51 protein-coding genes, 1 pseudogene and 2 riboswitches (2 of these 54 cut by a window edge) are annotated in these 57,671 nt (G+C 65.9%); of the genes and pseudogenes, 24 read left to right on the top strand and 28 right to left on the bottom strand.

All coding sequences use genetic code 11. The features are described 5' to 3' along the window. Positions 1 to 781: the 5' end (the start) of an HNH endonuclease signature motif containing protein gene (locus AC1X6S_RS04615; RefSeq protein ID WP_483404603.1), read on the bottom strand. It extends 797 nt beyond the left edge of the window; the window shows 781 of its 1,578 coding nt (coding positions 1-781); it begins with the start codon at positions 779 to 781; the stop codon falls past the left edge of the window. A gap of 1,055 nt (positions 782 to 1,836) precedes the next feature. Between AC1X6S_RS04615 and AC1X6S_RS04610 the strand changes: the two are divergent. Then, positions 1,837 to 2,411, top strand: a pseudogene (locus tag AC1X6S_RS04610) (HhH-GPD-type base excision DNA repair protein). Between the two features lie 45 nt (positions 2,412 to 2,456). Here the strand turns inward: AC1X6S_RS04610 and AC1X6S_RS04605 are convergent. The 12 genes from AC1X6S_RS04605 to AC1X6S_RS04550 all read right to left on the bottom strand — a co-directional run bounded on the left by AC1X6S_RS04605 (position 2,457) and on the right by AC1X6S_RS04550 (position 11,486). Continuing rightward, positions 2,457 to 3,023, bottom strand: coding sequence for an alpha/beta hydrolase (locus tag AC1X6S_RS04605; RefSeq protein WP_483404602.1), 567 nt, complete (start codon positions 3,021 to 3,023; stop codon positions 2,457 to 2,459). Next, positions 3,020 to 3,670 carry an alpha/beta hydrolase family protein gene (locus AC1X6S_RS04600; protein ID WP_483404601.1) on the bottom strand — a complete coding sequence of 217 codons (651 nt, stop codon included), beginning with the start codon at positions 3,668 to 3,670 and terminating at the stop codon, positions 3,020 to 3,022. Before AC1X6S_RS04600 ends, AC1X6S_RS04605 begins: the two co-directional genes overlap by 4 nt. 17 nt (positions 3,671 to 3,687) lie before the next feature. Next, complete coding sequence (locus tag AC1X6S_RS04595) at positions 3,688 to 4,155, bottom strand: DoxX family protein (protein WP_483404600.1); 468 nt, start codon at positions 4,153 to 4,155, stop codon at positions 3,688 to 3,690. A 121-nt stretch (positions 4,156 to 4,276) separates the two neighbouring features. Further along, positions 4,277 to 4,624 carry a LysR family transcriptional regulator gene (locus tag AC1X6S_RS04590; RefSeq protein WP_483404599.1) on the bottom strand — a complete coding sequence of 116 codons (348 nt, stop codon included), beginning with the start codon at positions 4,622 to 4,624 and terminating at the stop codon, positions 4,277 to 4,279. A 116-nt stretch (positions 4,625 to 4,740) separates the two neighbouring features. Continuing rightward, positions 4,741 to 4,944, bottom strand: coding sequence for a hypothetical protein (locus tag AC1X6S_RS04585; protein WP_483404598.1), 204 nt, complete (start codon positions 4,942 to 4,944; stop codon positions 4,741 to 4,743). 92 nt (positions 4,945 to 5,036) lie between these two features. Then, positions 5,037 to 5,546 carry a GNAT family N-acetyltransferase gene (locus AC1X6S_RS04580; protein WP_483404597.1) on the bottom strand — a complete coding sequence of 170 codons (510 nt, stop codon included), beginning with the start codon at positions 5,544 to 5,546 and terminating at the stop codon, positions 5,037 to 5,039. A gap of 23 nt (positions 5,547 to 5,569) precedes the next feature. After that, on the bottom strand, positions 5,570 to 5,818 hold the full coding sequence (locus tag AC1X6S_RS04575; RefSeq protein WP_483404596.1) for a hypothetical protein: 249 nt from the start codon (positions 5,816 to 5,818) through the stop codon (positions 5,570 to 5,572). 30 nt (positions 5,819 to 5,848) lie between these two features. Next, complete coding sequence (locus AC1X6S_RS04570; protein WP_483404595.1) at positions 5,849 to 7,027, bottom strand: cysteine desulfurase family protein; 1,179 nt, start codon at positions 7,025 to 7,027, stop codon at positions 5,849 to 5,851. Beyond that, positions 7,011 to 7,886 carry a carboxylating nicotinate-nucleotide diphosphorylase gene (gene nadC / locus AC1X6S_RS04565; protein ID WP_483404594.1) on the bottom strand — a complete coding sequence of 292 codons (876 nt, stop codon included), beginning with the start codon at positions 7,884 to 7,886 and terminating at the stop codon, positions 7,011 to 7,013. The genes AC1X6S_RS04570 and nadC overlap by 17 nt, the downstream gene beginning before the upstream one ends. Next, positions 7,880 to 9,478, bottom strand: a complete 1,599-nt coding sequence (gene nadB, locus AC1X6S_RS04560; protein ID WP_483404593.1) for an L-aspartate oxidase — start codon at positions 9,476 to 9,478, stop codon at positions 7,880 to 7,882. The genes nadC and nadB overlap by 7 nt, the downstream gene beginning before the upstream one ends. 2 nt (positions 9,479 to 9,480) lie before the next feature. Further along, on the bottom strand, positions 9,481 to 10,779 hold the full coding sequence (gene nadA / locus AC1X6S_RS04555) for a quinolinate synthase NadA (protein WP_483404592.1): 1,299 nt from the start codon (positions 10,777 to 10,779) through the stop codon (positions 9,481 to 9,483). Then, positions 10,776 to 11,486, bottom strand: a complete 711-nt coding sequence (locus AC1X6S_RS04550) for an NUDIX hydrolase (protein ID WP_483404591.1) — start codon at positions 11,484 to 11,486, stop codon at positions 10,776 to 10,778. The genes nadA and AC1X6S_RS04550 overlap by 4 nt, the downstream gene beginning before the upstream one ends. Before the next feature lie 162 nt (positions 11,487 to 11,648). Continuing rightward, a riboswitch (glycine riboswitch) is annotated at positions 11,649 to 11,737 on the top strand. 1 nt (position 11,738) lies between these two features. Further along, positions 11,739 to 11,841, top strand: a riboswitch (glycine riboswitch). Between the two features lie 69 nt (positions 11,842 to 11,910). On the opposite strand from AC1X6S_RS04550, the gene gcvT reads away from it, so the two are divergent. Genes gcvT through gcvP form a run of 3 tightly spaced genes read left to right on the top strand, consistent with a single transcriptional unit; the run spans position 11,911 to position 16,271 of the window. Continuing rightward, entirely contained in the window at positions 11,911 to 13,032 is a 1,122-nt protein-coding gene (gene gcvT, locus AC1X6S_RS04545; protein WP_483404590.1) for a glycine cleavage system aminomethyltransferase GcvT, read from the top strand. A 3-nt stretch (positions 13,033 to 13,035) separates the two neighbouring features. After that, entirely contained in the window at positions 13,036 to 13,410 is a 375-nt protein-coding gene (gcvH, locus tag AC1X6S_RS04540) for a glycine cleavage system protein GcvH (RefSeq protein ID WP_483404589.1), read from the top strand. Continuing rightward, positions 13,410 to 16,271, top strand: a complete 2,862-nt coding sequence (gcvP, locus tag AC1X6S_RS04535) for an aminomethyl-transferring glycine dehydrogenase (RefSeq protein ID WP_483404588.1) — start codon at positions 13,410 to 13,412, stop codon at positions 16,269 to 16,271. The genes gcvH and gcvP overlap by 1 nt, the downstream gene beginning before the upstream one ends. A gap of 859 nt (positions 16,272 to 17,130) precedes the next feature. Here gcvP and AC1X6S_RS04530 read toward each other — a convergent pair. The 3 genes from AC1X6S_RS04530 to AC1X6S_RS04520 form a co-directional block, all read right to left on the bottom strand. Beyond that, entirely contained in the window at positions 17,131 to 18,714 is a 1,584-nt protein-coding gene (locus tag AC1X6S_RS04530; protein ID WP_483404587.1) for a solute symporter family protein, read from the bottom strand. Then, positions 18,711 to 19,061, bottom strand: coding sequence for a DUF485 domain-containing protein (locus AC1X6S_RS04525; RefSeq protein WP_483404586.1), 351 nt, complete (start codon positions 19,059 to 19,061; stop codon positions 18,711 to 18,713). Before AC1X6S_RS04525 ends, AC1X6S_RS04530 begins: the two co-directional genes overlap by 4 nt. A 99-nt stretch (positions 19,062 to 19,160) precedes the next feature. Further along, on the bottom strand, positions 19,161 to 19,928 hold the full coding sequence (locus tag AC1X6S_RS04520; RefSeq protein ID WP_483404585.1) for a CPBP family intramembrane glutamic endopeptidase: 768 nt from the start codon (positions 19,926 to 19,928) through the stop codon (positions 19,161 to 19,163). A 229-nt stretch (positions 19,929 to 20,157) separates the two neighbouring features. Between AC1X6S_RS04520 and AC1X6S_RS04515 the strand changes: the two genes are divergently transcribed. The 11 genes from AC1X6S_RS04515 (at position 20,158) to AC1X6S_RS04465 (ending at position 32,453) form a co-directional block, all read left to right on the top strand. Beyond that, entirely contained in the window at positions 20,158 to 21,849 is a 1,692-nt protein-coding gene (locus AC1X6S_RS04515; RefSeq protein WP_483404584.1) for a peptide ABC transporter substrate-binding protein, read from the top strand. Positions 21,850 to 21,971: 122 nt separating this feature from the next. After that, positions 21,972 to 22,901, top strand: coding sequence for an ABC transporter permease (locus AC1X6S_RS04510; protein WP_483404583.1), 930 nt, complete (start codon positions 21,972 to 21,974; stop codon positions 22,899 to 22,901). Beyond that, on the top strand, positions 22,891 to 23,841 hold the full coding sequence (locus AC1X6S_RS04505; RefSeq protein WP_483404582.1) for an ABC transporter permease: 951 nt from the start codon (positions 22,891 to 22,893) through the stop codon (positions 23,839 to 23,841). Before AC1X6S_RS04510 ends, AC1X6S_RS04505 begins: the two co-directional genes overlap by 11 nt. Further along, positions 23,838 to 25,586: a dipeptide ABC transporter ATP-binding protein gene (locus tag AC1X6S_RS04500; RefSeq protein ID WP_483404581.1), complete on the top strand. Its 1,749-nt coding sequence runs from the start codon at positions 23,838 to 23,840 to the stop codon at positions 25,584 to 25,586. The genes AC1X6S_RS04505 and AC1X6S_RS04500 overlap by 4 nt, the downstream gene beginning before the upstream one ends. 217 nt (positions 25,587 to 25,803) lie before the next feature. Next, entirely contained in the window at positions 25,804 to 27,711 is a 1,908-nt protein-coding gene (gene typA, locus AC1X6S_RS04495; protein WP_483404580.1) for a translational GTPase TypA, read from the top strand. Positions 27,712 to 27,853: 142 nt separating this feature from the next. Further along, positions 27,854 to 28,564 carry an AzlC family ABC transporter permease gene (locus AC1X6S_RS04490; protein WP_483404579.1) on the top strand — a complete coding sequence of 237 codons (711 nt, stop codon included), beginning with the start codon at positions 27,854 to 27,856 and terminating at the stop codon, positions 28,562 to 28,564. After that, on the top strand, positions 28,561 to 28,875 hold the full coding sequence (locus AC1X6S_RS04485) for an AzlD domain-containing protein (protein ID WP_483404578.1): 315 nt from the start codon (positions 28,561 to 28,563) through the stop codon (positions 28,873 to 28,875). Before AC1X6S_RS04490 ends, AC1X6S_RS04485 begins: the two co-directional genes overlap by 4 nt. Positions 28,876 to 28,970: 95 nt before the next feature. Next, entirely contained in the window at positions 28,971 to 29,516 is a 546-nt protein-coding gene (locus AC1X6S_RS04480; protein ID WP_483404577.1) for a hypothetical protein, read from the top strand. 37 nt (positions 29,517 to 29,553) lie between these two features. After that, complete coding sequence (gene fdxA / locus AC1X6S_RS04475; protein ID WP_108391464.1) at positions 29,554 to 29,877, top strand: ferredoxin; 324 nt, start codon at positions 29,554 to 29,556, stop codon at positions 29,875 to 29,877. A gap of 3 nt (positions 29,878 to 29,880) precedes the next feature. Next, positions 29,881 to 30,999 carry a succinyldiaminopimelate transaminase gene (gene dapC / locus AC1X6S_RS04470; protein ID WP_483404576.1) on the top strand — a complete coding sequence of 373 codons (1,119 nt, stop codon included), beginning with the start codon at positions 29,881 to 29,883 and terminating at the stop codon, positions 30,997 to 30,999. 146 nt (positions 31,000 to 31,145) lie between these two features. Then, on the top strand, positions 31,146 to 32,453 hold the full coding sequence (locus AC1X6S_RS04465; protein ID WP_483404575.1) for a citrate synthase: 1,308 nt from the start codon (positions 31,146 to 31,148) through the stop codon (positions 32,451 to 32,453). 81 nt (positions 32,454 to 32,534) lie between these two features. Here the strand turns inward: AC1X6S_RS04465 and AC1X6S_RS04460 are convergent, their stop codons facing one another. Continuing rightward, entirely contained in the window at positions 32,535 to 35,018 is a 2,484-nt protein-coding gene (locus AC1X6S_RS04460; RefSeq protein WP_483404574.1) for a penicillin acylase family protein, read from the bottom strand. Between the two features lie 91 nt (positions 35,019 to 35,109). After that, entirely contained in the window at positions 35,110 to 36,075 is a 966-nt protein-coding gene (gene dapD, locus AC1X6S_RS04455) for a 2,3,4,5-tetrahydropyridine-2,6-dicarboxylate N-succinyltransferase (protein WP_483404573.1), read from the bottom strand. Positions 36,076 to 36,139: 64 nt separating this feature from the next. Between dapD and dapE the strand changes: the two genes are divergently transcribed. The 3 genes from dapE to AC1X6S_RS04440 all read left to right on the top strand — a co-directional run bounded on the left by dapE (position 36,140) and on the right by AC1X6S_RS04440 (position 38,706). Further along, the gene (dapE, locus tag AC1X6S_RS04450; protein WP_483404572.1) at positions 36,140 to 37,243 is read left to right on the top strand and encodes a succinyl-diaminopimelate desuccinylase; all 1,104 of its coding nucleotides are present in this window, start codon (positions 36,140 to 36,142) and stop codon (positions 37,241 to 37,243) included. Continuing rightward, positions 37,230 to 38,435 (top strand): hypothetical protein, encoded by a 1,206-nt coding sequence (locus tag AC1X6S_RS04445; RefSeq protein ID WP_483404571.1) that lies wholly within the window; start codon positions 37,230 to 37,232, stop codon positions 38,433 to 38,435. The genes dapE and AC1X6S_RS04445 overlap by 14 nt, the downstream gene beginning before the upstream one ends. A gap of 97 nt (positions 38,436 to 38,532) precedes the next feature. Continuing rightward, on the top strand, positions 38,533 to 38,706 hold the full coding sequence (locus AC1X6S_RS04440) for a DUF3117 domain-containing protein (RefSeq protein WP_108391459.1): 174 nt from the start codon (positions 38,533 to 38,535) through the stop codon (positions 38,704 to 38,706). Positions 38,707 to 38,853: 147 nt separating this feature from the next. On the opposite strand, the gene AC1X6S_RS04435 is transcribed toward AC1X6S_RS04440, so the two are convergent. After that, positions 38,854 to 39,483: an O-methyltransferase gene (locus tag AC1X6S_RS04435; RefSeq protein WP_108391458.1), complete on the bottom strand. Its 630-nt coding sequence runs from the start codon at positions 39,481 to 39,483 to the stop codon at positions 38,854 to 38,856. An 82-nt stretch (positions 39,484 to 39,565) separates the two neighbouring features. Here AC1X6S_RS04435 and AC1X6S_RS04430 point away from each other — a divergent pair, with 82 nt between their 5' ends. After that, positions 39,566 to 39,997, top strand: a complete 432-nt coding sequence (locus tag AC1X6S_RS04430) for a twin-arginine translocase TatA/TatE family subunit (protein WP_483404570.1) — start codon at positions 39,566 to 39,568, stop codon at positions 39,995 to 39,997. Between the two features lie 17 nt (positions 39,998 to 40,014). Here the strand turns inward: AC1X6S_RS04430 and AC1X6S_RS04425 are convergent, their stop codons facing one another. Genes AC1X6S_RS04425 through AC1X6S_RS04410 form a run of 4 tightly spaced genes read right to left on the bottom strand, consistent with a single transcriptional unit; the run spans position 40,015 to position 43,805 of the window. Next, positions 40,015 to 40,845 (bottom strand): hypothetical protein, encoded by an 831-nt coding sequence (locus tag AC1X6S_RS04425; protein ID WP_483404569.1) that lies wholly within the window; start codon positions 40,843 to 40,845, stop codon positions 40,015 to 40,017. A gap of 12 nt (positions 40,846 to 40,857) precedes the next feature. Beyond that, complete coding sequence (locus AC1X6S_RS04420) at positions 40,858 to 42,030, bottom strand: Mrp/NBP35 family ATP-binding protein (protein ID WP_483404568.1); 1,173 nt, start codon at positions 42,028 to 42,030, stop codon at positions 40,858 to 40,860. Then, the gene (locus AC1X6S_RS04415; protein WP_108962171.1) at positions 42,017 to 42,529 is read right to left on the bottom strand and encodes a DUF1003 domain-containing protein; all 513 of its coding nucleotides are present in this window, start codon (positions 42,527 to 42,529) and stop codon (positions 42,017 to 42,019) included. Before AC1X6S_RS04415 ends, AC1X6S_RS04420 begins: the two co-directional genes overlap by 14 nt. After that, positions 42,522 to 43,805: a magnesium transporter MgtE N-terminal domain-containing protein gene (locus AC1X6S_RS04410; protein WP_108391454.1), complete on the bottom strand. Its 1,284-nt coding sequence runs from the start codon at positions 43,803 to 43,805 to the stop codon at positions 42,522 to 42,524. The genes AC1X6S_RS04415 and AC1X6S_RS04410 overlap by 8 nt, the downstream gene beginning before the upstream one ends. A gap of 87 nt (positions 43,806 to 43,892) precedes the next feature. On the opposite strand from AC1X6S_RS04410, the gene AC1X6S_RS04405 reads away from it, so the two are divergent. Continuing rightward, positions 43,893 to 44,393, top strand: coding sequence for a YflT domain-containing protein (locus AC1X6S_RS04405; RefSeq protein ID WP_483404567.1), 501 nt, complete (start codon positions 43,893 to 43,895; stop codon positions 44,391 to 44,393). 116 nt (positions 44,394 to 44,509) lie between these two features. Here AC1X6S_RS04405 and AC1X6S_RS04400 read toward each other — a convergent pair whose 3' ends face one another. Then, positions 44,510 to 45,952 carry an aminopeptidase P family protein gene (locus tag AC1X6S_RS04400; protein ID WP_483404566.1) on the bottom strand — a complete coding sequence of 481 codons (1,443 nt, stop codon included), beginning with the start codon at positions 45,950 to 45,952 and terminating at the stop codon, positions 44,510 to 44,512. 53 nt (positions 45,953 to 46,005) lie between these two features. Beyond that, positions 46,006 to 47,025, bottom strand: a complete 1,020-nt coding sequence (locus AC1X6S_RS04395) for an endonuclease/exonuclease/phosphatase family protein (protein ID WP_483404565.1) — start codon at positions 47,023 to 47,025, stop codon at positions 46,006 to 46,008. Between the two features lie 80 nt (positions 47,026 to 47,105). On the opposite strand from AC1X6S_RS04395, the gene AC1X6S_RS04390 reads away from it, so the two are divergent. Further along, positions 47,106 to 48,002, top strand: a complete 897-nt coding sequence (locus AC1X6S_RS04390; RefSeq protein WP_483404564.1) for a PHP domain-containing protein — start codon at positions 47,106 to 47,108, stop codon at positions 48,000 to 48,002. A gap of 973 nt (positions 48,003 to 48,975) precedes the next feature. Here AC1X6S_RS04390 and AC1X6S_RS04385 read toward each other — a convergent pair. Beyond that, a complete protein-coding gene (locus tag AC1X6S_RS04385; RefSeq protein ID WP_483404975.1) occupies positions 48,976 to 50,409 on the bottom strand; it encodes a DEAD/DEAH box helicase in 1,434 nt (477 codons plus the stop codon). Between the two features lie 151 nt (positions 50,410 to 50,560). On the opposite strand from AC1X6S_RS04385, the gene AC1X6S_RS04380 reads away from it, so the two are divergent. Then, the gene (locus tag AC1X6S_RS04380) at positions 50,561 to 51,274 is read left to right on the top strand and encodes a ferritin-like fold-containing protein (RefSeq protein WP_232528829.1); all 714 of its coding nucleotides are present in this window, start codon (positions 50,561 to 50,563) and stop codon (positions 51,272 to 51,274) included. A 156-nt stretch (positions 51,275 to 51,430) separates the two neighbouring features. On the opposite strand, the gene AC1X6S_RS04375 is transcribed toward AC1X6S_RS04380, so the two are convergent. Together AC1X6S_RS04375 and AC1X6S_RS04370 are read right to left on the bottom strand one after the other, a co-directional pair. Beyond that, positions 51,431 to 51,718: a hypothetical protein gene (locus AC1X6S_RS04375; RefSeq protein ID WP_483404563.1), complete on the bottom strand. Its 288-nt coding sequence runs from the start codon at positions 51,716 to 51,718 to the stop codon at positions 51,431 to 51,433. A gap of 6 nt (positions 51,719 to 51,724) precedes the next feature. Beyond that, the gene (locus AC1X6S_RS04370) at positions 51,725 to 51,949 is read right to left on the bottom strand and encodes a DUF3107 domain-containing protein (RefSeq protein ID WP_483404562.1); all 225 of its coding nucleotides are present in this window, start codon (positions 51,947 to 51,949) and stop codon (positions 51,725 to 51,727) included. 137 nt (positions 51,950 to 52,086) lie between these two features. Here AC1X6S_RS04370 and AC1X6S_RS04365 point away from each other — a divergent pair, with 137 nt between their 5' ends. Beyond that, positions 52,087 to 55,242 (top strand): PD-(D/E)XK nuclease family protein, encoded by a 3,156-nt coding sequence (locus AC1X6S_RS04365; protein WP_483404561.1) that lies wholly within the window; start codon positions 52,087 to 52,089, stop codon positions 55,240 to 55,242. Continuing rightward, positions 55,239 to 57,671, top strand: partial view of an ATP-dependent DNA helicase gene (locus AC1X6S_RS04360; RefSeq protein ID WP_483404560.1) — the 5' portion only. It continues 876 nt past the right edge of the window; the window shows 2,433 of its 3,309 coding nt (coding positions 1-2,433); it begins with the start codon at positions 55,239 to 55,241; its stop codon lies beyond the right edge, outside the window. The genes AC1X6S_RS04365 and AC1X6S_RS04360 overlap by 4 nt, the downstream gene beginning before the upstream one ends.

Raw genomic sequence — 57,671 nt, 5'->3', positions numbered from 1 at the left:
GACTCAACACCGCATCGAGTAACGCGTGGAGTTTCGCGCCGACGTCGACGGTGACCTGCCCTCCGAACTTCACCAACCCGTCCTTCGCGGTGCGGGCGATCCAGAAGTCACGTTTCTGGAACGCTTTGTCGGTCAGGGGTTCGATCCCGTCTTCGTCCAATCGGTCCCGCCACTGCCGAGCCTGAATACCCACAAGGTCGGCCGACATAGGTAACCCGTCGCGCCAGCCCGCACCGACGGCCTCACTGACGAGTGTGCGCTCGGCAATAGCGAGGTGTTCCACCTCGGCACGTGGTGCGGCGAGTGAGAGTTCCCGGGTGATCGTTTCGGCAGTTTCCACCCCGATCAAACCCTGACGGAACGCCTCGCCGACCACCGGGAACAACGGTGGCAACGGGAACCCGGCGTCGGTGAGACGCCGGCAGGTCCGCTGACCCACCCGAATCAACCGTGACGCTGCCGCAGACGACACTCCGGTGATTACCTCGATCAGATGCGAGGGACGCTGATAGTTGTGTTTCACCGCCAACCCGTCGTTGCCGCGGGTGGGGTCGGACCGGTCAGCGACCTCAGCACTCAACGCGGCAAGGACCGCCTCACCAGCCCGCACAACCCCGGCGACCTGACCCAGCTGCGTCAGCAGTTGTTCCCCGGTCAACCGGTCGAGATGATCCAGGTCGAGAACGCCGACGACCTGCCCTAAATGGGTGAGCAGTCCGGTGAGCGCACTCTCCCCCTCCGGCACCGATGCCGGCGGAAAGTCGCTCACCGCGAGGCTCATGACACCCGCTCACCCCCACCAGTCAAGGCGAGGACATAATGCATGGCCACAGCGGAGTTCGCCGCACTGGAACGGGTGCGGATCGGGCTGCTGACCGGGATATTCATAACCTCAGTACACACCCAACCACTGACATTGAAACTGCCACACTGGGGTCTCACACCGGCACCAGCCCGGGCGTTCGAACGCGACCCTGTGAGGGTGCGAATCGGACTGCTGACCGGGATGTTCATGACTTCAGTACACACCCAACCACTGACATTGAACCCGAGCATCAATGCCACCCCGCCCCCGACGTTCCGAGGGTCCGAACGCCGCACCAGAACGGGGTCGGATCGGACTGCTGACCGGGAAGTTCATGACTTCAGTACACACCCAACCACTGACATTGACGTTGACCCAGCCCAGAGCGATGGCCGCCCCGCCGGCACCTTCTTTGGCGTCTGGGATCAGGGGCTGTGGGGGTTTTGGGGAGGAGAATCGTCGTGGTGGAGCACAGCAGGTGGTTGGGTGCCCGGTTATTCCTCCCGGAGCTCCGCTGACGCCTGCGCTCGGCTGGTGCCTGCGCTGGGCTGGCAGCTGCCGCTGCTTCGGCTGCACCGCAACCGACGCCCAACTGCGCTGGAGAGTCCCGTTGGGCAATCTCTGCGGGACGTGCGGGGTCCGAGTCTCGTCCGCCGTGTTTCGGGAGGAGGATCGTGGGGGCGGGGCGTAATAGGGGGCTCGGTGCCCGGTTATTCCTCCCGGAGCTTCACTGACGCCCCGGGACCCGGTTAGTGCCTCCGCTCGGCTGCCGTCTCTGCTCGGTTGCGCCTCCGCTCGGCTGCCGCCTCCGCTCGGCTGTGCCTCCGCTCGGCTGCCGTCTCTGCTCGGCTGCGCCTCTGCTCGGCTGCAGCTGCCGCAGTGGCGGTGTTTCGGGAGGAGAATCGTGGGGGCGAAGCGCAATAGGGGGCTGGGCGCCCGGTTTTTCCTCCCGGAGCTCCGCTGACGCTGCCTCGGGTGCAGCTCCGCCGCCCGCGGTGGCACCCCTACCGCGTCGCTGCGAGAATGGACACATGACCGGCACCCTCAACATCACCGGCGACGCCAACGCCGACGCCCTCCTCTCGAACGACCCGCTCGCGCTCCTGATCGGGATGCTCCTCGACCAGCAGGTCCCCATGGAGAGCGCATTCGCCGGACCTCTCAAGATCAGCGAGAGGCTCGGCTCCTTCGACGCAGCATCCATTGCCGGTGCGGACCCGGATGCCTTCAGCGAGCTGTTCAGGACACCTCCCGCCGTTCACCGCTATCCCGCCAGCATGGCTACCCGGGTTTGGCGCTGTGCCAGGCCATCATCGACGACTGGGATGGCGACGCCTCTTCCATCTGGACCAAAGACGCACCGGCCGGCGCTGAGGTCTACCGCCGGCTCAAGGCACTACCCGGCTTCGGCGACCAGAAGGCCCGGATCTTCGTCGCCCTCCTCGGCAAGCAGTATGGATTCGACGGCGAGGGGTGGCGCGAGGCCGCCGGTGCCTACGGTGAGGATGGCAGCACCCGCTCGGTGGCAGACATCGTGGATGCCGACTCCCTCACGAAGGTGCGCGAAACGAAACGCCTGGCGAAGGCCGCTGCGAAGCGGAAATAGCGCGAGCGGTTTCGCGATCGCTGCCCAGCGCGAGCGGTTTCGGGATTACCGCCCGAGAGACTCCACGTGGGCCGAGATCGTCTCAAAGACCCGGGACTGGGCGTCACGTGATGCCCGCCAGCCGGCCTTCACGGTGAGGGAGTGGTTTGCTCCCGGAATCGTGACAAGAACCGCTTGACCGGCGGGAACAGCATCCGGCACCCACATCTCATCCGCGTCGCCACCGATCGCGAGGTGAGAACTCGGCGCCCCGGCAAGCGCATCCCGCACCACGTCGCTGGTGAGCACCGGCGTCAGCCAGACCCCGGGAACTCCCTCCCGCAGAGCCCACGGCAGCGCGAAGCTGCCGAACGACTTCGCGACGATGAGCCGCCGAGAGGCGGGCGGTGCTGAGTTGAACGCGGTGGTGACCGCTTCCTCCACGAAGGACACCGGGTCCGCCGCCGCATCGACGTTCCACTCGACGCCCTGCACATGCCAGCCACGCTCGGCGAGCATCTGCGCACACCAGTACAGCAGCGGCCCCTGGATCGTGTAGCCCACCCCCGGCAGCAACACAGCGACCGGCGCGTCGGCCACATCCGCCCTGGCAAGCGCGCGTGACCGAATCATGCCAGTACTCCCTCGAGAAAGTCAGCGACGGATGCCGTCACCAGCGCGGCAACATCCCGCGCCTTCAGCGGCGACGAGGCGAGTACTTTCATGCTGTGGTCTGCACCGGGAATCGGCACGACCCGAATCGAGCCGCTGCTACCGACCTCGCGTTCAACGTCGCTCGCCGTACCGAAGGTGTCGCGGTCACCCTGCAGCACCAGGGTCGGGACTGACGGCAGCAGAAGTTCGTCAAGTCGCGTCTTCTCCGGCTTTCCCGGCGGGTGCAGCGGGAAGGCCAGGCACACAACGGCGGCAGCGCCCAGATCGTCGGCGGTCCGGCAGGCCACACGTGCTCCGGCGCTTCGCCCACCAACCACCAGCGGAAGTCCGGCGGCCAGCTCGGCAACGGCGGGCGCTGTCTCCCGCCACGCGATATCGAGCGTCGCCGGGCGCGGGGCGAGCTTCTTCCCGGCAACACGCCATGGTTGCTCGTAGCGCACCACGGTGAAGCCATGATCGGGCAAATGGTCGGCCAGCGCGGTGAGATCGAGGGCGCCGATCCCGCCGCCGGCACCGTGACCCAGCCAGGCAACGGCTCGAGGCTGCGCTGCCTCGCTGACCGTCAATCTGCCAAGGCCGAGCGAGGTGGGGACGTCGATGATCATGGAGGACTCCGCCCGCTCTATGCCGAAAGAGGATCGTGCTTCGCGGCAGCGCGGCGGTTCCGCCACGCGCGCCAGGCGCCGGTGGACCACAGCGCCCAGATCACGAGCAGCGGCTGGAACAGTAGACGGATGCCGCGGCTGAGATCGTCGTTGAGGCCGAACGAGTCGGTGCCCGTGGTGAACTGCGAGATGTTGCCAGGGAAGATCGCCACAAAGAACGCCGCCACGATCCAGCCAACGGGCACCCGCCAGCGCCAGAGCAGGAGAAGAGACAGCCCGAGCACGATCTCGACGATGCCGGATGCCACGACCACGAAGTCGACATCGATGGGCAGCCAGGTGGGAACCTGCGCCTGGAACGCATCCCTCGCGACGGTGAGGTGGCCGACGCCGGCGGTCAGCAGGAACAGGCCCAGGATGACCTGCGCGACCGTCGCTGCGAGCGACGTGCGTCGGAAGGGCGTGGGTGTTTCCGCGTGAGTCATCTCTTCAGCCTAACCCCGGATACGTGCAGACACTGCATGAATTTGGAATCCGCTACATTTTCGCGGGGTACCGGCGTCCCTCAGCGGCAGCCGGGCGTAACCCAGCGGAACTTAGCGTGGCTCAGCGGGACTGGCGTCGCTTGCCCGGACGGGGCTGGCCCTTCACGGCGGGCGTCCGGCCCTTGCCCTTCGACGCCTTCGCCTTGCCGCCGGCGGGCTGTGGTTTGTTCTGCACCGATGCCGCTGTCGCCGCGAGCTTCGTCTGCTGGTCGGCGAGGAGCTCGGCCCCAGCGGGGGTGAGCGTCGTGGTCGACGCGTTCATGTCGAACAGGGGAGTGCCCAGTTCGTTCTCCAGTTCACGGACCGAGGCGATGAGCGTCGACCGCGGAATGTTGAGGTGCTTCGCTGCATGCGCAAAGTGAAGTTCTTCGGCAGCGGCCACAAAACGGCGAAGCGCGATGGTATCCATGTTCTCAATTCTTGTCGGGCGTGAGAAACACGCCCAGGTGCCAAGGGTACGCGTGTTCACCTGCTCCAGCCTCATCGGAGCGCCGGTGCTGGCCAGCGACCGGCGCTCGACGATGGCTAGGGCGCAGGCGCGCCACCCTCGGTGGGCTCCGGCGTCGGAAGGATGTTGTCGCTCCCGGTCTCGGCGCTTGCCGAGCGTTCGCCGGTCAGAGTGGTTGGTTCCTCATCGCGGCTGCTGGTCGCCGACGATGGTTCCGAACTCTTTTTCGCCGTCAGCTCGTCGTCACGGTTGCCTGTCGTATCGCTGCTGTCTGTTGTCATGCCTTCACGGTATGCGGCGCGATCGATGACGCTCAAGGGCTTGCATTTGACGGCAGCACCCGTATTCGGGCGCTCGACAACCTCAGCCGGACTCAGTCGACCTGGTACTTGAAACCGCGATGAGACCCGACAAATCCAAGCCGCTCATAGAACCGGTGGGCGTCGGTTCTCGCGTTGTCGGAAGTGAGCTGAACGAGCCCGGCACCGAGTGCGGGAGCCGCGGTACCGGTCACCCATCGCATCATGGCGCCGCCAACACCGCTCGAGCGAGACCCGCTTCCGACCCGCACCGCCTCGACCAGCAACCGGGTTGCACCGCGCCTGGCCATGCCGGGCACCCTGGTGAGCTGCATGGTCGCGATGACAGTGTCGTCCGAAGCGACGGCAACGATGACCTCGTTCGAGGAATCATCGATCAACTCGCCGAGTGCGCCCGCGTACGTGGCGGCATCCGTTTCGTCGGCTCGATCTCCGCGTCCCGCGCTGATCGGATCGTCAGCGAGGAGAGCCATCAATGCTCCCAGGTCTTCCCGCGTCGCGCGGCGAAGGGTTACCGGCAGGCCGGTATCGAGGGCGGCGGGGAGAGGCAGTTTCGCGAGCACCCGCTCAGTGTCCCACGAGGGGACTAGAAGTCGCCGGAATCCGAGTCGATGGCCTTCGGGTAGATGCGCCCCGGCGGCTTCCGCGGTGCCGAGCGCTGTGCCCGGCTCTCACGGTAGGGCTGACCATCGGTCGGGTTCGCCGCCGGCAGCCAGTTCTTGAGGATGGCGAGCTCGGGAGCCACGATCTCCTCGTTGCTGAGGTCGTAGTTCTCGTCGACCGGACGAGCCTTCTTTTTGCCGAATCTCCGACCCGGCTCCTGTGGCTTCTCCATGGCCTCACCGTACGCTCCGGCCCACCCTTGTCAAGAGACCCTCGGCGATTCCACGGCTGCCACCGAGCCAGCTCCGATGCGCGTGACCGATCGAACGGATGCCGCCACAGCGTGCGCCACCTCCTCGACCTGCCCGGCCGTGATCGATGCCGGAAACGTGAAGCGCACCGCGGTGTGCGCGACCTCTGCCGATACTCCAAGCGCTGTCAGGACGTGCGACGGTTCGTCGCTGCCCGCGGCGCACGCCGAACCACTCGATGACACGAACCCGTGCCGTTCCAGTTCGAGAAGCACCGCCTCTCCGCTGGTGCCGGGGAAGCAGAACGACGCGTGGCCGGGCAGGCGTTGCACGGGGTGCCCCGTCGGCACAGCAGTAGGGACGAGTGCGCGAACGCGGGACGTGAACTCCGTGCGCAGCGCTGTCAGCCGCGCGGCGGCATCCGTTCTCTCACCCTCGGCCAGTTCGAGAGCCGTCGCGAGCCCGACGGCACCCGCCACATTCTCGGTGCCCGAGCGCCTCGCCCGCTCCTGGCCACCACCGTGGACAAGCGGCTCGATGGGCAGCCGACCTCGCAGGGTCACCACGCCGACGCCTTTCGGCGCGCCGATTTTGTGACCGGAGAGCGACAGCGCATCCACGCCGAGGGCGGGAACTGACAGGTCGAGCCAGCCCGCAGCCTGAACGGCATCCGTGTGAAACGGGATGCCTCGGGTCGCGGCGACGGCACTGAGCGCCGCGATGTCCTGGATCGTGCCGATCTCGTTATTGGCGTACATCACCGAGACGAGTGTCGTGTCGTCGCGCAACACGCCATCGAGCGCCTCGGGCGTCACGATGCCGTCGGGGGAGAGCGGCGCGAATGACACAGTGAAGCCGTGCAGTCGACGGAGGTAATCCGCCGATTCGAGTACGGCGTCATGTTCGATCGCCGTCGTGACGAGATGCCTGCCGCGCGGGTTGCCGAGCGCGATGCCCTTGACCGCGAGGTTGTCGGCCTCGGTCCCGCCGGAGGTGAACACGACCTCGCTCGCACGGACGCCGAGAACCGCCGCGACCCGGCTTCGCGCATCGGCGAGCGCCATTGCCGCGCGCTCGCCGACGGTGTGCACACTGGATGGGTTGCCAAACTCGGCGGTGAGGTACGGCCACATGGCCTCGAGTACCTCCCGGCGCACCGGTGTCGTCGCCGCGTTATCGAGGTACAGCATCGGGATCCGCCGAGAGTGCGACGTCGAGGCCAAGATCGAGCGAACGGATGCTGTGGGTCAGCGCCCCCGACGAGATCACGTCGACCCCGGTGCGGGCGATCTCACCCACGGTGTCGATGGTCACGTTGCCCGACGCCTCGATGATCGCGCGACCGGCAACGAGTGCGACACCCTCCCGCAGCTCGTCGAGGCTGAAGTTGTCGAGCATGATCGTGTCGACACCGGCCGCGAGCACCGGTTCGATCTGGTCGATCCGGTCCACCTCCACCTCGAGGTGGGTCGTGTGCGACAAGCGGGAACGAACGTCGAGGAGCGCATCGGTGACGGAGATGCCGCCCGCAGTGAGAACCGCGAGGTGATTGTCCTTCGCCATCACGGCGTCGGAGAGTGAGAAGCGATGGTTGAAACCACCGCCCGAGCGGACAGCGTGGCGCTCGAACACGCGGAGGCCGGGCGTCGTTTTCCGAGTGTCGACGATGCGCGCCTTCGTGCCGGCAACCTGTTCGACGTACCGTGCCGTCTGCGTCGCGATTCCTGACATCCGTTGCACGAAGTTGAGGGCGATGCGCTCGGCCTGCAGCACGCCGCGCGCGGGACCGGTGACGGATGCCAGGACGTCGCCCGCCTCGAACGGCTCGCCATCGGCCAGCAGCAGGTCGGCGGCGATGGCGGGCTCGGTGAGGCGAAACGCCGCCGCGAACACGGCACCGCCGCTGAACACCCCGGGCTCTCGGGCGACAAGCCGCGCTGTCGCCGATGCCGACGCCGGGATGAGCGTCTCGCTCGTGAGGTCGCCCCACGGGGCGTCCTCGTCGAGGGCGAGCGCGACGACACGGTCGATGTGTTGCTGGGTCAGCACGGGAGGGCCTCTCGGGAGTGTTCGGAAACTGGAGAACGGGTCGTAGCGGCATCCGTCAGCAGGATGGGCGCGGCCTGGCCGGGGTCGGTGGCCGGACAGTCGGTGCGGGTATGGGCCCCGCGGGACTCGGTGCGAGCCAGCGCAGCGGTGACGAGCGCTCGACCGAGGGCGAGCAGGTTGCGGTCTTCGAGGTCATGCTCGGTGACATTCGGGAGGTCGAGCATGCTCCAGCCCTCGAGGATCTGCGAGGCTAGCTCGAGACCGGCGGTCGACCGGTTCAGCCCGGCGCTCGCCCACAGCAGCTGTTGCATGGCGCTCCGGGAGAACGGCGGCACCTCGCCGGGAGCGCCATCGGCCGGCGAGCCCGTGTCGACTCGTGGGCGCAGCCCGGACGTCGATCGCACTTCGTCGAAGTGCGCGGCGAGGGAGAGGTCGCCTGTTACCGCTGACGCCGCCCGACGTCCGAACACCGCACCCTCGAGCAGAGAGTTCGACGCCAGGCGGTTCGCGCCGTGAACACCGGTGCGGGCAACCTCGCCGATGGCGAACAGGCCGGGGATCGACGTGCGGCCGTCGAGGTCGGTGGCGATGCCGCCCATCCAGTAGTGGGCGGCGGGCGCTACGGGAACGGACTCGCGAGACCAGTCGATGCCGGCGGCTCGCACGGCGGCATTGATGCCGGGGAACCGTGCCGCCAGGTAGTCGGCACCGAGCGCCGTCGCATCCAGCTCGACCGGTCGGCCTTCCTGTCGTGCCATCGTCGCGGCGATGCCCCTCGCGACGACATCACGCGGGGCGAGCTCGGCGGCGGGGTGGATGCCCGGCATGAACCGGGTGCCTGTCGCATCGCGGAGTACCGCCCCGTCACCTCGCACCGCCTCTGAGATGAGGAAGTTGGCCGCCGTGACGAGGGTCGTCGGGTGGAACTGGTAGAACTCGAGGTCCGCGAGCACGGCACCGGCCCGAAGCGCGGCGGCCGCTCCGTCACCCGTGGCACCCGACGGGTTGGTCGTGTATGGGTACAGCTGGCCGGCGCCGCCCGTCGCCAGGAGCACCGCGTCGGCGTCGAGCCGGAACCGGTCGCCGTCGGCATCCTGCAGGTCGACGCCGCTGACCCGGCCGTCCTCCAGCACGAGGTCGCGGAGGAAGGCGCGCTCGAGCACGGTGACGGAGCTGGCCCTAAGGCGATCGACGAGAGCCGCTTCAATCACGGCACCTGTGGCGTCACCGCCGGCGTGCAGGACCCGCGGGTAGGAGTGGGCGGCCTCCCGGCCCTTCGCGAGCTCGCCCTCGTGCCTGTCGAACGCCACCCCGAGCGCGACGAGTTCACGAATGCGCGCGGGGCCTTCCGAGCAGAGCACGGCGACGGCTTCCGCGTCGCACAGTCCCGCTCCCGCAGCCAGGGTGTCGGCAATGTGTGCGTTTACGCTGTCGTCGTCGAACATCACGCCCGCGATGCCGCCCTGGGCGAAGCGGGTATTGCTCATACCCAGAGCACCCTTGGTGATCAGGGTGACGGAGTGTTCGGCGCTCGCCGTGAGCGCGGCAGTGAGGCCGGCGATTCCGGACCCGACGACGATCACCCGCTTCACGATCAGCCTCCCGTGTGCGCTGGAGGCTTCGCCGCGAGCATCCGCTCGAGGGCGAGGCGAGCGGGTTCGGCGACGTCGTCCGACACGGTGATCCGGTTGAGCACGACCCCCTCGAGGAGCGAGTCGAGGACCCACGCGAGGTAGCCCGGGTGGATGCGGTACATCGTCGAGCAGGGGCAGACGACCGGGTCGAGGCAGAAGATCGTGTGCTCGGGGTGTTCAGCTGCAAGCCGCTGCACCAGGTTGATCTCCGTGCCGATCGCGAACGTGGAACCGGGGGGTGCCGCCTCGATCGCCTTGCGGATGTAGTCGGTCGAGCCGTATTCGTCGGCCGCGTCGACAACGGGCATCGGGCACTCCGGGTGCACGATCACGCGAACACCGGCGTGCTCGACGCGGGCCCGTTCGATCTGCTCGACGGTGAACCGCTTGTGCACCGAGCAGAAGCCGTGCCAGAGGATGACCTGGGCAGCCTGGAGCGCGAGCGCGTCGTTGCCGCCGAACGGCTTGTTCGGGTTCCACATCGGCATCCGCTCGAGCGGAACGCCCATCGCCTTTGCCGTGTTGCGCCCGAGGTGCTGGTCGGGGAAGAACAGCACGCGCTGGCCGCGTTCGAACGCCCACTCGAGCACGGTTTCCGCGTTCGAGGAGGTGCAGACGATACCGCCGTTGCGGCCACAGAATCCCTTGAGCGCAGCCGAGGAATTCATGTAGGTGACGGGGATCACGGGGACTCGCCCCGAGGCATCCGGCTCGGTGCCGTAGAGCTCGGTGAGCTCCTCCCAGCATTCCTCAACCTGGTCGATGTTCGCCATGTCGGCCATCGAGCAGCCGGCGGCGAGGTTGGGCAGGATGACCGACTGTGTCGGGGTCGACAGCAGGTCAGCCGTCTCGGCCATGAAGTGCACGCCGCAGAACACGATCGCCTCTGCGTCCGTACGGGCCTTCGCCGCGTTCGCGAGCTGGAACGAGTCGCCGACGTAGTCGGCGTACGCGACGACCTCGTCGCGCTGGTAGAAGTGGCCGAGAATGACGAGCTTCGACCCCAGCGTCTCTTTGGCCGAACGGATGCGACGGTCCAGCTCCTCGGTGGATGCCTCGCGGTAGAACGCGGCAAGCTCACCCTGGCGCGGTGAACCGACCGGAATCAGGTCACCCATCGATGAACCCGGACCATAACCCGGCGGCCGGGAGTCGAACAGCCAGGGTTTCTGGACGAGGTCGGGGCTGCACGCGGCGCCGGGCGCAGTTCCGGCGGCGATCTCGATGAGCGTGCTGTCGACCGAGGCGGTGAGGGTCATGATGCTCCCTGTGAGCGGTCGGTACGCGAGCGGCCGAGGGGCCCGTTGGTCTCCACTGTTGCCGCGTATCGATAGAGGCGGGCGGGGCGATGCCGGCCTCCTGTCCGAAGCTGCTCGGTCGGCACCACCTGCCCGGAGCCTTCGATCTGGCGCCGGAAGTTGGCCGCGTCAAGTGACTTCTGCAGCACGGCCTCGTGGACCTCGCGCAGTTCGGACAGGGTGAAGGTGTCGCCGAGGAAGGCGGAGGCGATGTGGCTGTACTCGAGCTTGTTGCGGAGCCGCCACAGCGCGTACTCCACGATGAGGCTGTGGTCGAAGGCGAGCTCGGGCACCGAATCAGCCTCGAACCAGCGAACGTTCTCGGTCTCGACGGCGATGTCGGCCTCATCGGAACGCACCAGGGCCCAGTAGACGATTGAGACGACGCGCTCGCCGGGGGAGCGGTCTGTGTTGCCGAACGCGTAGAGCTGCTCGAGGTACTGCGGGGTCAGCAGCGTCGTCTCAGCGAGGGTGCGTGCCGCGGACTCCGCCAGGTCCTCGTCGGGTTCAAGAGGTCCGCCCGGGAGAGCCCACATACCGACGAACGGATCACGGATGCGCCGCACGAGGGGGAGCCATACGGTCATGCGGCCATCGACCGGTGATGGCCGAAGCGCGAAGATCACCGTCGAAACGGCGACATGGAGGGGCGCTGCGTGTGCGGCCATCACGAATCCTTCCAGTTAAAGTCACCATGACTATAACTAGACCCATCTTAGTGTCAACATGACCCGAACTGAAGAAAAATATCCCGCCAGATTTTCTCTGGGATGCCGAGCACTCTGAGTGCGCCTCACTGTAGGCTGGGCGAAAATCGAATATCGGGCCGCACACGCGATGCGGGAGAGCCGGGCTTGCCCGGCACCGAAGGAGCAAGCCTCCCTGCCAATCTCTCAGGTCTCTGTACCGCATCGAACTGGCCACTCTGGAAAGTGAACGCCTGGCGTTCCGCCGACGGTGAAAGCCGCCAGCCGTGATCGACGGCTGCGCGAGCGAAACTCTCAGGCCCATGACAGAGAGGGAGTTCCTCAGGCACCTTGAGTGCCGCAGCCGCTTTTTGCGATCGTCGCCCCGGCGACACCTGGAGAACTCGTGTCAGACCCCGCACCAGAACGCACCAGCCCGCTCGCCGCGGTCCATTCCGAGCTCGGAGCGAGCTTCACCGATTTCGCCGGCTGGCAGATGCCGGTGCGCTACACCAGCGATCTCGCGGAGCACGCGGCGGTCCGGAACGCCGCAGGCATCTTCGATCTCTCTCACATGGCCGAGATCCTCGTGTACGGACGGGATGCCGGCCGATTCCTCGACTTCGCCCTCGCCGGACGGCTGTCGTCGATCGACGTCCTGCAGGCGAAGTACAGCCTCCTGCTCACCGAGGCAGGCGGCATCCTCGACGACGTCGTGGTTTACCGGCTCGGTGACACGACGTATCTCGTTGTGGCCAACGCGGGCAACCGGGATGCCGCTGCCGCCGCCCTGTCGGAGCGGGCGTCCGGGTTCGACGTCACCGTCGACGACCAGAGCGACGACTACGCGTTGATCGCCGTCCAGGGCCCGAACTCGCGGATGATCCTCGAGCAGACGACAGGCTTCAGTGAGCTCGGTGTCCCTCTCGATGAACTCCGCTACTACCGGGCGACCGACGGGTTTTTCAATGGCGTTCCGCTCGTCATCGCGCGGACCGGCTACACCGGCGAGGACGGGTTCGAGCTTTACCTCAGGGCCGACGCGGCCGTGCTGCTGTGGCGCGCTCTCGAAGAAGCGGGCGAAGCACACGGGCTCGTCCCTGCCGGGCTCGCGAGCCGCGACACGTTGCGCCTGGAAGCGGGGATGCCGCTGTACGGCCACGAACTCGGCACTGAGACGTTCCCCGTACAGGCCGCTCTCGGCCGGGTGGTCGCACTCTCCAAAGAGGGCGACTTCGTCGGTCGGGCGGCTGTCGAGGCCGGGCCGGCGGACGACGCCCGTGTGCTCGTCGGGCTGACCGCGGCGGGCAGGCGTGCCGGTCGTGCCGGCTACCCGGTGGTTTCCGGCGATTCCGTGGTCGGAACCGTAACGAGCGGTGCGCTGTCACCGACGCTGGGGCATCCGATCATGATGGCGTACGTGGACCCGGCCGCGTCGACGCCCGGCACCGAACTCGCCGTCGACGTTCGAGGCACACGAATTCCCGCAACTGTCACCACACTGCCGTTCTATCGGAGAGAGAAGTAAGCCATGTCGGACAAGACCACACTGAAGTACACCCCGGAACACGAATGGCTCGAGATCGACGGTGACATTGCGACCGTCGGCATCACTGACTTCGCCGCAGACAAGCTCGGCGATGTCGTCTTCGTCGAACTCCCCGCCGTCGACAGCACGCTCGCGTCGGGAACCGTCGTCGGCGAGATCGAGTCGACCAAGTCGGTCGGCGAGCTCTTCGCGCCGGTCAACGGTTCGGTGGTCGACGCGAACGCCGCCGTCATCGACGACCCCGCACTCGTCAACAGCGATCCGTTCGGCGACGGCTGGCTCATCCGGGTGCGTTTCACCGAGCTGCCGTCGAACCTGCTCAGCTGGGACGAGTACTCAGCGCTGGTCGGTGAGTGATGCGCGAGCTGTTCTCTGAGCGTCACATCGGAACGGATGCCGCTGCGCAGGCGAGCATGCTGGCATCCGTCGGCTACGACACCGTCGACGCGCTCGTCGAGGCGGCACTGCCGGAGTCCATCCACGTCGCCGACCTGGCGAGTTCGTCGATCCCCGCCGCGGCCACGGAACGCGAAGCGCTCGCCGAACTGCGCGAGCTCGCCGACTCGAATACGGTGCGGACCTCGATGATCGGGCTCGGTTACTACGGCACTCTCACGCCGGCCGTGATCAAGCGCAATGTGCTCGAGAATCCGTCCTGGTACACGGCGTACACGCCGTACCAGCCGGAGATTTCGCAGGGCCGACTCGAAGCTCTGATCAACTTCCAGACCATGGTCACCGACCTCACCGGCCTCGACACCGCCAACGCGTCGATGCTCGACGAGGGGACCGCTGTCGTCGAGGGCATGCTGCTCGCGCGGCGGGCCTCGACGTTCACCTCGACGGTGTTCGTGGTCGACGCCGATGCCTTCCCGCAGACCAAGGCTCTCCTCGCGAGCCGGGCCGAGGCGGTCGGCATCGACCTCGTCGAGCTCGACCTTGCCGGTGGAGCGGAGCTGCCCGAGACGGCATTCGGCGTTTTCGTGCAGTACCCGGGTGCATCAGGACGTGTGTGGAACCCGGCATCCGTTCTCGCATCGATCAGGGAGAAGGGTGGCCTCTCCGTCGTCGCGGCCGACCTGCTCGCGCTCGCGCTGCTCACCTCTCCCGGTGAACTCGGTGCGGACATCGCGGTGGGCACCACCCAGCGCTTCGGCGTGCCGATGGGCTTTGGCGGCCCGCACGCGGGCTACATGGCTGTGCGCAAGGGGCTCGAACGGCAGCTGCCGGGTCGGCTCGTCGGCGTCAGCCAGGATGCCGCCGGTCACCCGGCCTACCGGCTCACGCTGCAGACGCGCGAACAGCACATCCGCCGTGAGAAGGCGACGTCGAACATCTGCACGGCACAGGTGCTCCTCGCCGTGATGGCCTCGATGTACGCCGTCTATCACGGGCCGGTCGGCATCCGTCGGATCGCCGCAGAGACCGCTCGTCGGGCGGACGCCCTCGCCGCGGTTCTCACGAGCTACGGCCTCACGCTCGCGAGCGAGTCGTTCTTCGACACGCTGCGTGTGCACGTGCCAGGCGAGGCTGCGACGATCATCGAGCGCGCTCGTGAGCTCGGCATCAACCTGCACCTCGTCGATGACGCAACTGTGGGGATCTCGGTCGATGAGACGACGACGGATGCCGATCTCCGGGCTGTCGTCGTCGCGTTCGGGTTCTCTCGTGACGAGCGCATTACCGCTCCGGGTGACGCCGAGTCCACGCGGCTGCCGGGGGAGCTGCGGCGCTCGAGTGAGTACCTCACCCACCCGGTGTTCAACACTCACCACTCCGAGACCGCCATGATGCGGTACCTCAAGCAGCTGGCCGACCGCGACTACGCGCTCGACCGCGGCATGATCCCGCTCGGTTCGTGCACGATGAAGCTCAACGCCGCGACCGAGATGGAGGCCATCACCTGGCCCGAATTCGCGAGCTTGCACCCGTTCGCCCCCGAGGCGGACGTGCTCGGCTACCTTGGCCTGATCGAACAGCTCGAGAGCTGGCTGGCCGAGGTCACCGGCTACGACTCCGTGTCGCTCCAGCCGAACGCGGGCAGCCAGGGCGAGCTGGCCGGGCTCCTCGCCATCCGCGCCTACCACCGGGCGAACGGTGATCTGAACCGCACCACCTGCCTGATTCCGTCCAGCGCACACGGCACGAACGCGGCATCCGCGGTGCTAGTCGGCATGAAGGTCGTCGTCGTTGCCTGCGACGACATGGGCAACGTCGACCTCGACGACCTGCGGGCGAAGGTCGAGGAGCACACCGACGACCTCGCCGCGCTCATGATCACGTACCCGTCGACGCACGGCGTGTACGAGCACGAGATCACCGCGATCACCCAGGCCGTGCACGACGCCGGCGGCCAGGTCTACGTCGACGGCGCCAACCTCAACGCGCTGCTCGGATACGCCAGGTTCGGCGACTTCGGCGGCGACGTTTCGCACCTCAACCTGCACAAGACGTTCTGCATCCCGCACGGTGGTGGCGGACCCGGTGTCGGTCCCGTCGCGGCGAAGGCGCACCTCGCGCCGTTCCTGCCAGGCCACCCGATGGCGCAGCGCGACGACCACGGTGCATACACCCACGCCGGTGGGCCGGTCTCGGCGGCGCCGTACGGCAGCCCGAGCATCCTTCCGATCTCGTGGGCATACGTCCGCATGATGGGCGCAGAGGGGCTCAAGCAGGCGACAGGCGCAGCCGTCCTCGCGGCGAACTACATCGCCGTGCGCCTCCGAGAGCACTTCCCGGTGCTCTACACCGGAGACAACGGACTGGTCGCGCACGAGTGCATCCTCGACCTGCGTCCACTCCGCGAGGCAACAGGTGTGACCGTCGACGACGTCGCCAAGCGACTCATCGACTACGGCTTCCACGCGCCGACGATGTCGTTCCCGGTCGCCGGCACCCTCATGGTTGAACCGACCGAGAGCGAAGACCTCACCGAAATCGACCGGTTCATCGACGCGATGATCGCGATCAAGACCGAAGCGGATGCCGTCGGCGCGGGAACGTGGCCGGCAAACGACAACCCTCTCGTGCACGCGCCGCACACGGCGCAGTCGGTCATCGAGGGGGAGTGGGAGCACGCCTACTCCCGCGAGCAGGCGGTCTACCCGGTGAAGTCGCTCGTGCGGACCAAGTACTGGCCGCCCGTGCGTCGCGTCGACAACGCGTACGGCGACCGCAACCTCGTCTGCGCCTGCCCGCCACCCGAGGCGTTCGAGTAGCAGCACGCGGCGCAGGCAATCGCACGGATAGCAGGACGATCTCTCAACTTTCGTCCTGATAACCGTGCGATTTCCTGTTAATCGGGTCATGGGTAACGGGGCTTGCGAGCCCCGGGCAAGCGGGCGGGGTGAGCATTTTCTCCTCAGCTCAAACAACGGGAGGAAGGCGCGGGGCGCTGGGTGCGGCTCGGATCGACACCGCGTTCTTGCCCCGCCCCTTCCTCCCATAACTCGGCACCCCGAAAACGCTCACCCCGCCCGCCCAGGTACCCCGAAAAGCTCACCCCGCCCGCCCGCCCGCCCGCCCAGACAAGGACAAAAGCCCCAGACAAGGACCAGGTCTCGGCTTTCGTCCTTGTCTGGGCGCTATTTCCTTATCTCAGGGTCTCGCCCCGGGCCGCGGGCGGGGTGGGCATTTTCTCCTCAGCTCAAACAATGGGAGGAAGGGACGGGGCCATGGGTGTGACTCGGATTGACACCGCGTTCTTGCCCCGCCCCTTCCTCCCATAACTCGGCACCCCGAAAACGCTCACCCCGCCCGCCCAGACAAGGACAAAAGCCCCAGACAAGGACCAAGTGTCAGCTTTCGTCCTTGTCTGGGCGCTATTTCCTTATCTCGGGCGGGAGGGGGTCCGGGCGGGGAGGATGTTTTCGGGGTGCGAGTTATGACGACGAACGCCCCCGGAGTGCCCGGCCCTGAACGCCAAGACGAGCGAACCCGCAACCACCGAGATGGTTGCGGGTCGCCGTTTCGTTGAGAGATTTCCTTGGCAGGGGCTGCCGCCGTTCGTGAGGCTTCGCCTCACGGAGCTGAGGAGAAAACATTCTCCCCGCCCTCAACCCGAGTCGGGCTACCGACCTAGTGCGACGATGCCTTCTCCGCACCGTGTCCGGTGAGAGAGCGCACCTCCATCTCGGCTGCGATCCGCGGGTCTTCCTTGACCTTCGAGGTGACCGTACCCAGCCAGCCCAGCAGGAAGCCGAGCGGGATCGACACGATTCCCGGGTTGTTCAGCGGGAACCAGGAGAAGTCCACGTCCTTGAACATCGAGGTCTCCGCGCCCGAAATGACCGGCGAGAAGATGATCAGGATCAACGCCGATGCGAGCCCGCCGTACATGCTCCACAGCGCACCACGGGTGGTGAACTTACGCCAGAACAGCGAGTACAGGATGGTGGGCAGGTTCGCGCTCGCCGCGATGGCGAACGCGAGGGCGACCAGGAACGCGATGTTCTGTCCCTGAACGCCGATTCCGCCGGCGATGGCCAGCAGACCGATTGCCACGACGGTGATCCGAGCCACCTTCACCTCGCCGTTCGGGGGAACGGCACCCTTCTTGATCACGTTCGCGTACACGTCGTGAGCGAACGACGTTGCCGCGGTGATGGTGAGCCCCGCGACGACGGCGAGGATCGTCGCGAAAGCAACGGCGGAGATGATGCCGAGCAGAATCGACCCGCCCAGCTCGAACGCGAGCAGCGGTGCAGCCGAGTTCACTCCACCGGGGGCGGCGAGGATCCGCTCCGCGCCAACGAGGTACGCGGCGCCGTAGCCGAGCACGAGGGTGAACAGGTAGAACAGGCCGATGAGCCAGATGGCCCACACCACACTGCGACGGGCTTCCTTCGCCGTTGGCACCGTGTAGAACCGCATCAGCACGTGGGGGAGTCCAGCGGTACCGAGCACGAGCGCGAGCGCGAGCGACACGAAGTCGAGGCGAGACGTTCCGGTCGCGCCGTACTGGGCGCCCGGGTTGAGGATGTCCTCGCCCGCGACGGCGACCGCCTGCCCAAGGAGGGCTGACAGGTTGAAGCCGTTGAGCGCGAGCACCCAGACGGTCATCACTCCAGCGCCGGCGATGAGGAGCACAGCCTTGATGATCTGCACCCAGGTGGTTCCCTTCATGCCGCCGATGAGCACGTAGGCGATCATGATGATGCCGACGACGGCGATGACAACGGACTGGCCGAGTCGATCGTTGACACCGAGGAGCAGCGACACGAGTCCACCGGCGCCCGCCATCTGCGCGAGCAGGTAGAAGAAGCACACGGCAAGCGTCGCGGTCGCTGCCGCGAGCCGGACCGGGCGTTCCTTCAGGCGGAAGGAGAGGACATCCGCCATCGTGAACTTGCCCGTGTTCCGAAGGAGCTCAGCGACGAGGAGGAGGGCAACGAGCCACGCCACCAGGAAGCCGATGGAGTAAAGGAAGCCGTCATAACCGTTGACGGCGATGGCGCCGCAGATGCCGAGGAACGACGCAGCGGACAGGTAGTCGCCCGCGATTGCCGTTCCGTTCTGACCGCCGCTGAATGAACGTCCGGCGGCATAGAAGTCGTTCGCCGTCTTGTTCGAGCGCGATGCCCGGATGACGATGATGAGCGTCACGACGACGAACGCCGCGAAGATGGAGATGTTCAGGATCGGATCACCAACAGTTTTCATGCTCGCTCAGCCTCCTCGAGCTCGTTGCGGAATTTCTCTGCGGCCGGGTCGAGTTTGCGGTTGGCAAACGAGACATACCAGGTGGTGATCGCGAAGGTCGTCACGAACTGGCTGAGTCCGAGGATCAGACCGATGTTGATGTTTCCGATGACCTTCGTCGCCATGAACTCGTGCGCGTAGTCCGCCAGCAGAACGTAGGCGAAGTACCAGAGTAGAAACGCAGCGGCCAGGGGGAAGACGAAGCTCCTGTGCGTGCGTTTGTGAGCGATGAAGTCCGGTGACTCTTCTATCGCGATGTAGTCGATAGCCGTTCCTGGGGTGTGGGTACCCGTGTCGTCGTGTGGCATGGTCCTCCTCAAGTTCGCGCATCGTCGCGCGGCGCACCACCCTGTGCGCTGGGGACACACTAGTGGTTTGTTGTGTGGCCAAACAAGAGGTGAGATCGCTTACCGAGACACCGCGAAAAACTCGGGGAACAGCGCGACCGCCAGGGGATAGCCGACGAACGACGCGACATCGAGCAGCAGGTGGGCGATGACGAGTGGCATCACCCTGCCCCATCTCCGGTAGCACCAGCCGAAGACGATGCCCATCGCGACGTTGCCGAAGAACGGCCCGACGCCCTGATAAAGGTGATAGCTGCCGCGGAGGAGCGAGGTCGACAGGATGATGGTCCAGTCAGACCAGCCTCGCTCCTTCAGTCGTGTGAACAGGTAGCCGATCACGAGGACCTCTTCGACGAGCGCGGCGCGAAGAGCGGAAAAAATGAGGATCGGCACCGTCCACCAGTGCGTGTCGAGGGGAGAGGTCTCTATCCCCACGGTGATTCCCACGAATCGGCCGATGAGATAAAACGCAATGCCCGGGATGCCGATGGCGAGAAAGAGGACGACGCCGCGCCGAAGGTCACGACCGGGCTCGGTGAACGTGAGGCCGATTCGCGCCGCTCCACTCGCGGATGCGGTCCAGAGCAAGTACAGGGCGAGAGCGACGACGAAAAGTTCGAAAAAGATCCCGAGGAACTGGTACGTGAAATCCAGCCACTCCCGCTCATTGAGCGAAGGATTGAGGCTTGCGCTCTGTTCGGACAGGGGGACGTCTGACGTCAATCGCGCTGTCAGCGACACAAGCGAGTAGACGGCGGATGCGCCGACGGAGAGACCGAGAACTATGGCGATTTCCCACCACGCGCGCCTGGCCGGGGTTGTCACCATCGCATCTCCCTACCGTCCCTGAGGCCATCCTTGCCGAAGAATTGCGCAGAAGACGCCTTTGGAGCAGAAAATGTGCGAATTCGCCAATAATTCGCAGATCACGTTTCCGGTAAGTAACGATTCACCCGACAAATTTGCAGATGGGCGCACCGCTACCTATGGTTCTTGTATCCAGCACCGCAGTCGGGGCACAAAACTGTCTGCCGTGCGCACTCGCACAGGAGGAAAATTGAAAAGATCACGCGTAGGCCTTAGCGCCGTCGCGCTGTTGTCTGTAGGCGCCCTGGCGCTCACGGGCTGCAGCAGCAGCGGTGGCTCGACTGAGAAGTCGTCCGGGGCCGACACTGACGCAATCATCACCACAAACGGCAGCGAGCCGCAGATGTCCCTGCTCCCCGCCAACACCACCGAAACCGGTGGCGGCAAGATCATGACCTCGATCTTCGCCGGACTCGTCTCGTACGACGCCGAAGGCGCCATCGAGAACGAGGTTGCCGAATCCATCGAGTCTGACGACGCCACCAACTGGACTGTCACGCTCAAGGACGGTTGGAAGTTCACCAACGACGAAGAAGTCACATCAGAGTCGTTCGTCGACGCCTGGAACTATGCGGCGCTGTACGACAACGCACAGGGTGCTTCGTACTTCTTCGACAACATCGTCGGTTTCAGCGACCTGCAGAACGCGGTCGATGACCCCAGCGGTGCGGTTGACGAAGACGGCAACGCAATCCAGGTCGGCGCTCCACTCGCCGAGGAAATGTCCGGACTCAAGGTTGTCGACGACAAGACGTTCACCGTCGAACTCGCGATTCCTGAGGCCGACTGGCCGCTCCGTCTCGGTTACACGGCATTCATGCCGCTGCCGAGCGCAGCGTTCGAGGACATGGAAGCCTTCGGCGAGAACCCGATCGGCAATGGCCCGTACATGCTCGACGGCGAAGGCGCCTGGGTTCACGAGGAAAAGATCAACCTCGTCACCAACCCGGACTACGACGGCGTTCGCAAGCCGGCCAACGGCGGCCTTGAGATCATCTTCTACGCCACGCAGGATGCCGCATACGCGGACGTTCTCGCGGGTAACCTCGATGTTCTCGACGCCATCCCGGACTCGGCATTCGAGAGCTACGAGAGCGACTTCGGCGACCGTGCTGTGAACCAGGCTGCCGCGATCTTCCAGGGCTTCAACATGCCGTACTACCTCGAGCACTGGAGCGGCGAAGAAGGCAAGCTCCGTCGTGCCGCCATCTCGATGGCAATCAACCGCGAAGAGATCACCGACGTGATCTTCCAGGGAACTCGCACCCCGGCAACCGACTTCACCTCCCCGGTGATCGACGGCTGGACCGACGACCTCGAGGGCGCTGAAGTACTCGACTACAACCCCGACGAAGCCAAGAAGCTGTGGGCAGAGGCTGACGCTATCGCACCATACGGCGACACCGTCTTCGACATCGCATACAACTCTGACGGTGGCCACCAGGGCTGGGTCGACGCTGTGACCAACAGCATCGCGAACACCCTCGGCATCACCGCACAGGGCAAGCCGTACCCGACGTTCGCAGCAGCGATCGACGACCGCGACAACGACAAGCTGACCGGTGGAACACGCGCCGGATGGCAGGCCGACTACCCGTCGCTGTACAACTTCCTCGCTCCGCTGTACCAGACCGGTGCCGGATCGAACTACGAGGACTACTCGAGCGAAGAGTTCGACAACCTCCTCAAGGAAGGCGCGAGCGCTGCCAACGTTGAAGACGCAACCGCGAAGTACCAGGAAGCACAGGAAGTCCTGCTCAAGGACCTCCCGGCCATCCCGCTGTGGTACTCCAACGTGACCGGTGTCTCGGCTGACACCGTCGAGAACGTGGTGTTCGGTTGGGACTCCGTCCCGCTGTACCACGACATCACCAAGGGCTAGTCTCACCGAGCCCAGACCGCACAAGTGAAATGTCCGGGGCGAATTCGCCCCGGACATTTCATTGACTAGAATCAACCAGTGATTGTGACATTCATGTACGTTCGACCCGGCGAAATAACCTGATGCTCTGGTACACAGGTAAACGCATTCTTCAGATGATCCCCGTGTTCTTCGGGGCAACTTTCCTCATCTACTTCATGGTCTTCTCCCTTCCGGGCGATCCCATTGCTGCGCTCTTCGGGGACCGCCCACCTGCGCCGAGCGTCATTGCGCAGATCCGGGCCGAGTACAACCTCGACAAGCCCTTCATCGTGCAGTACTTCCTGTACATCGCCGGGCTCTTCCAGGGTGACCTCGGAACCACGTACTCTGGCCGCCCCGTCGCCGACGTGATGGCATCCGCCTTCCCCGTCACCGCACGCCTCGCCCTCCTCGCGCTCGTATTCGAAGCGTTCGCCGGTATCCTCGTCGGCCTCATCGCCGGCCTGCGCAAGGGCAAGTGGTTCGATACCAGCGCACTCGTTGTGAGCCTTCTGCTCATCTCCGTGCCGACCTTCGTCGTCGGCTTCGTTGCGCAGTATGTCTTCGGGATCGAGCTGGGCTGGTTCCGGCCGACGGTGTCCGGAGATGCGCCGTGGAGCGAACTCGTCCTCCCCGCCCTTGTTCTCGCGTCGGTGTCGTTCGCCTACATCGTCAGGCTCACCCGCGCGAGCGTTGCAGATAACCTCAACGCCGACTTCGTCCGAACGGCGACAGCGAAAGGGCTCTCGCGTCGTCGGGTCGTCACGGTGCACGTTCTGCGCAACTCGCTTGTTCCCGTTGTCACCTACCTCGGCGTTGACCTCGGTTCGCTCATGGTCGGCGCGATCGTCACGGAGGGCATCTTCAACATCAACGGTGTCGGTGGAACCGTCTACCGGGCGATCACCCTCGGCGAGGGACCGACAGTTGTGTCGTTCATCGCTGTCATGGTGATCATCTTCGTGGTCGCCAACCTGCTCGTCGACCTGCTCTACGCGGCACTTGACCCAAGGATTCGCTATGCAAAATAAGAAATACGCTTCACAGGGTCATTACGTCGCGCCGCTCGAGGAAACCCCCGTTGCAGCGATCGACAAACTGGACGAGTCACAGAAAGCACGCAGCACGTGGGCGGATGCCTGGGAGTCGATGCGTCGTCGACCGACGTTCTGGATCTCGGCAGTCCTCATTTTCATCATCGCCGTCGTCGCGCTGTTCCCCGGCCTGTTCACCTCGGTCGCACCGAACGCGAACTGCCTGCTCGCCAACAGCAACGGTGGCCCCGAGGCAGGACACCCGTTTGGGTTCACCCGCCAGGGCTGTGACGTCTACTCCAGGGTCATCTTCGGCACGCAGGCATCCGTCACGGTCGGCCTGCTCGCAACCCTCCTCGTCACCTTCGTCGGCATCGTCATCGGTTCCCTCGCCGGGTTCTACGGTGGAATCCTCGACTCGCTCGTCTCGCGTCTTGGCGACATTTTCTTTGCGATCCCGACCGTTCTCGGCGCGATCGTCCTGATGAGCGTCCTCCCGAACCGCACACCGATCACCGTCGCACTCGTGCTCGCAATCTTCGCCTGGCCGCAGGTTGCCCGCATCATGCGCGGCGCTGTGCTCAGCGCGAAAAACTCCGACTACGTCATGGCGTCGATCGCCCTCGGTGTGTCGAAGTTCAAGATCCTCCTCCGCCACGTCATCCCGAACGCGATCGCCCCCGTGATCGTGATCGCGACGGTGTCGCTCGGTACGTTCATCGTCGCCGAGTCCACCCTGTCGTTCCTCGGTATCGGTCTCCCGCCGAGCGTGATGTCGTGGGGCAATGACATCGGCCAGGCGCGGACATCGATCCGCACCAGCCCGCAGACGTTGCTCTACCCCGCAGCGGCACTCTCACTCACCGTGCTCTCGTTCCTCATGCTCGGCGATGTCGTCCGTGATGCACTCGACCCGAAGGCGAGGGCACGTCGATGAGCCAGCCAGTAACGGATGCCGTGGCCTCGCCGCGCGATTCATCCACCGAACCGCTTCTCCAGATCCGCGACCTCGAGGTCGGATTCCAGACACAGCGAGGCATCGTCCCCGCTGTGCGTGGCGTCGACCTCACCCTCTACGCCGGGCAGACGCTCGCCATCGTCGGGGAGTCCGGTTCGGGCAAGTCGACGACCGCGCAGTCGATCATCGATCTTCTGCCAGGAACCGGAAAGGTCACCGGAGGACAGATCCTGTTCGAGGGACGGGACCTGACAACGCTCTCGCCCCGCGAGATCCAGGACGTTCGGGGAAACCTGATCGGTTACGTCCCGCAGGACCCGATGTCGAACCTCAACCCGGTTTGGAGCATCGGATTCCAGGTCGAGGAGGCCATCAAGGCGAACAACATCGCCCAGGGCAAGGACGCGCGCCTGCGCACCATCCAGGTCCTCCAGGAGGCCGGGCTGAGCGACGCGGGTGACCGCCTCAAGCAGTTCCCGCACCAGTTCTCCGGTGGTATGCGTCAGCGCGTGCTGATCGGAATCGGTCTCTCCAGTCGCCCGAAGCTGCTCATCGCCGACGAGCCGACGAGTGCGCTCGACGTCACGGTTCAGCGTCAGATCCTCGATCACCTCGGGACCCTCACGCGTGACTACGGCACGAGCGTGCTGTTCATCACCCACGACCTCGGCCTCGCAGCCGAACGTGCCGAGCAGCTCGTCGTGATGTACCAGGGCAAGGTTGTCGAGTCCGGGCCGTCGCAGGAGATCCTCGCGAACCCGCAGCACCCGTACACCCAGCGCCTCGTCGCAGCGGCTCCGAGCCTCGCGTCCCGTCGCATCCAGGCCGTCAAGCAGCACGAGGTTGCCGAGACCGAGATCTTCTCGGAGGGCGCTATCGACACGACGCTCCTCGAGCGTGCGGCCGAACGTGAGAACGCGGCACCGGCCAGGGACCTCATCTCGCTTCGCAACGTGTCCAAGGTGTACCGGATTCGGAAGCAGGGATTCCGTCACGATGAGCTGAAAGCCGTCAACGACGTTTCCTTCGGTATCCAGAAGGGCACGACGACAGCCCTGGTAGGGGAGTCCGGCTCTGGCAAGTCGACCGTCGCCAAGCTCCTGCTTCAGCTCGAGTCGATCACGAGCGGTGAGATTGAATTCGACGGTCAGGATGTCGCTGGCCTCCGTGGCGCTGAACTGCTGAAGTTCCGCCGTCGCGTTCAGCCGGTCTTCCAGGACCCGTACGGCTCGCTCGACCCGCAGTACAGCGTCGGCAACACCATCGCCGAACCGCTCCTCGCCCACAAGGTGGGAACGGCACGCGAACGCCAGATGCGGGTGCTTGAACTGCTCGACCAGGTGTCGCTCCCGGCCTCAACCCGCTACCGCTACCCGAGTGAACTCTCGGGTGGACAGCGACAGCGCATCGCGATCGCCAGGGCACTCGCGCTCAAGCCGGACGTCCTGGTGCTCGACGAGGCGGTGTCGGCGCTCGACGTTCTCGTCCAGGGTCAGATCCTCAACCTCCTCACCGAGCTGCAGACCGAGCTTGGCCTGACCTACCTCTTCATCACACACGACCTCGCGGTCGTGCGGCTCGTTGCGGACAACGTGTGCGTGATGAGGAAGGGGCAGATCATCGAGTCGGCGACGACCGATGAGGTCTTCGACAGCCCGCGTGAGGTGTACACGCAGGAGCTGCTCGCTGCGATCCCCGGAGGCAACTTCGAGTTCGGCCGCTAAGCGGACTGTTCAAGGAAGCACCGGCGCGACAGGCGCGGCAACTACGGTTGGCGGACCTGTGGCTCCGGTGCTTCTTTGCGTGAACCTGAGATCAGTCCCAGCGAGCTGAGGGCTCTGTGCAGTAAGATAATCTGTTGGGTCGGATTCTGGCTCGCATCTGTACATTTCCCGTCGCGCTCATACTCTCGCGACATCTCTTCTTGTAAGGAATTTTTTCATGGCGCTTGCTTCGCGCGACGACCTCCGAAACGTAGCCATTGTCGCTCACGTTGACCACGGCAAGACGACGCTGGTTGACGCCATGCTCCGTCAGACGGACTCATTCGCCGAACACGCGCACCTCGAAGAGCGCGCCATGGACTCGAACGAACTCGAGCGTGAAAAAGGCATCACGATCCTCGCGAAGAACACCGCGGTGTCGTACAAGGGCAAGCACGCCACGAACGGACCGATCACGATCAACGTGATCGACACCCCCGGCCACGCCGACTTCGGTGGAGAGGTCGAGCGCGGCCTGTCCATGGTCGACGGTGTCGTCCTGCTCGTCGACGCGAGTGAGGGCCCGCTGCCGCAGACCCGCTTCGTGCTCCGTAAGGCACTCGAAGCAAAGCTTCCCGTCATCCTCCTGGTCAACAAGACCGACCGTCCCGACGCGCGCATCGATGAGGTCGTCGCCGAAAGCCAGGACCTCCTCCTCGGCCTCGCGAGCGACATGGCCGACGACGTTCCCGACCTCGACCTCGACGCCGTCCTCGACGTGCCCGTTGTCTACGCATCAGGCCGTAACGGAGCTGCGAGCTGGAACAAGCCCGAGAACGGCACTCTGCCGGACAACGATGACCTCGAGCCGCTGTTCGATGCCATCATCAAGCACATCCCAGCTCCCGTCTACGACGACGAGCACCCCCTCCAGGCTCACGTCACCAACCTTGACGCGTCCCCGTTCCTCGGTCGTCTCGCTCTGCTGCGCATCTTCCAGGGCACGATCAAGAAGGGCGAGACCGTCGCCTGGGTCAAGTACGACGGATCCATCCACAACGTGCGCGTCACCGAGCTCTTCATCACCAAGGCTCTCGACCGTTACCCCGCCGAGAGCGCTGGCCCAGGCGACATCGTCGTGGTCGCCGGATTCCCCGACATCACCATCGGTGAGACCCTCGCCGACCCCAACGATGTCCGCCCGCTCCCGACGATCACCGTCGACGAGCCGGCCATCTCGATGACCATCGGTACCAACACCTCGCCGCTCGTCGGCAAGGTCAAGGGACACAAGCTCACCGCACGCATGGTGAAGGACCGTCTCGACCGCGAACTCGTCGGTAACGTCTCGCTTCGCGTCCTCGACATCGGCGCACCGGACAAGTGGGAGGTGCAGGGCCGAGGCGAACTCGCCCTGTCGATCCTCGTCGAGCAGATGCGTCGTGAGGGCTTCGAACTCACCGTCGGCAAGCCGCAGGTTGTCACCAAAAAGGTCGACGGCAAGACCCACGAGCCGTACGAGCACCTCACCATCGACGTCCCCGAGGAATACCTCGGCGCAATCACCCAGCTCCTGGCTGCGCGCAAGGGCCGCATGGACAACATGGCGAACCACGGAACCGGATGGGTCCGTATGGAATTCATCGTTCCGTCGCGTGGTCTCATCGGCTTCCGCACGGAGTTCATGACGCTCACCCGCGGCACCGGAATCGCCAACGCGATCTCGCACGGTTACGACGAGTGGGCCGGCCCCATCGTCACCCGTAACAACGGTTCGATCGTTGCCGACCGTTCGGGTGTTGTCACGCCGTTCGCCATCATCGCCCTCCAGGAGCGGATGACGTTCTTCGTCAACCCGACCGAAGAGGTCTACGAGGGCATGGTCATCGGCGAGAACTCGCGCAACGATGACATGGACGTCAACATCACCAAGGAAAAGAAGCTGACGAACATGCGCCAGTCGACCTCGGACACGTTCGAGTCGATGACGCCGTCACGCCAGCTGTCGCTTGAGGAGTGCCTCGAGTTCGCCCGTGAAGACGAGTGCGTCGAGGTCACTCCGGCCATCGTCCGCATCCGCAAGGTCGAGCTCGACGCCAACGCCCGCGCGCGCAACACGAGCCGCCTGAAGAAGCAGAACGAGTAACAGAAGTCAGTTCACACGAAGCGCCCGGGATCAGTGATCCCGGGCGCTTCGTTCGTCCCGCTACTCTGGATCCCATGTCCTGTACCCGATTGCTGGCTTCCCGGGTCGAGTTCGGGCCGCTTGTCACTGGTCGGTCACAGGGATGAGCCGGCAAGCGCCCCGAACGCCGGAGCAGCTTGCCGCACGCCAGGGCGTTGCTGTCGGTGTCGCCACCGCGGCATATGGAGTCTCATTCGGTGCCCTGGCGGTTGCCGCCGGCCTCGACATCTGGCAGGCCTCGGTGCTCAGCCTCTTCATGTTCACCGGCGGATCGCAGTTCGCTCTCGTCGGCGTCCTCGCGTCGGGCGGAATCGCATCAGCTCCCGCCGCCATTGCCAGCGCCGTGTTGCTCGGCTCCCGGAACACGGCGTACGGCATGCGGATGAAACCGGTCGTCGGCCGTGGCTGGCCCCGTGACATCGCCGCGGCGTGGTTGACCATCGACGAGTCGGTGGCGGTTGCCCTGGCCCAGAAGACCGCCACCGCGAGTCGCACGGGGTTCTGGGTGACCGGCCTTGTCGTTTACCTCGGCTGGAACCTCACCACCTTCGCTGGCGCCCTCGTCGGTGACCTGCTCGGAGACACCCGCGCGTACGGACTCGATGCCGCCGCTGCTGCGGCGTTCCTCGGCCTGCTGTGGCCTCGCCTCCACAGGAAGCAGGCGCTCGTCGTCGCCGGGGGAGCGATGGTGGTCGCTGCGGTCCTCCTGCCGTTTGCTCCGGGCGGTGTGCCCGTCATCGCCGCCGCGCTGGTCGCGGTCGTGGTCGGTGTCACCAACTGGTTCGGGAGCCGGGACGGGGCAGGTGCCTCGTGACCGTCTGGAACGTCATATTGCTCGCGTCGATCGCGTGCGTCGCGTTGAAGCTCGCGGGTTACGCTGTGCCGGCGCACTGGCTGGAGAAACCAGTGCCGTCACGGATCGCCGAACTCCTCACCGTCGCGCTCCTGGCCGCTCTCATCGTCGTGCAGACCGTCGGCGATGGAGTCGGCGTTGTCCTTGACGCTCGAGTCCCGGCTCTCGGCGTCGCTGCGGTGCTCTACGGGCTCAGGGTGCCGTTTCTCATCGTCGTGATCGTTGCGGCTGCTGTTGCCGCCCTGCTCCGGGCGCTGACCGGCCTGGCGTGACCCCCGCGGGCGGGCGGGCGATCGCCACCGCGGCGCCGTCACCAGCACGGAGCACTGAACACCGAGCAGTCAAGCGGGCTGGGTACACTTGGCCGGTGAGCGGATATAACGGCGGACTGGGCAGCAACAACGAACTGGCGGGCAACGGTCCGGCGGGCAGCGGTCCGGTGGGCAACGGCCAGGCCAACGCCGAACCGACGAGCCCAGAGCCGGGTGCCCGCTCCGCGGCAGGGCTGCAGCCGACCAGCGGACGCAATCGAGCGGTCAGTTGTGTCCTCGGTTTCATCGTCGGCGCAGTCTTCGGCGCTGTCGGTACAGTCCAGCACCAGGCGACGCTCGCCCTCGGTTCCTTTAACTTTCCCCTCGGCCTGATCCTCTCCCTCGTGGGCGTGCTCGCGCTTCTGGTGGGCTTGCGCCTGCTCATCGGCGACCGCCTCGTTGTTCTCCTGGCTGCCGTTGGCGTCGTTGGCATGATCGCGCTGCTCTCGGTGCAAAGCCCCGGCGGCTCCGTGCTGATCCCACAGGGGCTGGCCGGACTGGTCTGGACCATCGGGCCGGTGCTCATCGCGACGGTCGTCGTTGCGTGGCCGCGGCTGCCCGAACGGCCCCGGTCGCCATCGGTCACGGTGGGTGAGGCGTAGACTTGACTGAGCCGTCTTTCGAAGGGACTGACCAACTGTGACCTATGTCATCGCCCTCCCGTGCGTGGATGTCAAAGACCGAGCGTGCATCGATGAGTGCCCCGTGGACTGCATCTACGAGGGTGAGCGTTCGCTCTATATCCACCCGGACGAGTGCGTCGACTGCGGAGCCTGCGAGCCCGTGTGCCCCGTCGAGGCCATCTACTACGAGGATGACCTGCCCGAGGAATGGGCCGACTACTACAAGGCGAACGTCGAATTCTTCACCGAGGTCGGTTCGCCCGGCGGAGCGGCAAAGGTCGGGGTCATCAAGTACGACCACCCGGTCATTTCTGCCCTGCCGCCGCAGGCCGGCGTCTGAGGCGTGGCGCTCTCACCGCTTCCCGATTACCCGTGGGATGCCATGGTGCCGTTTGCCACTCGCGCGCGCCAGCATCCTGACGGAATCGTCGACCTCTCGATAGGTTCGCCCGTCGACCCCACTCCCGAGGTCGTGCGGGTCGCCCTGTCCGAGGCGACAGACGCACACGCGTACCCGACAACAGCCGGAACCCCGGCTCTCGCCGAAGCCATCGTCGACTGGTTCGCCAGGCGACGGTCGGTACCCGACCTTCGCTCGGCGAATGTCCTTCCCACCATTGGTTCGAAGGAACTCGTCGCACTCCTGCCGTTCATGCTCGGCATCGGGGAGGGCGACACGATCGTGCATCCGCGGGCCGCCTACCCCACCTACGCCATCGGAGCGGCGATGTGCGGGGCCAGCGCTGTGGCATCCGATGATCCGGCCGAATGGCCGGAAGGCACGAAGCTGATCTGGCTTAACTCGCCGGGCAACCCCGACGGAAACGTGCTCGACATTGACTTCCTTCGCGTTGCCGTCGCTCGAGCACGCGAACTCGGCGCACTCATCGTGAACGACGAGTGCTACGCCGAACTCGGCTGGAGCGGTCAGTGGGCAACCGTACCGGTTCCGTCCATCCTTGACCCGCGGGTCACCGGAGGAAGCGTAGACGGCGTCCTCGCCATCTACTCGCTCAGCAAACAGTCCAACATGGCCGGGTATCGTGCCGCGTTCGCCGGAGGCTGCGCCGCCACGATTGCACGGCTGACCACGGTTCGGAAACACGCGGGACTGATGGTGCCAGCGCCGTTACAGGAGGCGATGATCGCCGCCCTGGGCGACGATGAGCACGTTGCCGAGCAGAAGGCGCGCTACGCCGGGCGGCGGGCCGTGCTCCTGCCCGCGCTCGAGGGCGCAGGGTTCCGTCTCGATCGTTCCGAAGCCGGGCTTTACCTGTGGATGACCGAGGGCAGGGACGCCTGGGAGTCGATCGGGAGGCTCGCTGACCTCGGCATCCTCGCCGGTCCAGGTACGTTTTACGGTGAGTTCTCCCCCGAGCACGTCAGGCTGTCGCTCACGGCCACAGACGAGAGGATTGCCGCTGCGGCGCTGCGACTCTCCCGCGACGGCGTTGGAGCTTAGCTCCAAGAGGTCAAGCCGGTCGTTGGCGGATGCGGTAGTTGGCCGGTCAGCCGATTAGGCTGTATCCGGACCCGTCGCCGCGGCCACACATTCGCGGGGCAGGAACGCCGCACAATCACCTGGAACAACCAGTACAAGGAGGCGCCGTGGGCGACGTCGAGCAGGAGTCAAGCGCAGTGACAGAGAAAGCTACCCTGACCTACCCGGGCGGAACCGCAGAGTTTCCGATCCTGAAATCGAGTCAGGGCGCATCCAGCCTTGACGTCTCAACGCTGACGCGCCAATCGGGCCTGACGACACTGGACTACGGGTTCGTGAACACGGCGGCAACGAAGTCGTCGATCACGTACATTGACGGCGACGCCGGCATCCTCCGCTACCGCGGATATCCCATCGAACAGCTCGCCGCATCCTCCACCTACCTCGAGGTCGCGTGGCTGCTCATCTACGGCGAGATGCCGACGGCCGACCAGCTCGCTGAGTTCGACGAGAAGATCCGACGCCACACACTGCTGCACGAAGACCTCAAGCACTTCTTCTCGGCCCTGCCGCACACGGCACACCCCATGGCCGTCATTTCGAGCGCGCTCTCCGCTCTCTCCACCTACTACGAGTCCGCTGCGGACCCCAGCGACCCCGAACAGGTTGAGCTCACCACGATCCGCCTGCTCGCGAAGCTCCCTGTCATCGCGGGCTACGCACACAAGAAGGCGACAGGCCAGGCGTTCCTCTACCCGGACAACAGCCTGAGTTTTGTCGACAACTTCCTGCGGCTCAACTTCGGCAACATGGCCGAGCCGTACGAGATCGACCCCGTGCTGTCGAAGGCGCTGGACCGACTGCTGATTCTCCACGCCGACCACGAGCAGAACGCGTCGACCTCGACCGTGCGGCTCGTCGGTTCGACCGGTGCCAACCTCTACGCGTCGGTCTCGGCTGGCATCAACGCCCTGTCCGGACCGCTGCACGGCGGTGCCAACGAGGCGGTCCTCGAGATGCTCGGTCGCATTCGTGACTCGGGCGAGGGCGTCGCGAAGTTCGTCGAGCGCGTCAAGAACAAGGAAGAGGGTGTCAAGCTCATGGGCTTCGGGCACCGCGTCTACAAGAACTACGACCCGCGCGCGAAGATCGTCAAGGAGAGCGCGGACGAAGTTCTCGCTCAGCTCGGCGTCAGCGACCCACTGCTCGACCTCGCGAAGGAACTCGAGCAGATCGCCCTCGAGGACGATTACTTCAAGGAACGCCGCCTGTACCCGAACGTCGACTTCTACACCGGCGTCATCTACAAGGCGATGGGCTTCCCGACCCGGATGTTCACCGTGCTGTTCGCGATCGGACGCCTTCCCGGCTGGGTGGCGCACTGGCGCGAGATGAACGAGGACCCGCAGACCAAGATTGGCCGCCCGCAGCAGCTGTACACGGGTTCGGCCGCTCGCGACCTCCCGCAGCGCTAACCGAGGCCACCCGCTGGCACAGAAAAACCCCCACCAACATGAGTCGGTGGGGGTTTTCTGTGCGCCAGGGGGCGCCCGCGTCTACGGTGTGAGCCTCAGGATGTTCGTCGCACCGCTGCTGACGGCATCCGGGGTGTACGCCCATGCCCGTGTCTTGTTCTCCTGCCAGAGCGCGGTCTGGTCGACGTAGGTCGGTGCGAAGGCGTGCCCGGATGCTCCGCCGAGGTTGATCCACGTCGACGAGTCGAAGTCAGCCAGGTCGACGACCTGACGCATGGACGGTACCCAGTCGACGGTGTAGCCGTCCGGGGCGTACCAGCCGACAGCGTTCACCACTGACGAACCACCGGCGAGCTCATACGGTCCGCGGTTGAACAGCCACTCGATCGGCGCGATCCCGGATTCGCCAAAGCTCGCGTTGCGGATGGTCAACGTGTGGAGTTCGCCCCAGGTCCAGTCCTCCGGGTTGTCGCCCATCAGGTCCTCGGCCTCGGTCCATGCGGCGCTGAGAGCGTGAGTGATCGCCTCGTCGCGCCCGGTGACGTTGTCGTCGGCTGAGACCCACCAGGCCGACTGGGGGTCGTCGAGGAGGCCGCTCACGATCTGGAACCACTGGCCGCCTCCCGAGGCAGGAAGCGCTTCAGGCAGTTTGGGTGAGAAGGTGTCCTCGAGCAGCGTGCGCCAGAAGATGTTGAAGTACGCACTCTCCGCGCTGTCAGCGTCGTCGGCGAAGTCCCAGTCGGCGAGCAGCGCAGCACCCTTTTTGGCGTTACCCGACGGGGTCAGGTCGGCCAGATACGGAGCAAACGTCTCGCCGACCGCGTTGTGGTTGTCCGCCTGGATCTCGCTCATCGTTGCCGCGGTGAATTTGGTGCCAGCGTCGATGTCCGTTCGGATGCGGTCGGTGATGCGGTCTGCCCGGTACCCGGCATCCCAGTCCCTGGTGATGAGGTACGGGTAGCTGGAGTCCACCACGGCGTTGTTGGCGGTGACGATGTACCCGGACTCGGGGTTGTACTGGGTGGGCAGGGCCTCGAACGGAATGTAGCTCTTCCAGCCCGATGCACTCGTCCAGCCTGGCTGCGGCACAGTACCGTCACCCGCTGAGCGGACCGGAATCAGTCCAGGTGCCTGGTAGCCGATGTTGCCATCGACGTCGGCGTACACGAGGTTCTGCGACGGCACTTCGAACAGCCTCGCTCCCTCACGGAAGCTGGCCCAGTCGGTCGCCTGGTTCACGGCGAAAATAGCGCGGGGCGTCTGGCCGGGAGTCAGTGCTGTCCACTGCAGGGAGAGCTCGTATGATCCCTCCGGCAGGCCGCTCGATGCGGGATAGTCGGCGGCGATGCTCGAGAAGTCACCGGTGATCCCCGTCACGAGCGGACCGCGTTCCGTTGAGCGGATCGTAATCGGAACGTCCTCGCCCCCGGCGACCTTCACCACCTCCTCGCGGACGGTGAGCGGGCGGAGGACGCCGTCGAGTTCATAGTTCGCTTCCGCGACCTTCTCGATATAGAGGTCGGCGGTGTCAGGCCCGAGATTCGTGAACCCCCACGCAACCCTCGCGTTGTGGCCGATGATGATTCCCGGCATTCCCGAGAAGCTGAATCCGGCAACGTCGAACGGGCACTCGGCCGAGACCACTGAGCAGCGCAATCCCATCTGGTACCAGACCGAAGGAAGCGACGGGCCGAGGTGAGGGTCGTTCGCGAGCAGCGGTTTGCCCGACTCCGTCAGGCTTCCGGCGATGACCCACGAATTGGAGCCGATGTCGCTGCCTGCCCTGCCGAGAAGTGCTGGCATCCCCGCAACGACGTCGCGGAGCGCGAGGAGTGCGTCGACGGATGCCTCATGTTCGGTGGAGGTGTCCTCGGCAGCTTCGCCGAACGGCGTCGCCATTGCGGAGAGCACGGTCGGGTTCGTCTCGTACGGGTAGTCGGGGTACAGAGTGGACAGCTGCTCGGGTGAGACGCTCGTGGCCAGGATCGCCCGGTCGATCTCATCCTCGAGATTGGAGCGGAGGTCCCACGCCATGGCTTTCAGCCAGGCAACGGAGTCGGCCGGCGTCCACTTCTCCGGCTCGTACCCCGGGTTCTGCAGGCCGAGGACGGCGTACTCGAGGGAGAGCGCTGCACCCTCACGCTGGGCCAGGTAGGCGTTCACTCCGTCGGCGTAGGCCTGGTACCAGCTGAGCGTGAGCGGGTCGAGCAGTTCGACCTCCTGTTCCGCAACAGCGCGCCAGCCGAGGGTACGGACGAAGGTGTCTGTTTCGACCTGTGCCTCACCGAACAGTTCAGCAAGGCGACCGCTCGTGACGTGCCGGCGGAAGTCCATCTCCCAGAACCTGTCCTGCGCGTGCACGAACCCCTGCGCCGCGAACAGGTCGGTCGCGCTCTCCGCTTCGATGACGGGGATGCCGGCGTCGTCGCGGTACACGGTGACGTTCGCGTCGAGTCCAGCGACGGCAAGCTCACCGTCGAGCTGGGGGAATGAGCGCTGCACGGTGAGGACCGCGAGTCCGCCGGCGACGAGGACCAGGACGACGAGACCGCCAATGATGCTCATCAGAACTGTAAACAAGCGCGATCGGCGGCCTCTTGGCGTCCTGGGAACCACGTCACTCCTTCGTGAAACTGCGGGGTTGTGCCGCCCGGTGTCAGGCGTGCAACGCGTCGTTGAGTTGGATTCCCGCTCCTGTGCGGTTCAACACCTCGACAGCCCCCGTGAGGGAGTTGCGTCTGAAGAGCAAGTTTGGCATGCCGGACAGTTCGACAGCCTTCACCACGACCGGTGCGTCGTCGGCGTTTTTGTCTCCGACAACGACGACCTTCGTTCCCGCAGTGACATAGAGCCCCGCTTCGACGACCGAGTCGTCTCCGATGGAAATACCGATTCCCGAGTTAGCGCCGAGGAGCGCGCGTTCGCCGATCGAGACCCGCTGGGTTCCGCCACCAGACAGCGTGCCCATGATCGACGCGCCTCCGCCGATGTCGGACCCGTTGCCGACGACAACTCCCTGCGAGATGCGCCCCTCGACCATCGACGCGCCGAGGGTACCGGCGTTGAAGTTCACGAAGCCCTCGTGCATGACCGTTGTTCCCGGTGCGAGGTGCGCTCCGAGGCGGACCCGCGATGCGTCAGCGATCCGCACCTTGGGCGGGGTGACGTAGTCCAGCATGCGTGGGAACTTGTCGATGCCGGTTGCCGAGATGCCCGCGCGGGAGAGCGCCGGCCGGATCTCGTCGAAATCCGCGGGGTTTACCGGGCCAGCGTTGGTCCAGACCACAATCGGCAGGTGGCTGAAGATTCCGTCGAGGTTGATCGAATTGGGGGTCACCAGAAGGTGGGAGAGCAGGTGCAGCCGGAGATAGGCATCCGAGGTGTCCTGGGGCGCAGCCTTGAGCTCGATCTGGACCGTCACGATATCAATGCGCACGCGCCGGCGCTCGTCGGTGCCGGCCAGGGCCTCAATCGGTGCCGGGACGATCCAGCGTTCCCGGTTGGCCGGGATCGGACCGAGCTGAGGTTCCGGATACCAGGTGTCCAGGACCGTGCCGTCGGAGGCCACAGTGGCGAGGCCGTAGCCCCAGGCGTGCGTTGCGGTGAGTGCGGAGTCCGTCATGCCTCAAGGCTAGCGAACCGCCGGGTTTCCCGACGCCCGTGTGACGCGACCGTAGACTGATCGCATGCCGGACTCGCCAGTGCCATCGCCTGCCATCGATCTCTCCGCGTCGAGCGTCGACATCACCCGAACTATCTGTGACATCGAGTCGGTCTCCGGCAACGAAGCGCCCCTTGCGGATGCCATCGAGCGCGCGCTGGCCGATTGCGGGCACCTCGAGATCATCCGAGTGGGCAATACCGTTGTCGCGCGGACGACCGGTGGCAAGTCGAAGCGGGCGATCATCGCCGGCCACATCGATACCGTGCCGGTCAACGCCAACCTCCCGACCCGGTTTGAGACGATTGACGGCAGGGACTACCTGTGGGGTCGTGGCACCGCCGACATGAAGAGCGGTGTCGCCGTTCAGTTGAAGCTCGCGGCTGAGCTGACGGACCCCGCCATCGACGTGACCTGGATGTGGTACGACGGCGAAGAGGTCGAGAGCGACAAAAATGGCCTCGGCATTCTCGCCGCGTCTCGACCTGACCTTTTCGAGGGCGACTTTGCCATTCTCGGTGAGCCGACCCGGAGCGATATCGAGGGCGGATGCAACGGCACGGTGCGCATCGACGTTGTCACTCGCGGACGCCGGGCACACTCCGCGAGGAGCTGGGTGGGGGAGAACGCGATCCACCGGGCCGCGCAGGTACTGAATATCCTTGCGGCCTATTTGCCGGCATCCGTTGAGGTCGATGGCCTCGTCTACCGTGAGGGACTCAACGCCGTCGGAATCTCGGGCGGCATCGCCGGGAACGTGATTCCCGATGAGTGCCGGGTGCACATCAACTACCGTTTTGCCCCGAACCTGACGGCGGGCGAAGCGGTCAGCCACCTCCGTCAGCTGTTCGGCGGATTCGAGATCGAGGTCGTCGACGCCGCTGATGGCGCGAGGCCGGGTCTCGATGCGCCGCTCGCACAGGAATTCATGAGGGCCGTCGGCGGTACAGCGCTCCCGAAATACGGCTGGACCGACGTCGCCCGGTTCTCGGCCCTCGGCATCCCCGCCGTGAACTATGGCCCTGGGGACCCGCTCACCGCGCATGCCGATGACGAACGTGTCGCACTCGATGAGATCGTCGCGTGCGAGAACGGGCTGCGTACGTGGCTGACCGGTGCGGCCGCCTGAGCTCTGGCGCCGGCTGCGCTGGTGGGGGCGTGTCCTCGCCATCGCTGCAGCAGGGCGGCTGATTTCGACAGCGATCCTCGTCTGGTTCGCGAAGCTCCAGCCTGCCAACGCCTGGACGGGTCCGTCGCCCGCGTACGCCGACTTCGCCTCGCTCTGGGATGGCCGGTGGTACCAGATCGTTGCTCTCTCCGGGTATCCGGCAGAGTTGCCGGTCGACGCTGACGGTCACGTCGCAGAGAACGCGTGGGCGTTCATGCCCGTGTATCCCGCGGTCGTGCGGCTCGTCATGGGGCTTACCGGACTGGGCTGGGCGCCAGCGGCTGTACTTGTGTCCGTGCTCGCGATCTTCGCTGCGACGCTGGTCTTTTATCGGTTGATGCGACTCGTTCTCGACGAATCGACCGCCCTGTTCAGCGTGGTGCTGTTTTCGGTTGCCCCACTCTCGCCCATTCTTCAGGTCGCGTACGCGGAATCGTTGCACGTGTTGCTGCTCGCGGCCGCGCTCTACCTCGTTCTCACCCGTCGTTATCTCCCGGCTGCGGGGGTGATCGCCGTGATGTGTTTCACGCGCCCGTCCGGACTTGCGTTCTCACTCTTCCTCGTCCTTCACGTCCTGGTGCGCTGGTTCCGGCGCCGTACGACGGGGGAGAGTCTCCCGGACCTCGTACCACCCGCGGCGCTCGCTGTGTTGAGCGGAGTTCTCGGTCTGGCCTGGCCCGCTATCGCGTGGGCGGTCACCGGGTCGATCACCGCATACACCGACACTGAGCTCGCGTGGCGGAGCGCGTACATCGGTCACGGCCACCTGGTGCCGTTCGCGCCGTGGTTCCAGGGACTCGGCTGGTGGGCCACCAACGGGCTCGGTCTTCCAGACTCGCCCTGGTGGGGGGTCCTGGGTGTGACGGTGCTCGTCGTACTCGCGGTGCTCGGACTCCTCTCGCCACCGGCACGGAAGCTCGGTATCGATCTCCGGCTCTGGCTTGCGAGCTACCTCATCTACCTCTTCGCCGTGTTCTTCCCGCAGTCGAGCACCTTCAGGCTCCTCGTACCGCTGTTTCCGGCCGCGGGTGCGTTCGCCGTTCCACGCTCGCGTGTGTACCGGGTGGGTCTTGTTCTCGCCTCGATCGCGGGCCAGATCGGGTGGGTACTCATCGCGTGGCGCGTCGACGGTTACGACTGGACTCCGCCGTGATCTGGTGTCCCCAGTTTGGGTGAGTCTGCGGGCCGATTTCGTTCGTTCACAGCGGGTAGCGGATAATAGGAGGACAAAGCAACGAAAGGGGAGCCGAATGGCCGCGATGAAGCCGAGGACTGGCGACGGACCAATGGAGGCCGTGAAGGAGGGTCGGCTGATCATCGTGCGGGTTCCGCTCGAAGGCGGTGGGCGCCTGGTTGTGTCAGTCAACGACGCCGAAGCCAGGGAACTTCACGACGCGCTGGCTGGGGTTGTTGCAGTCAGCTAGACCGATTTTAACTACGAGGCGCGGATGTGCGTGGTCATCGACCACCGGCATCCGCGCCTCGTCCTGTTAACGCCTTGTCCTGTTAAGGGGTACGCCCGCTCATGATGCGGCTCACTTCGGTCAGTGCGCCGTCACGCTGGCGGATGCCTAGGCGAGCTTGGTGATCTGGAGCAGACCGTCGCCGACGGGGGAGAGCGCACTCACAACGGCGCTCGATGACGCGATCTCCTGCACGAGGGTGCGGAACGCGCTGGTGACGTCGTCGCGCTGGGCCGGGTCAGCGACCCTGCCCTTCCAGAGCGCGTGGGGGACAAGGACGGTGCCGCCGGCCCTCGCGAGGCGAAGTCCGTGCTCGACGTTCTCGATCACCTGCGTTGGGTCGGCGTCGACGAAGACGATGTCGTAGGAGTTCTCGTTCATCCGCGTGAGCACGTCGAGGGACCTGCCGGTGATCAGGCGAACCCGGTTCGGTGCGACCCGGGCATCGGCAAACGTCTGGCGGGCATAGCCCTGGTGCTCGGCCTCTGAGTCGATGGTCGTGAGGACGCTCCTCTTCGACGGTGACAGCAGCCACAACCCTGAGACGCCGGAACCGGTGCCGATCTCGACGACGTTGACGGCGGCTGTGGTCGCGGCGATAACGGCGGCCTGCGCTCCCATGGCCGGTGAGATCGGTTCGATGCCGAGCTCAAGAGACTGTGCGCGGGCCTTCTGGATCGAATCGGACTCGGTGACGATGTAGTCGGCGTATTTCCAGTTCGAATCTTGTTCTGACACTTCAGCTCCCGGTGGTGGTTCGCCCAAGAGTAGCGGAGCCGTGTCGTGCGTTTTGTCAGGCGCGGCGCGATAGTCTGAACTCGTGTTCTTCGGCCTCACTTTCGAGAAGCTCCTCATCATCGGGGTGATCGCTGTCTTCCTGCTCGGACCCGAGCGCCTCCCGACGTATGCAGCACAGCTCGCGAGGCTCATCCGGTCGCTGCGCGACATGGCCCAAGGGGCCAAGGAACGCATGCGTGAGGAGATGGGGCCCGAGTTCGACGAGGTCGACTGGAAGAAACTCGACCCGCGTCAATACGACCCGCGCCGCATCATCCGCGAGGCGCTGCTCGACGACTCTCCGCCTGAACCCGTTATCGCCCCGCCGAGTTTCGATAAGACCGCTGCTGTTCCCACTGACGACGACGATCTCGTGTGGCAGAAGCCTCGAAAACCCCGCCCGTCCGATCGGCAGCAGCAGATCCTCGAGGGCAACGCCGTGGCCGCGCCACCGTTCGACCTCGAAGCAACCTGACGCGAAGAATCGGCAGGTCACGGCATCCCGCACGCCGATCTCACGAAACTGTAGAGAGCATCGCGGGTCGCGTCGTCGACCGGGAAGCTGTAGCGCCCATCGGTGCCGTCGATAGTGACCGCCAGGACGAGCACCGTTCCGATCTTGTCTTCGGCAACGGCGTGCGGGTCGCAGCGCGCCGGCCGGATCGGCAGCACTGCGGACTGAGGGGCTGATGCTCCGCTGACGGCCAGGGAGAGCGGCCAGCCTTCCGATCCGTCCGCTGGGGCGAGCAGCGGCGTTGACGCGACCGACGAGAACCGGATCGTTCCCTCTTCGCCCGTCGGTGTAACCAGCAGTGTGAGCCTGGCGACAGCATCCGGCCCTGTGCCGTCGATATTGAGCGGGCCCGTGACAGAGACTGTGGCGATCCGCTCGACGGCGGCTGACACGCAACCGGTCTGATGCAGCCGCTGGAGTGTGTCGAGCCGATCGAGGGGGGTCGTGACGATGGCGGGCCCCGCGCCGAACTCCACCGCGAGCGAGGGGCCCGGTGGGTCTGCCGTCCCTGTCGCACAATTCGCTGCTGGCACCGCCGTGCGGAGGTCCACCGTACGGCCCGCCGCGATTGTGGTTCCTGACCAGCGCGCCGGTTCGGCGAACCCTTGCCAGGTGAGGACGGCGTCGTCGACCGTGATGCTCTCGGCACCGCCGTTGACGACGCGGAGGACGAGGGTGCCGCTCGAGTAATCGGTTCGGCCCTGCATCACCTCGAAGCTGAGGTCATCAGCGGTGTCCGTCGGCGGCGTTGAACAGCCCGCCAGAAACACGAGCGAAGCGGCGAGTCCCGCAAGGACACCCCGCCGCACAGCACCCGCCGATCAGGCCGGGGCCAGCCCGAGCCGCCGGCCGGCGAGACCGCGTCCGCGGGCAAGCAACTGGTCGGCGATCGAACGGATGGCGACGCTCGCCGGGTCGTCGGGGTGCGCCAGGACAACCGGTACCCCGGTGTCGCCACCCGACCGGAGCGGAACGCTCAGCGGAACACTCGCGAGCAGGGGCACGTCGGGGGCGTCGGGCGTTGCGCTCAGCCTACGGGCGAGTTCAGCGCCGCCACCGGAGCCGAAGAGTGAGAGGACGCTGCCGTCAGGCTGCACGAGCCCAGCCATGTTTTCGATGACCCCGATGACCTTCTGACCGGTCTGCCTCGCCACGATTCCGCTGCGCTCGGCGACGTCGGCCGCTGCCGGCTGCGGGGTGGTGACGACGAGGACCTCGGCGTTCGGCAGCAGCTGGCCGAGCGAAATCGCCACGTCGCCCGTTCCCGGTGGAAGGTCGAGGAGGAGGACATCGAGGTCGCCGAAGTACACGTCGGTGAGGAACTGGCTGATCGTGCGGTGCAGCATGGGGCCACGCCAGGCAACGGCCTGTGTCGCTTGTCCGTCCGCTTTGCCGAGGAACATGCCGATCGAAATCACCTTCACGCCGTACCCGATCGGAGGCAGGATCATGTCACCCACCTGCGTCGGTGTTCTGAGCGATGTCTCGTCAGCGGTGGCATCCGTCAGTCCCAGGAGGCCCGGGATCGAGAAACCGTGGACGTCAGCGTCGACGATGCCGACGCTCAGGCCCCTCGCGGCGAGCTCGGCGGCGAGGTTCGCGGTGACGGTCGACTTGCCGACGCCACCCTTTCCGCTCGTCACGGCGTAAACCTTGGTGAGCGTGCCGGGGCCGAACGGCATCACCCGCGCGGCCTTCGGGCCGCGGAGCGACTCGGTGAGCGCGCGTCGTTCCTCCGGCGTCATCACGCCGACGGCGATGTTCGCACTCGTGACGCCCGGCACCCGGGAGACCGCTGCCGTGACATCGCGTTCAATCGCTGTGGCCGCGGGGCAACCGACGATCGTCAGTTTGATGGCGACGGATGCTGCCCCGTCTGCGGAAACCGCAATGTCACCGACCATGCCCAGTTCGGTGATCGGCCTGCGAATTTCCGGGTCGATCACCGTGGCGAGTTCGTCGGCGATGCGGCGTTCGAGGTCAGTTCCTGGCATCGTCCTTGTCCTTCTCGAGTTCTTCGAGAAGCGACCGGAGTTCCTGGCGGATGAAGTCCTTCGATGCCATGTCCTTCATCGCGAGTCGCAGGGCCACGACCTCACGGGCGAGGTACTCGGTGTCGTTGAGGTTGCGTTCGGCGCGCTGTCGGTCCTGTTCGATCTGTACCCGGTCACGGTCGTCCTGGCGGTTCTGGGCGAGGAGGATCAGCGGGGCAGCGTACGAGGCCTGAAGCGAAAGGATGAGCGTGAGCGCGGTGAAGCCCAGGGCTGCCGAGTCGAAGCGGAAGTCCTCGGGACCCCAGGTGTTATACGCGATCCAGGCGAGACAGAACACGGTGAGGCCAGCGAGGAACCCCGGGGTGCCCATGGCGCGGGCGACCCACTCGGTGAACCGGCCGAATCTGTCACTCGACTCGCGTCCCCGGCCGGGGAGCATGGACGGACGGAGGCCCTTGGGGGCGTCAAGGCGCACGTCGTTCCTGCGGATCTTAGCCATGAGTCGCCCTCCTTCCCTGTGGTTTGTGCGTGATCACCGGTTCGTCGTTCTGACTTCGCCAGTCTTCGGGCAACAGGTAGTCGAGGACATCGTCAATTGTCACCACCCCGACGAGTCTGTGTGTGTCATCAACGACGGGAACCGACACGAGGTCATAACTGGCCAGGATCCGGGAGACTTCGGCCGCCGAAGCCTTCGCCGTCACTGGGTCGAGGCTCTGGTCCATGATCGTGCCGAGGCGTTCATGCGGCGGATAACGCAGCATCCGCTGGAAGTGCACGATGCCGAGGTATCTGCCGGTCGGCGGTTCGTACGGCGGGAGGGTCACGCAGACCGCCGCACCGAGTGCCGGCGGGAGTTCGGGGCGCCGAATGAGGGCGAGGGCCTCAGCGACCGTGGAATCGGCGGAGAGGATGACGGGTTCCGTGGTCATGAGGCCGCCGGCGGTGTCGGGGGCGAACGCGAGGAGCATACGCACGTCCTCGGCCTCCTCGGGCTCCATCAGCTCGAGCAGGTGTTCACCGCGGTCGAGGGGAAGCTGTGCGATGAGGTCGGCGGCGTCGTCCGGTTGCATCTGGTCGAGGACGTGCGCGGCGCGGCCATCGCCGAGCTCGGTCAGGATGGCGACCTGGTCGGTCTCCGGCATCTCTTCGAGCGCGTCGGCGAGCCTGTCGTCCGGGAGTTCTTCGACGACCTCGATCATCCGGTCCTGCGGCAGGTCGAGCAGGGTGTTGGCGAGGTCAGCGGGCTTCAGGTCTGAGTAGGTGGCGATGAGCTGTTCGGCCGACTGGCCCTCGGGTCCGGACTGCTTCTCCCGGATCTCCCGCCAGGTTGCGAACGTCGTGGTGCCCTTAGCGAAGGGAGAGGGTGACAGCTTGGGGCGCCTGACGAAGTACTGGCTTACCGCCCACGCGCCTGGTCCGACCTCTTCGATGGCGATGTCCTCGATGGTCGCTTCACCGGATCCGTCGACGAACTCGACCTTGCGACCCAGGAGCTCGGCGATCACACGCACCTCGCCGCCCCGCTGTTCGAACCGGCGCACGTTGATGAGACCCGTTGTGATGATCTGGCCAGCGGCAATCGAGGTGACCCGGCCGATCGACACAAAGACACGTCGTTTGCCGGGGATTTCGACGATGAGACCGACCACACGTGGCGGATCGCTCTTGCGGTACACGACGAGCACATCACGCACCTTGCCCACGCGGTCACCCGCTGGGTCGAAGACTGTGCAGCCGGCAAGCCGGGCGACGAAAACTCTCGATCCACTCACCCCTCTAACTTAGTGCCGTTCCCTGTACGGGGGTGGGGGTGAACGTCCGGGGCTGCGGTTCACGGGCGCCGGTGTGAGAATGGAGGGGTGAGCAATCAGCAGCAGCGCCGAGGCGCAGACCGGTACCCGTTCGAGTCGATGATTCCGCGCGGTGAAACCGTCGCCAGTTTCGAGAGCTACAGGGAAGCGCAGAACGCCGTCGACGTCCTCGCCCAGGCGGATTTCCCCGTCAAGCAGGTGTCGATCGTCGGTGATGGACTCAAGAGCGTCGAGCGAGTGACCGGCCGTCTCAGCTATGGGCGTACCGCTGGCGCCGGCGCACTGAGCGGCGCGTGGCTCGGTCTGTTCTTCGGGCTCCTGCTCATCATCATCAACCCGGCCGCTGACCTCACCTTCGTCGGTGCCGCTGTGCTCATCGGTGCCGCCTTCGGCATGATGTTCTCGGTTGTGTCGTACGCGCTCAACAGGAGGCGCCGCGATTTCACCTCGATCATGCAGGTCATCGCGACGAGCTACACGGTGACCGTGGATCCCGAACTGGCGAACCGTGCACGGAACCTGCTCGAGAGCGCACCGACCAAGCAGTAGCTCTCCGCTTCAGGTCTTCGCCCGACAGGGCCGAACGAGAAAGCCCCGCCTCAATCGAGGCGGGGCTTTTCTCATTCGCGACCGTGCGGCGAGCCGGGTTGGGGCAGGTCGCCGTCTCAGGCGTTGCGGCCCGCGATCCAGTCTTCGACCTCGTCCGCCGTGCGCGGGATCGCCGCTGAGAGGTTCTCCGCGCCGGTCGCCGTGACGAGGATGTCGTCTTCGATCCGAACGCCGATCCCGCGGAACTCTTCGGGAACGCTGAGGTCGTCGGGCTGGAAGTAGAGCCCGGGCTCGATCGTGAAGACCATGCCTTCCTTGAGCTCACCGTCGTGATACATCTCACGGCGTGCGGCAGCACAGTCGTGAACGTCGAGGCCCAGGTGATGACTGGTTCCGTGCACCATGTAGCGACGGTGGAACTGCTTGTTCGCCTCGAGCGATTCTTCGGCGGTGCCGGGGAGCATGCCCCATGCCGCGGTGTGCCTGGCGATAACCTTCATGGCCTCGGCGTGGACATCCCGAAAGAGGATGCCGGGGCGCACGATGGCGAACGCAGCGTCTGCGGCTTCGCGGACGGCTTCGTAGACCGCCCGCTGTACCTCGGAAAACCGGCCGTTGGACGGGAGGGTGCGGGTGATGTCGGCGGTGTAGAGCGTGTCGACTTCGACGCCAGCGTCAACGAGCATGAGGTCCCCGGGAACCACGGGGCCGTCGTTGCGCGTCCAGTGCAGAATGCACGCGTGAGGGCCAGAAGCGGCAATTGTGTCGTAACCGACGGCGTTTCCGTCGAGTCGAGCCCTCGTGTAGAAGACGCCCTCCACGACCCGCTCGCCGCGCTCGGACGCCGTAATCCTCGGGAAGTCAGCGATCACGTCGCTGAAGCCACGCGCTGTCGCGTCGACCGCGAGCCTGATCTGCTCGATCTCGAAAGCGTCTTTGACGAGGCGCAGTTCGGAGAGGAACGTTGTCAGTTCGGCGTCCTCTTCAACCGTGAGGTCGGCATCCGTCACCTGGAAGCTGTCGATGGGGGCGGTGGCGATGCCGAGATCGGCGGCGACCTGCGCGAGTGACGGGCGTGGCCCGATCCAGAATTCGCCGATGGCGGGATTCGCGTAGAACTCATTCGACGAGCGGTCGGCACGCTCGCGGAAGTACAGGGTGGCCTCGTGGCCGTTTCCGGCGGGTTCGAGGACCAGGACGGAATCCGGTTCGCTGTCGGCGCCCCAGCCGGTGAGGTGCACAAAGGCCGAGTGAGCGCGGAACGGGTAGTCGGTGTCATTTGAGCGCTGTTTGAGCGAGCCGGCCGGAACGACGACGCGCTTGCCGACGAAGGCTGCCGAGACGAGCTCCCGGCGCTTCGCCGCGAACGGTGCCTGTGCCCGGGGCTCGGGGAGAACATCGACACGGTCAGCCCAGTTCGATCCGATGTAGTCCTGGAACTCCGTGGATGCTGGCGTTGTGGAGCGGTTGGAGGTGCCTCGAGGCTCTTCGCTCGTGGTCTCTTCGCTTGCCGGGGCAACGCCGGTGGGGGACTGGATCGTTTCGCTTGCGTTCTGCATCCCTCTATTGTCCACCCCTTCGCTGGGAAGGACGAGAAGCGGCAGTGCCCGCGTCAGCCGCGGGGGCTGAGTTGGACGATCACCGGCCGGTGGTCGCTGCCGGTGCCGTCCTCTTCGGTGGCAACGCGCATTCCAGTGACGGTCCAGTCGGGTGTGGCCATGACGTGGTCTATCGGGGCACCGAGAAGGGCGGGGATGCTGCTCGGCCAGGTGCCCACGGCACCGTTGCCCGACTGTGTGCCCGCGTCGATACAGTTGCCGAGGGCCGCGCCGTCAGTCGTGCCGAGCCCGGCCATGTTGTCGAGTGTTGCGTTGAAGTCGCCGGCCATGATCACGTTGCCCGAGGCGCACTGGGCGGCGAGCCAGTTGAGGTCGTCGCGCCAGTTGTCCATCTGCCCGTCGATGGGTGCCACGGCGTGTGCCGCGACGATCGTCGGGCCGTCACCGTCGATCGGTTCGACGATGACCGTCGGCAGCACCTTCGTGTTCTCGTTGCGTTCGGCGTTACTCGTGACCTTCATGTAGTCGCCGAGGGCAGGGCTGACGAGCACGGTCGTCGATCGCGCGGGCGAAATCTGGTCGAACCATTCGGTGTGCACCCACATCGGCCGGCCAGCGTCACGCATGGCCTCGGCGATCTCGATGCCCGTTTCCTGGGTTGTCTCCGGCAGCGAGATCACGTCGGCATTGGATTCGACGGCCAGGCGGGCGACGGCGGCGGAACCCGGAGCATCACCGAGCGTGTTCCAGCTGAGTACGGTGATGGACTCCGGAGTCTTATCGGCGAAGTCTGTGTTGCCGAAGCCGCGATCGGCGAGGATAAAGCCGTTGGCGGCCACGAAGATGACAAGGAGTGCCGCGATGGTTCCGGCGAAGGCGCGCATCGGCTTCGCGACGGCGAGAAGGGCGAACACGATGATCGCGACGGCAGACATGGCGGTCACGAGTGAGCGCATGCTCGTCACCTGGGCGAGGATCCAGGTCCTCTGAAGATTGAACAGTTCGGGCCAGCTGACGATGAGCAGGAGAACAGCAATCGCGATGGTCACAATCGCGCCGAGAAACTTGAGCATTATCCAGCCACATTACCCACATCGGACTGTGAGAGGACTCCGCGTCAGTGGCGTGTTCTCCCGAGCCATAAGCTGGGACTATGTCAGGGGAGATGTTGTTCCGTGGGCCGAGTGACCTGCACACCCACTCGCGGGTGTCGGACGGCACCGAGTCGCCGTCGCAGCTCGTGCGTGAAGCGGCCGCCTCCGGCCTCGGAGCGGTCGCCCTCACCGACCACGATTCAACGGCCGGGTGGCACGAGGCGGCCGGCGAGGCGCGGAAGCAGAACATCACGTTTATTCCGGGTATGGAGTTCAGCACCCGGGTCGGCTACAAGAGTGTTCACCTGCTCGCCTACCTCTTCGACCCGACGTCCGCCGAGCTCGTCGCCGAAACGGCGCGCATCCGTGAGTCGAGGCTCAAGCGCGCGGAATCCATAGTCCGCCGCATCGGGGCCGACTATGCGCTCAACTGGGACGACGTGCTCGCCCAGACGACACCGGGGGCAACGGTCGGTCGACCACACATCGCTGACGCTCTCGTTGCCCGTGGGCACGTGCCGACCCGCAGCGAGGCGTTCACCGGCATCCTTCACCCCCGAAACGGCTATTACCTGCCGCACTACGCGCCCGATCCGCTCCGCGCCGTCACGCTCGTGCGCCAGGCGGGAGGGGTTCCCGTCATCGCTCATCCCGCTACGCGGGGTCGTGATGCCATGATCGACGAGGCCCAGCTGAGCACGCTCGTCGACGCTGGCTTGTTCGGGCTCGAACTGGAGCATCGCGAGAACACCGTGGATGGCAAGATCCGGTTGCGGGAACTCGCTGCCAAATTCGGACTCGTGCTCACGGGCTCCAGCGACTACCACGGTGCCGGAAAACCCAATCGCCTCGGTGAGAACACGACACCGGATGCCGTCGTGCAGGCCATCATCGACGAGGGCACAGGCTCACAACCGGTCTACCCGGTCGGCAGCGACGAGAAGCTCCCCGGCTGACGCCCGCTGGCTGCCGCCTCCCGCCGGTGTCTGTCGCTTCGGGAGGAGGATCGGGTGAGCCGGACAGCTATCGGCCACGGGCCCCCGGATGTACCTCCCGAAACGACGGTGGAATGGCCGGCGGGCGCACAGGGGATGGGTGGTGCTTCGGGCGGAGGATCGGGTGGGCCGGACAGCTATCGGCCACGGGCCCCCGGATGTACCTCCCGAAACGGCTGTGGAGACGCTCGGGTCGGGGGGCAGACAGCCGCGTCCGGCCGGGGAGCCGGCCGTCGCGCCAGTCGAGCTCGGCTGCGACTCGCCCGGTCTTCCGGAGTTGCGGCACCCCGGAAGCGCCCGCCCTCCCGCCGGTGTCTGTCGCCTCGGGAGGAGGATCGGGTGGGCCGGACAGCTATCGGCCACGGGCCCCCGGATGTACCTCCCGAAACGACGGTCGAGACGCTCGGGGCGGGGGACTGGCCACCGCGTCCGACCAGGGAGCCGGCCGTCGCCCAGTCGAGCTCGGCTGCGACTCGCCCGGTCTTCCGGAGTTGCGGCACCCCGGAAGCGCCCGCCCTCCCGCCGGTGTCTGTCGCCTCGGGAGGAGGATCGGGTGGGCCGGACAGCTATCGGCGACGGGGTCCCGGATGCTCCTCCCGAAACGACGGTGGAATGGCCGGCGGGCGCACAGGGGATGGGTGGTGCTTCGGGCGGAGGATCGGGTGGGCCGGACAGCTATCGGCCACGGGCCCCCGGATGTACCTCCCGAAACGGTGGAGGCGCCCGTCGGGCACGACGACGAGAGGCCCGCCCGACATAAGTCGGACGGGCCTCTCGGGGGAGTAGCGCTACTCCGGGCGGAGGATCGGGTGGGCCGGACAGCTATCGGCCACGGGCCCCCGGATGTACCTCCCGAAACGGTGGAGGCGGCCGGCGGGCACGACGACGAGAGGCCCGCCCGACATAAGTCGGACGGGCCTCTCGGGGAGTAGCGCTACTCCGGGCGGTTGGTGCGGCGACGCGTGCGCGTGCGACGGCGCGGCGCACTGTTGCCGTCGTGGTGCTCAGGGCCCTGGCCGTCGTGGGTGCCAGCGGCAACGACGGGGGCGTCGGTTGCACCACCACCACCACCACCAGCAGCAGCCGCAGGAGCCGCAGTCCGGGTACGACCGCGTCCGCCGCGGGAGTCGCGCGAACCGCCCTCACGGGGAGCACGGTTCGACGAATCACGCGAGCCGGTCTCACGCGGGCCGCGCGGCGGTGCTGCCACGAGCGTCGACGGACGCAGGCGGCCCTTGGTGCCGGCGGGGATGTCGAGGTCTTCGAACAGGTGCGGGCTCGACGAGTAAGTCTCGGTCGGTTCCGGCTGACCGAAGTCGAGCGCCTTGTTGATGAGCGCCCACTTGTGCAGGTCGTCCCAGTCGACGAACGTCACGGCAATACCGGTTTTGCCAGCGCGGCCGGTGCGACCAACGCGGTGCAGGTAGGTCTTCTCGTCTTCGGGGATCGTGTGGTTGATGACGTGGGTGACGTCGTTGACGTCGATTCCGCGCGCCGCCACATCCGTTGCGATGAGGACGTCCTTCTTGCCGGCCTTGAACGCGGCCATGGCGCGTTCGCGCTGCTCCTGGCCGAGGTCACCGTGCACGGCGGCGGCGTTGAAACCGCGGTCGTTGAGTTCTTCGACGAGCTTGGCGGCCGCACGCTTGGTGCGCGTGAAGATCACTGTCTTGCCGCGACCCTCAGCCTGCAGGATGCGGGCGATGACCTCGTCCTTGTCCATGTTGTGGGCGCGGTAGACGAGGTGTTTGATGTTGGCCTGCGTGAGGCCCTCATCGGGGTCAGAAGCGCGGATGTGGATCGGCTTCGACATGAAGCGACGCGCGAGGGCGACGATCGGTCCTGGCATCGTTGCCGAGAAGAGCATCGTGTGACGCGTCGGCGGTGTCTTGGAGAAGAGCTTCTCGATGTCGGCGAGGAAGCCGAGGTCGAGCATCTTGTCTGCTTCGTCGAGCACCATTTCGCGGACGTTCGACAGGTCGAGCAGACGCTGGTTGTTGAGGTCGATGAGTCGACCCGGCGTGCCGACGACGACCTGGGCGCCGGCCTTGAGCTGCTCGATCTGGCCCTCGTACGCCTTGCCGCCGTAGATCGAGACGATCTTCGTCGGGCGGTTCGCGGCCGCGAGCTCGATGTCCTCGGTCACCTGCACGCAGAGTTCGCGGGTCGGGACGACGATGAGCGCGACGACGCCGGGTGCCGGGTCATTGCCGATCCGCTGGAGAAGCGGGAGGCCGAAGCCGAAGGTCTTGCCGGTTCCCGTCTTCGCCTGGCCGATGATGTCCTGGCCGTCGAGTGCGAGGGGGATGGTCTGTTCCTGGATGGGGAAGGGCTCGAGAATGCCCTTCGCCGCGAGGGCGTCTGCCATGTCCTGCTCGACGCCGAGATCAGTAAAGTTCACGTTTATAGTTGCCTGTTCATGCATAAAAGCGGTCTACGCCCTGCATGTTGACCCAGGCGTAGGGTCCCGATCCGGTGCCGGGACAGTCCAAGTCTACCGGAGCACCTACACTGGAGCCGTGGTTTCAAGGTTTCGATACTCCCGGCCGCGTGCGCCGCTGCCCCGCCTCCGGTCCCGCACGAGCCATGTTGTGAAGACGAAGGTGGACTTCGCGGAACTCGCGCCTGACACCTCCGGCTACCTCGGCCTCGTTGCCTACCTGCAGCTCGGGTTCTTCCAGTCGATCTCCATGGTCTCCGCGATCAGCGAGCTGGCGGCCAAGGAGACCCTGTCAACGGCGGCCGGTTTCGCGCTCTCCAAGCACCAGGGACTCGTCGCCGAGATCCGCCGCCGCGGCGAGGACCCCACTGAGGTCATGGCGCCGTACGTCTCACGAGTCGATGACTTCCTGCTCCTGACGCGCGGGGCATCCGTCAATGAGAATCTGCTGAGCATCTACATCACGCAGGGTTTCCTCGACGATTTCTTCATCAGCCTGTCCGATGGGCTGCCGCACGATGTCGGGGCGAGGTATGCCAGCCTTCTCGGTGCGGACTCCGGAACATCCGGGATTGTCTCGCTGTTGACGGATGCCATCACCGTTGATCCAAAGCGGGCGCACTTTCTTGCAATGTGCGGCAGGCGCCTGCTGGGTGACACCCTCCTGCTCGCGCAGTCTGCTCTCGTTCTCGAGGGGCACAGCGAGTCGGAAGAGGCGCGGATCGAGCCCGTCTTCACCGAGCTCATCGCAACCCACACCCGCAGGATGGACGCGCTCGGCCTTACGGCCTGACCAGGTTGCGGCCTGATCAGGTCGTCGATCGAGGCGAGTGGCGTGATCTCCCGCCTGCGGCGTCACTGCCGAGCGGGGTCGCCGCCAAGCGGGCACCAACGAACACTGGCCGGACGCTTTCGCGCCCGACCAGTGAGTGTCGTCTTTTGCTGGGTGTCAGCCGCCGAGCGCCACGAGGCGCTCCCAGTCTGATTCGGCGCGCACCCGCCCGATCATGAACGCGGATGCGACGGAGACGATGGCAGCGACAGCGAGGGTCGCGACCCAGATCCATCCGCCGTCCCACGCCCAGCCGAGCCAGGTCAGCCCGAGCCAGACGACTCCGGCGGTGATTCCACCGATCGCGGGGATGAGCGCCACACCGTGCGTGTCACGCCGTGGCATGACATACCGCGCTCCGATCCCGATGGCGATGCCGAAGAGCATCACGAAGAGCAGCTCCATGGCCGGTTATCCGACGAAACCGATGCGGCGGGTTTCCTCGCTGCCGATTTCGACGTAGGCGAGGCCAGCGGTGGGCACAATGTACATCTTGCCCTTGTCGTCGCCGACGGTGAAGAAGCTCTTGCCCGAGTCGAGGGCATCGGCGATGAGCTTCTCGATCTCGGCTGTTGACTGGGACGACTCAAAGCTGAGTTCGCGACCGCTGTTGGTGATACCGATACGGATTTCCACTTGGCAGACCCTTTCGTTGCGTTACGCCCAACATTACGGCAGTTGATCAGCCGCCCGGGCCGGGACGCACTCGCCGAGAGCGAACAGTGCGGCGCTCCGCCGAGGGGATGTCCGGGGTCGGTTATACCGTGGATTTCGTGGCCATCAGAGGATTCCAGATCGAGCGCGCTGAGCGCAGCGAGAGCGGGGATCTCTCTCTCGACGCGACGCAGCGGGCTGTTCTGGTGCTTGGTGACGCCACGTCAGCGGCGGTGTCCGGTGCGCCAGGGAGCGGCAAGACGACCACGATCGTTGAACTCGTGGCCGACCGTATTCTCAACCGTCAGTACGCTCCGGCTGAGGTGCTCGTCCTCGCCCCGAACCGGCGCGCAGCCGCGCGACTTCGCGACCGTCTTGCTCTGCGGGTCGGAGTACCGACCCCCGGTCCTCTTGCGCGCACCCTGAGCTCGATCGCCTTCCAGATCGTCGGGGCCCGAGCTGCTCTCGAGGGGAACGAACCGCCTCGCTTACTCACCGGCGCCGAGCAGGACACGGTGATCGCCGAGCTGCTCGCCGGGCATGAACTCGACGGGACAGGTCCGCTGTGGCCCGACCCGCTCGTTGCCGACGTTCGCAGGCTCAAGGGTTTTCGTACCGAGTTGCGAGAGCTCATGATGCGCAGCGTCGAGGGTGGGCTCCGCCCTCGCGATCTCGACGCACTCGGTACGAGACATGACCGCCCTGAGTGGTCTGCGGCCGCGAGGTTCATCGACGAATACGAACGCGTCATCGACAGTTTCGGTACCGGGTATCTCGACTCGTCAGAGCTCGTCGCCCAGGCGACGGCAGAACTCGACCGCGGGTTCGGGCTCGAAGGCGTTCGGCTCGTTGTCGTCGATGACCTTCAGGAGCAGGGGTCTGCCGCTCTCGCATTCCTCGGGGTGCTCGCGCGACGCGGCGTCTCGATTGTTGCCTTCGGTGATCCGGACGTCGCGGCGACGACGTTCCGCGGTTCGGATCCGGCGGCGCTCGGGTCGCTTGGCCGCACGCTCGGCGTGCCCGTCGCGTCGCTTCGGCTCGGAACCGTCTACCGCCACGGGGCTGCGCTTCGCACTGTGGTGCAGCAGATCACCGGCCGGGTCGGTGCAGCAGGTACCGTCGGTCACCGGGCGGCCGGAGCGGCCGTGACCGAGGGCTCCGACATCGATGAGGCCGTCATTACTCCCGTGCTCCGGATCGAGGCCTCGTCGCCGGCCACGGAACACCAGGCGATCGCCCGGGTTCTCAGGGAACATCACCTGTTCGGTGACATCCCCTGGAAGAGGATGGCGATCATCGTGCGATCGGGAGCATCGATCGCGCAACTGTCCCGTTCGCTCGCGCTCGCCGAGGTGCCGACGGCGACGCCGGCTGGCGGCAGGAACATTCGTTCTGAGTTCGCCTCCGGCCAGCTCATCGACGCTGTGGCGCTTGCCGTCGGTCGCATGGAACCCGCCATCGAGCTCTTGACACGTCTGATCACCGGGCCGCTGTGCGGGCTCGACCCCGTGGCGCTGCGACGGGTACGACTCGCGCTTCGCCACGAAGAGATCGCCGGGGGCGGCAACCGGTCAGGCGACGAGCTCCTCCTCGACGCCCTCGCCCAACCCGGTCGATTCGCGACGATCGACTCAGCTGCCGCCCGTCAGGTCGGTCGCTTCGCGACGACTCTCGCCGAGGCGACGTCGGCGGGCGTCGCGGGAGCGAGCGTCGAAGAGCTCCTCTGGACGTTCTGGGAGAGAAGCGGACTGGCATCCGCCTGGTCGGCGCAGGCCCTCGGATCCGGGTTCGCCGCCGACGAGGCGAATCGCCACCTCGACAGCGTGATGGCGCTCTTCACCGCTGCAAAGCGGTTTGTGGAGCGCAACCCGACAGAACCCGCCGGCCGGTTCATCGATGAAATATTGGCCTCCGAAGTGCCGGAGGACTCGCTCACGCCGCAGGCCGCGAGCGACGCGGTCTTCATCGGCACGCCGAGCGGCGTCGTCGGTGCGGAGTTCGACATCGTCGTCCTCGCCGGACTGCAGGACGGCGCATGGCCCAACCCACAGGTCAGGGGAACCCTTCTCTACCCGCAGCAGCTCAGCCAGGTCGTCGCTGGACTCCCGGTCGCCGACCTCGACGCACGCGCCGAGGTGCTCTCGGACGAACTCCGCATGTTTGCCCTGGCGGTCTCACGCGCACGTCACCAGGTCGTCTTCAGCGCGACGGTGAACGACGACGAACAACCGTCCCCGTTCCTGCGGTTCCCCGCGATCCGAAACGCCGAGTTGCGCACCGCCGCCGACCAGCGGCATCCGTTATCGCTTCGCGGCATGGTGGGCGTTTTGCGCAGGCGGCTCGTGACCACAGGGGATCCTGCGGCTGCTTCGGCACTCGCACGGCTGGCCGCCGAGGGGGTCCCCGGTGCCGACCCGACCCAGTGGTACGGGCTGCTCGACCCGTCGACGACCGAGCCGCTGGTCGACCTCAGCGACCCGGAGGCCCGTGTCTCGGTGTCGCCGTCCAAGCTGGAGACCTTCGAGAAGTCGCCGCTCGCCTGGTTCATCGACACCATGGCGGCGGCACCATCGGGGCTCGCCGCCGACATCGGCACTGTCGTGCACGCGGCCATGGAACACGCTGGCCACATTCCCACCGCAGAACTCACCCCGGCCGACGTCACGGTCGACGCGCTCTGGGAACAGATCGACGCCCACTGGTCCGAGCTGTACTTCGAATCGCCGTGGCTCGCCGAACGACAGCGGCGCGCCACCCACAAGCTCGTCGAGGGGCTCAGCCAGTACCTCACCGACTTCATCGCCGCCGGCAGTGAGACCGTGAGCGCCGAGGGAACGTTCGCCGTCGAGCTGGGCCAGGTCTCGCTGTCCGGCAAGATCGACAGGGTCGAACGGATGCCGAACGGCGACGTCGTCATCGTCGACCTCAAGACCGGCAAGACAGCGCCGACGAAAGCCCAGGTGGCACTCAACCCGCAACTCGGCGGGTACCAACTCGCCCTCGCGGCGAACGCCATTGACGGCACGAGCGCCGAGGATTCCTCCGGCGGTGCTGCGCTGCTGTACGTCTCGGGCGGAGCACGGGGCAAGAACTACAAGGTGCTGAGTCAGGACGCGATGACGGACGAACAACGCACAGAGTTCGCCGAGCGTGTGGTGCAGGCCGGTCGGGGTATGGCGGCGGCCGAGTTCCTCGGCGTGCACGATCTCGACGAACGCGACCCGAAAGCAGGATTCATGTACCGCATCCACCTCGTCGCGGCGGTGTCCGCGTGAGTGACCTGGAGATGGCCGAACCCCGGTACTTGGCGCGCGACATCGCCACCCTGCTGGGGCTGCCGCAGCCCACAGACGAGCAGGTCGCCGTCATCGAGGCCCCGCTCGCCCCAGCCCTCGTTGTCGCGGGCGCTGGCAGCGGCAAAACCGAGACCATGGCCAACCGGATCGTCTGGCTCCTCGCCAATGGCTACCTGAGGGTCCCCGAAATCCTCGGCCTCACATTCACGCGCAAGGCCGCCGGTGAGCTGGCGACCCGAGTCAGGGAGCGGATCGGGCAGCTCCAGGATGCCATCGCCGACGACGAGAACGCCCAGGACATCGACGTCCTCGAGGCGCCGTCGATCGCGACATACAACTCGTTCGCGAGCAGCCTGTTTCGTGAGTATGCGCGCCTCATCGGCCGCGAGCCCGACCAGACGGTCATCACAGAGGCCTCGGCGTGGCGACTCGCTCGCGGGCTCGTCGTCGCGAGCACCGACGACCGCCTTCCGGCCATCGAGAAGAGCGTCGACCAGCTCACTGCCGCCGTTATTTCGCTGAGTCATGCCCTGAGCGACAACGATGCAGCGGGCGAAGCGGATGCCGTTCGGCGGTTCTCCGAAGAATTCCACGATCTCATCACCCTCGACATCCACGACGGCAGCCGTTCCAAGAAGACCCCCTTCACGTCGGTCGTCGACGCCGTCCGAGACGTGGATGCCCTGGGCGTCCTGCTCGAACTGGCCGGCAGGTTCGCCGACGAGAAGGAGCGCAGGGGTTTCATGGAGTTCAGCGACCAGGTCTCGCTCGCCCTCGAGATCTGCCGCCGCGTGCCCCGCGTGATCGACGAGTACCGCTCCCGGTTCAAGGTCGTGATCCTCGACGAATACCAGGACACCGCCGTCGTGCAGACCGACCTGCTCGCCCTGTTGTTCTCCGGGCACCCCGTCATGGCGGTCGGTGACCCGAACCAGTCGATCTACGGCTGGCGGGGCGCGTCGAGCGCGAACCTCGCCCGGTTCGCCGAGGACTTCGGGGGCAGCGATGGGGCTGGCACGTTCGCCCTGTCGACGAGCTGGCGGAACTCAGCCCGCGTGCTCGACGCGGCGAACGCCATAGTGGCTCCGCTCCCGGTCTCGGCATCGGTGCCCGTTTCGCGGCTCACCTCTCCACCCTGGGCGGGGGACGGCGACGTTCGGGTGGTCTTCCCCGAGACCGTCACAGACGAAGCCGATGTCGTCGCGGGCTGGCTCGCCACCGAACTTTCCCGGCCAGCGGGCAACGGGTCACGCCGCACGGCGGCGCTCCTCTGCCGCTCGCTCAAGAACGTCGCGGTGTTCACCGAGGCGCTTGCCCGTCACAAGGTCCCGTTCCACATCCTCGGTGTCGCCGGGCTGCTCGAACAGCCGGTCATCGTCGACCTGGTCTGTGCGCTCCGCGTGCTCCACGACCCGACGGCGGGCAGTGAGCTGATTCGTCTGCTCACCGGTGCGCGCTGGCGGATCGGTGCCCGAGACATCCAGGCTCTGAGCTCGCTCGCCCGCTGGCTCGCCGATCGCGATCTGTCGCAGCAGCCCATCCCGGCCGAGGTGAAGCAGAAGCTGTTCGAATCCGCGGCATCCGACGACGGGAAATCGATCGTCGACGCACTCGACTTTTTGCAGAACGCCCCGACCGGCCACAAGGCTTTGCAGCAGTTCAGTGAGACCGGCCTCGAACGGATGCGAGCGGCTGCCCGCCAGCTGACGGCGCTTCGCCGTCGCTCGGGACTCGACCTCTACGACCTCGTCAACCTCGTGGTGCAGGAGTTCCTGCTCGACATCGAGGTGGCCGCCAATGCGCACGCGCCTCTGGGCCAGCCGAGCCTGGACGAGTTCACCGACCAGATTTCGTCGTACCTCTCGGTCGATGAGAACGGCTCGCTCGGGTCGTTCCTGTCGTGGCTTGCCGACGCCGAGCAGCGTGAGAACCTCAGTCCGCGCGCCGAGGATCCTGAGCCAGGAACCGTGCAGATCCTGACCATCCACGGCTCGAAGGGGCTGGAGTGGGACAGCGTTGTCGTGCCGCGCATGGTTCACGGCGAGTTGCCATCGCCGCTTCGGAGCAAGCGCGGCTGGACGGCTTTCGGCGAGCTTCCCTTCGAGTTCCGGGGTGACCGGCACGAGCTTCCTGTCTTTGCATGGCGTGGCGCTGCTACCCAGGCCGACGTCGACGACGCGTACGTGACGTTCGGCGCAGAACTCGAGGCCCGAAACGACGCTGAGCAACGACGACTGGCCTACGTTGCCGTCACTCGCGCGAAAGATGCCCTCCTCGTCACCGGATCATTCTGGGCAACCCAGAAGCAGCCCCGCGGTCCAGGTTCTTTCCTCCGTGAGATTGTCGGTGCCGTCCCCTCGAGCTGCGACGACCTCCCGGAGAGCCCGCAGGCGGAGGAGAACCCACTG

The sequence above is a fragment of the Mycetocola sp. Y442 genome, from assembly GCF_056898615.1.
Note: the sequence above shows the minus strand (reverse complement) of the source record. Positions and strands in the feature narration are given on the sequence as shown.

Bases quoted from the DNA above. Each gene is read 5' to 3' on its own strand.
- AC1X6S_RS04530 (WP_483404587.1), bottom strand. From the start codon at position 18,714: ATGAAAACTGTTGGTGATCCGATCCTGAACATCTCCATCTTCGCGGCG.
- AC1X6S_RS04550 (WP_483404591.1), bottom strand. From the start codon at position 11,486: ATGGCCGCACACGCAGCGCCCCTCCATGTCGCCGTTTCGACGGTGATC.
- AC1X6S_RS04375 (WP_483404563.1), bottom strand. From the start codon at position 51,718: ATGGAGCTGCTCTTCGTGATGCTCTTCGGCATCGCCATCGGGATCGGA.
- AC1X6S_RS04520 (WP_483404585.1), bottom strand. From the start codon at position 19,928: ATGGTGACAACCCCGGCCAGGCGCGCGTGGTGGGAAATCGCCATAGTT.
- dapE (WP_483404572.1), top strand. From the start codon at position 36,140: ATGCCGGACTCGCCAGTGCCATCGCCTGCCATCGATCTCTCCGCGTCG.
- gcvP (WP_483404588.1), top strand. From the start codon at position 13,410: ATGCGCGAGCTGTTCTCTGAGCGTCACATCGGAACGGATGCCGCTGCG.
- AC1X6S_RS04440 (WP_108391459.1), top strand. From the start codon at position 38,533: ATGGCCGCGATGAAGCCGAGGACTGGCGACGGACCAATGGAGGCCGTG.
- AC1X6S_RS04525 (WP_483404586.1), bottom strand. From the start codon at position 19,061: ATGCCACACGACGACACGGGTACCCACACCCCAGGAACGGCTATCGAC.
- AC1X6S_RS04400 (WP_483404566.1), bottom strand. From the start codon at position 45,952: ATGCAGAACGCAAGCGAAACGATCCAGTCCCCCACCGGCGTTGCCCCG.
- AC1X6S_RS04570 (WP_483404595.1), bottom strand. From the start codon at position 7,027: ATGCTGTACCTCGATAACGCGGCGACGACACCGGTGCGCCGGGAGGTA.
- AC1X6S_RS04595 (WP_483404600.1), bottom strand. From the start codon at position 4,155: ATGACTCACGCGGAAACACCCACGCCCTTCCGACGCACGTCGCTCGCA.
- AC1X6S_RS04415 (WP_108962171.1), bottom strand. From the start codon at position 42,529: ATGGCTAAGATCCGCAGGAACGACGTGCGCCTTGACGCCCCCAAGGGC.
- AC1X6S_RS04460 (WP_483404574.1), bottom strand. From the start codon at position 35,018: ATGAGCATCATTGGCGGTCTCGTCGTCCTGGTCCTCGTCGCCGGCGGA.
- AC1X6S_RS04490 (WP_483404579.1), top strand. From the start codon at position 27,854: ATGAGCCGGCAAGCGCCCCGAACGCCGGAGCAGCTTGCCGCACGCCAG.
- AC1X6S_RS04585 (WP_483404598.1), bottom strand. From the start codon at position 4,944: ATGACAACAGACAGCAGCGATACGACAGGCAACCGTGACGACGAGCTG.
- AC1X6S_RS04500 (WP_483404581.1), top strand. From the start codon at position 23,838: ATGAGCCAGCCAGTAACGGATGCCGTGGCCTCGCCGCGCGATTCATCC.
- gcvH (WP_483404589.1), top strand. From the start codon at position 13,036: ATGTCGGACAAGACCACACTGAAGTACACCCCGGAACACGAATGGCTC.
- AC1X6S_RS04390 (WP_483404564.1), top strand. From the start codon at position 47,106: ATGTCAGGGGAGATGTTGTTCCGTGGGCCGAGTGACCTGCACACCCAC.
- AC1X6S_RS04505 (WP_483404582.1), top strand. From the start codon at position 22,891: ATGCAAAATAAGAAATACGCTTCACAGGGTCATTACGTCGCGCCGCTC.
- AC1X6S_RS04395 (WP_483404565.1), bottom strand. From the start codon at position 47,025: ATGCTCAAGTTTCTCGGCGCGATTGTGACCATCGCGATTGCTGTTCTC.
- typA (WP_483404580.1), top strand. From the start codon at position 25,804: ATGGCGCTTGCTTCGCGCGACGACCTCCGAAACGTAGCCATTGTCGCT.
- nadA (WP_483404592.1), bottom strand. From the start codon at position 10,779: ATGACCCTCACCGCCTCGGTCGACAGCACGCTCATCGAGATCGCCGCC.
- AC1X6S_RS04420 (WP_483404568.1), bottom strand. From the start codon at position 42,030: ATGCCAGGAACTGACCTCGAACGCCGCATCGCCGACGAACTCGCCACG.
- AC1X6S_RS04385 (WP_483404975.1), bottom strand. From the start codon at position 50,409: ATGGCAGACGCCCTCGCGGCGAAGGGCATTCTCGAGCCCTTCCCCATC.
- AC1X6S_RS04510 (WP_483404583.1), top strand. From the start codon at position 21,972: ATGCTCTGGTACACAGGTAAACGCATTCTTCAGATGATCCCCGTGTTC.
- AC1X6S_RS04605 (WP_483404602.1), bottom strand. From the start codon at position 3,023: ATGATTCGGTCACGCGCGCTTGCCAGGGCGGATGTGGCCGACGCGCCG.
- AC1X6S_RS04600 (WP_483404601.1), bottom strand. From the start codon at position 3,670: ATGATCATCGACGTCCCCACCTCGCTCGGCCTTGGCAGATTGACGGTC.
- AC1X6S_RS04590 (WP_483404599.1), bottom strand. From the start codon at position 4,624: ATGGATACCATCGCGCTTCGCCGTTTTGTGGCCGCTGCCGAAGAACTT.
- AC1X6S_RS04575 (WP_483404596.1), bottom strand. From the start codon at position 5,818: ATGGAGAAGCCACAGGAGCCGGGTCGGAGATTCGGCAAAAAGAAGGCT.
- dapD (WP_483404573.1), bottom strand. From the start codon at position 36,075: ATGACGGACTCCGCACTCACCGCAACGCACGCCTGGGGCTACGGCCTC.